The following is a 57671-nucleotide window of genomic DNA, read 5'->3' as shown; positions in this document are numbered from 1 at the left end:
CCGTTATTGGTGTTCCAATCAGCGGGAAGCCCAACAGGTCGTCGCCTTTCCGACATGCGCTTCGCCGCAGCATAGTGAAATTGCTTACTGTGTCAGAAATCCCGTCGTCTGGGAAAGTCCCCGGATCGAGAACTAAATCCTTGACCCCATATTCAACAAGCGTCTTTGTCAACGACCTCAACAGCTTCAGGTCGTTCGGGGCAAAAACAGCCAAGGGGCAATCATACATTAGCGCTAGTTCAGCCATATCCTTCCAGTTGGTTTTTGTTGCGGCGTATATGAGCGGTCGAGCCTTTGGTGCTGCCATTAGCCCAGCCTCGATGACTTCAGGATGGAAAGAGCATAGAATAAGAGGTAACTGAGTGTTGTCAACAACTCTTCTTACTGCTGCTTTGAACTTCTCCGGGTCTTTTGAGGTCGATCTCACAGCGACCATGTTCAGTTTCAGTTCTTTGCCAATGTAAATGTACGAAAAGCCCTCTGTCCTCTTTACGCGGGACAATAGTTCTTCTTCAGGCATCTCGTCAGTTACGTCTAGGGCAATGGGCGTGGGATTGTGGAAAGTGAATTCATGGCGGTACATGACGAGTTTACCGCCAATTTTTACGGCTTTTTCGCCTGCGCCGATTGCGACTTCCTTCACAGGCGGCTTGAGCATGTTCCACAGTTTCTCGTATGCTTTCGCATACTGCTTCTCTTCCAGTAGTGGCTTACACATTTCAAGCGCGGTTTCTCGATTAACCAGTTTGGTGGCAAAAGCCATGCAGTTTTCTAAACCGCATTTCTTGCAGTTTGTCTTTGGCAGTTGCATGTAAATGTCTATCGGGCTGAGTTCCTTGACTCCAATTTTTTCGCTCAAGTCTTCCAACTCCTGCGCCTAGACTTTCATAGTCACCCAGTCTGCGATTTGCTCGGGTTTTCCTCGAGTTGCGCCCGTGGTGAGCTTATTGACAACTTCCTTTAGCGTCTTAACTGCGGCTGGATGCATCATCATGAACACGTCAACGCCCGCTAAGCACAACGTGAGAGCGGTAATAGTTTCCCATATGGGTCCGCGTAGTTCGCGTGGTCCCCATTCAGGCGCCATTTTCATCCATGCTTCGCGAGCTGCCCAAGCGTTTGTGGTTCCGGATGACAATGGATGCTGCAGCTCAGTGTCTCCTAACAGAGCTGAGAGTCTTGCTCGCTCCATAATCGTGAAGGCATAGTCAAGTCCGTATCCAAGTGCAGCGGTGGTCGTGTCCATTATGATTCGTTCTGGGGGCAAGAATTCGTACAGCTTGCGGTTGAGTTCGCGTGCGTGGTTCAAATCCATGGAGGTGAACGCTAAGGCTACGTGACCATTCTTGTTCACTGCTTGGGCTGAACGCTCTATGTCCATGTCAAGTGTGACTGAGCTTATAAGCGCCCTTTCGCCAGCGGCAACTTCCGCGGCTTTTTCAAACACCAAGAGGTCTTTCTTTGGATCGCCGCAGCCACCGATTACGATTGGCACGTCGACGGCTTGCAGCACGTTTTCAACGGTTCTTGCAGCTTCTTTAGGCGTTGTGTCCTGTAGAAGCGGGTCAGTGCTTACCAAGTGCAATGTAATCATATCGGCGCCGAACTTGTCAACGGCCAGCTTCGCCCAAGCGGCGGGGTCACCTATGACTTCTTCAACATGCATCTTTACGGCTTTTGCCAAAGGGATTTTCATGTCAAAAACGTCAAGTGTGACAACTGGCGGATGCGGAGTGGGATTCTCAAACAGGTAATAGGGTGGTGATCTTTCTCCGCCGATGATCACGGATTTGCCACGTGTTCCGCCTTCGCCTTTGGTTGCGCCCAGTTGTACTTCGGTTATTCTGCCAGGGTAGGTTTCAATTGGCGGAATGAAGTCAACATCAATTATGTTTGTAGGTTTTCCCTTCTTGGGCACAGAAGGCGCTTTGTGCATAGGTGCTACAGTGGATGGCTGAATCCATATCTCCAAGTCGCCTACGTCGAAGTCTACGTCTTCGAGTTCCACTTCTTGCAGTTTGCTCAAAGCTTCGAAAAGTTCAGGACTGAATTTGAGCAGAGCCTTCTTTTGTTTCTCCTCTTCTGTTTCCACGCGGTTTTCACCTTTTCTCGGCTTTCTCTGCTCTGATGATGACTTTCTTAGCGTGAATCTTGGCGTCCTTGAGAATGATTTTGAAAGTTCCAGCAGTGATAGGTAGAGTGGGCAACTCGATGACTGGCGCGCCTTCTGTCACGGGTACTTCCTTCTCCTCGGCTGGAGCCTCTGCTGCTTCGGTGGGCAGAGCTTTCCAGCGTTCTACCACTGGATGCGCTTGTCCTTCAAGAAACTTCTTCAACTCATCGACATTCTTAGATTCCATTTCCGTCGCGATCTTGCCCTTCACCTCCTGCGGAATGAAATCTTTAATTCGCTCCATAATGGAGGTTGGCATCCAAACCACGCGGTTCCACCCACCGTCGGCTTGAAGGAATTTCGGCGAACGCATGTATTCGATTGACAAACCATGAAAACCATCAATCTGTCTTCCCCCAGCTGTGGAGTCAGCCACCGTGGAGAATGGTAAACCGTTTACTGTTAGCTCTTTGAACCCTCTGTGGACTATGCCGAAACCGTCAACTTCGGGAATGTAGAACGCAACCGCTTCGAAGCATCCGCATGACGTGTGGGGGTAACCAAATGCTGTGTAAAGCCATACGCGGCTGAATTCGCCTAATGATTTTTTCTTCACCAGTTCGTTGACGCCTGAGTATTCGCCTTTAACCGGGTCAACGAGCTGGCCTTTGTCAATTGCGTATTGCATGCCTTTCGGGTCAATTCGAGCGGAAGCTCTGGCGTCGAACCAGCTAATTGATCCACAGTTGGAATAACGCTGCGGCGTGATAACGCACACATGAGTGGGCGCAAAAGATTGGCAGAGACTGCAACCGTAGAAATAGTCCACTTCCTCGTCTTTCAAGCCTCGAGCCTTAGAGTCTCTCGCGTCGTAGATTTTCAGCGCTTCGGAATACATATCTCTGACTTTAGCGGGGTCTGTTATGAAGGTAATTTGGATTTTTTCGATTATGGACAGCTCGCTTTTGAACAACCGCTCCATTACTTTTCCCATGTATGCAAACGAGTTGAACCCCTTCGCAAACGATTTCTTGCTGAGCCTGAGCCAAATGTCGTAGCGCTGGTTAAGGTGCATCAATCCTTCGATGTAGTTGCAGTAGGCGTGGATTCTGCGTTCAACGACTCCTTCTAATCCCTCTTCAAGTTCTTTCCCTGCGACCTCGACCAATATGCCTAGTGGATAGGAGCCGCCTCCAGCCATGTCTTTAATATCTGGTCCGATGACGTTGATTTTTCCGTCTTCAACTTGATCTAAGGATTTAACTCGGGCAAGTTCGAATTTGGTGTCGATGCGTTCGCCGCCTAACTCCACCTGTGTGTCTTTGAAGCGGATTCGTTCTCCTTCGTAGACGACTCCCACATCGACCGGTATGTCTTGAAACATCGACATCTTATTTCGCCTCCAACTGCATAGCTATTGTTTGAAGATAAGTGTTCCAGTCTTTCAGTGACACGTTGCCAAACGACCACGAAGCCTGCGGATGATAGAATCGATCCAGCGAGATGGTTTTCAAATCTGGTGCGAAATGCTTGAGTCCAGACAACAACAACCACTCCAAATAGTAAGGAATACCCGTGAAGACCGCGAGGTCATATGATCCCTGTCCATCTAGTCCTTTCCAAGAGGGATCTGCAAGCCTATTCGTTATGTCCACTGCAGGCATGAACGCAGCGGGCTGAAGGCCTCTATTAACAAACTGACCTACTGTATGCGCGGTCGCCACCATGGGTATGTTTGCGGCTTTAGCGATACGAATCACAAAGTCAATTGTTGGGTCTCCTTCAGTTACCTCAACAGTTCTGTGACCAGCAACAAGGATGGGGCGTTTAGCCCTTTTCACCATTGCTACAAAAACTTCTGGTTTGGGAATCACATTAGCCTTAGAAGGTCCAGCGACTTCGGCTCTCTGCCATGCCTCAGCTGTTGCCGTCTACGCTTCCTCCTTTTTCTTTCGAATCATCCGCGGAAGTAAGGTTGGGTCTGGGATTCTGCCTTCAACCCATTTTTTCTCATCTAGTATTCGGATGATTTCGTCCTTCATGGTTATTGGGATGTCTGCTAACGTGCGGACGTGTAAGTGGATGTCGTCCGGCATTATGCCGTACAGACGCTTGTGCAGGTCAGTGTAGTTTGTCAGTTTTATTGCTCGCCCCTTAGTTGTGTCGTTTGGTCGTATGCACAGTTTAGCTATCCAAACCATGGCTTCTTCTTTGGTTTCGGCTGCAAGGAACAGGTGTTCGGGAGCTGGTCCTACGTACACTCTGTCGCCTGAGCGAGCATCGTAGGCGTACCAATCTTCTTCGTTCTCTTTTCTGCCTAGCATCATGCGCTTGTATTTCGCGCCGTGAGGTCCAACTATTACCGGTACTCCTAAGCGCCAGCAGCCGCTGCCAATTGAGAAGGCTTTTTGGGCGTAGGCGCCCCATGCAACTCCAACTGCGCCAACTCTGTTGAGAATATAGTCTGCTATTTCCTCGTAGTTGGCTCGTAGGTTGCGTTTGGCGAAAATGCTAGCTATCTTGATTGCTGCGCCTGCGATGTGAGAATTGGCAACGCATGAGCCTACGTTTATTATGCCACCTGCCTCGAATGCTTTTGAGAAGGCTTCGTAAACGGTCTGTCCTTCTTCGTTCTTGTGCATTGCTGAGGACATGGCTGCGCATCCTGATGTGACAACTATGTAACGGCGATTGGCGAATTCTGCAACCATTTCGGCAACATCTATTCTGCCTTTTGGATAATTAGCGCAGCCAACAAATGCTACGACTCCGGGGATTTCCCCAAGCACTATTGGACTGCCTACATTCCGTATTTCCGTGTCTTGAATAGCACCTCGTCCAGCCTGGATCTTGTACTTCTCCTGCTTGATCTCGGTTTCAGCCGCTTTGATAATGAACGTGTGAGGTGGTATGGCCACGGGGCACACATATTCGCAGCGACCACACCCGATGCAGTCGTCATAAAGAAGAGCAAGCTTGTTCAGGTTGCCTTCGCCAGCCACTTTCATAGCTTCCGGAATGATCAAATCCTGCGGGCACGCACGTCTGCACTCGTTGCACTGCGTGCATTTCTTGGCTCTTTCGATAACGTCGGCAACATCTGGAATGCTCTTGAACTTCTTTCGTTTGGGAGCCATTTGCTGGGCTGTTTTTACAGCTACTTCTCCTGCTTTCATGGGGTCGGTGATGAGGACGCCTGGAGCTTTTCCGCTTACGAGATCTGACACTATTTGGTCCGGTGGGTCTTTTGTGCGGTTTGGCAGGTTCAGCGAGTTTTTGTCCAGTGTCGCGATCACTGGTGCGTTAATTTTCTGAGCTTCGATGAATGTGTCTGCGCGGATGCATTGTTCATCTACCATTATGACGTCGGCCATGCCGCTTCGAATGAACCGGAGTTGCCACGAGATTGGTCCTATTATCTTTGCCCTAGGTTCGTATCGGGCTAGGTCGTGGGCGGTGCAGCAGAGTCCGCATACCTCTACTTCTCCCAGCAAGTTGTTGGCTCGGAGGTAGTCTACAACTTCGACGGCTGTAGAAACGTTATGCCCAATGTTCAGGACCACAGGCTTTTCTGTTTCGACTACACCGCCTCCGATTTCTACGAGAGGTGCTTCAGCGTCTGCTTTGGGAAAGCCGAAGGCTGCTATTTGGGCGATGTCGCCCACTTCCAGTCCCACGTGGTCTATCATTCCTGCGTGAAGCACTTTGGATTCGAAATCGATGCTGCTGCCTTCCTGTCCAGTGTGAAGTGATGCGAACAGGTGTGTGAGTTGGTTCTCGTTGTAGCTTAGTACTTCTTCGAAGTCGCTGAGGTTTTGGGGTCTGATGCCTGTGACAAGTCGGGTTATTGGGGCTTCGACTTTTATGTCTAGTCCGCCGATGTCGAGTGGGTGTCTGGGGCCGTATTTTTCGATGACATGTTCGAGCATGTGGCGGGCGTGGGCGGTGTGGCATGCGGCTCCTATGCAGGCGGTTAGCAAGGCTAGTCGGGCTTGTTGTGTTTTGATGTCTATTCCGCAGGCGCCTCTTTTGCCAGCGGTTAAGTCGCATTTGCCCATGGTGCACAGGTCGCATACGTCGCTTTGGGGCATATAGAAGGGTTTGTAACGCTGCAGCAGCTTATGGTCCCAGTCTCTAAGCGCTAGCACATCTGGGAAGGGCGTTGGACCCATTGGTTCAGTCCATGTTTCGGTTATTAGGCGTCCAAAAGATAACTGAAGGTCTTTTACAGTGGCGGAGGGAGTTTTAAGCTCCTTTACTCTCAGTTCAACGTTCTTTCTAGACAATGTTACGGCACGCTTTTACGTGTTGAATTTAGTCAATAATCCGTGAGACGCTTATAATCTTTCTGCAATGTTGACTTTCACCGTGCTTTCGACCTGTTTCCTTGTCGTCGCTACTGCTTCTGCGCTGACTTGCAGGGGTACGCGCGTATTGATCGAGCGGGTTGGCGCAAGGTTAATAGGAATTGGCTTTGCTATGCGGTTGTAATAATCTGGGTGAATCAGCGTGCCACGAAAAGAAGTTCGCGTTGCCATCGCCGGTGTCGGCAACTGTGCGTCAGCACTAGTCCAAGGCGTGGAGTACTACAAAAACGCAAAAGAGAAGATAAGTGTTCCTGGTTTGATGCATGTTAAGTTTGGTGACTATCATATTCGTGACGTGAAGTTTGTGGCTGCTTTTGACGTGAACAGGAACAAGATCGGGAAGGATTTGGCAGAAGCCATTTGGGCTAAGCCAAACTGCTGCGCAAAATTCGCAGACGTGCCCAAGACTGATGTTAAAGTCTTGCCTGGTCCAATTCTCGACGGAGTTGCACCTCACATGAAAGAACCCTTTTACACCTACGACGAGAAAGCAATGAAACCCGCGGATGTTGCAGAAGCCTTGCGCGAAGCTAAGGCGGATGTACTTGTGAACTTTATTCCGGTAGGCAGTAACAAGGCAACGAGGGCTTATGTTGACGCTTGCTTGAAAGCAAAATGCGCCTTAGCCAACTGCATTCCCGAGTTCATCGCTTCAGATCCGAAGTGGGCTATGCGTTTCGAAAAGGCGCGGTTGCCAGTGGCAGGCGACGACATCAAAAGTCAGCTAGGCGCTACTATACTTCACCGCAACCTCGTCAAACTATGCCTAGACAGAGGCATCGAAATCGACGAAACTTACCAACTTAACTTAGGCGGCAACACCGACTTCCTTAACATGACGGTTGAAGAGCGCTTACACACAAAGCGCATCAGCAAAACCGAAGCTGTAACCAGCCTTGTTCCATACAAACTGCCAACCCGCATTGGACCATCCGATTACGTGCCGTTTCTAGGCGACAAAAAAATCTGCCACATCTTCCTTAAAGGCAGAAAATTCGGCAACCAACCCGTAACTTTAACAGCTAAGCTTGAGGTGGAAGACTCGCCTAACAGCGCAGGCGTGGTCATTGACGTGGTTAGAGCCGTCAAGATAGCCTTGGACAGAGGCATAAGTGGCGCTTTAACAAGCATTTCAGCCTACGCCTTCAAACACCCACCGCGGCAAGTGCCAGATGACCAAGCCAAACAGTGGGTTGAGGACTACATACAAGGAAAGCATGGGAAATAGGATCTAACGTCTCAGAGCTGTCTCTGATTCGCTACATCTTTTCTCGCTGCGCAGAAGAATTCATGACGGTAACGCTTTAGCCGGTATGCCTAACCGCTTCTCAATTTCACGTGCCAAACCTACAGCGTCGCCCACGCGATAGTTATCAGTTATGACAAGTTTGGGCCTGCTTTCGCTAACGTACTGCAAAAGCTCCTTAAAATCAGCATGGTCGCTCAATGCCACAATGTGCTCGTTGGGTCCAACCTGTCTACGCGGTCCACTGAACTCCCAACCGCTGACACAGATCCGGAAAGCATTAGCGCCCACATACCGCTTGGAGTTCATGTGGTAGAAGGCGACATGCGGTTCATTTCTCATGGCAATCTCCTTGGCTTCCTCTTCGTCTGCTGACAGAACTTTGCCCAGATGCATGCCGTAGCGTTCACAAACCTTGGCTATGTGAAAAACCTTCTCAGGAAGTATAAACGGCGCTTCGATGTCGTTTTCGTGGAGTATTTGCATGACCTCCTGCAGTTTTCCATGATAGCCAAAAATGTAGAGCGGACCTGTTCTCAACGCTGATTCCACAAGCGAGATAAGGGTGGGTTCAACAATTTTCTTGAAGGGGCGTACCTGAAAAGCGTTGCCATACGTGGCCTCAAGAACCAGTATGTCTGTTTTTAAGATGGGCGTGTGTGACATTCGAAAATCGCCGGAGTAAACTATTCTGGCTCCGTCGTGGTCTTCGACCAGAACTTGTGCAGCACCCAAGATGTGGTCGGCAGGATGCAGGGTTACCCTTTCGCCATCATACTTTAGGGTTTCACCATAGTTTAAAGCATAAATATTTCCTCTAGCCAGAGAGGTCCGTCCACGCAGAACGGTTAACAGATCCCTTGTTGCTGGCGTCATAACCACAGCTTTACATTTTCTCAGGCTCTGCTGCAGTCCACCAAGATGGTCGTAATGTGCATGTGTGACAGCTCGTATTGGGCGGTTTGGATCGTGTGAGTCGCATGCAACCTGTTTGCCTAGTAGAACTGCGCCATTCTTGGTTACAGAAGCCTTTTGAGTCATCGCTGAGCCGCGCCGCTTGCTGTTTCATGTGCAATGAAGATAAGGTTTGACGACATGTTGGTGGCAAATCTGGTTCTGGATGAAGGAACACTTTTCTATACATGTTCTTGGTAATTTTTAAATACCTATGTTTGAGTATATCTTTAGTGAGGGCTAAGACGGCGGTTTCACCATGTTAAGGTTTAAATATGCCTTAACTAATGATGGGGAGAGGAGAGTCACAAAGAACGAGTTTTACTTACAGCAGACTCCAAAGTACCGAGGCTACACCGAGAGAATCTTCAGAGCCTTGTATGTTTCAGAGCCCCTCACTATAGCGGAGATTAGTCAATCCACGGGAATCGACAGGCGTTCAGTCAACGGCGTCATAACCTTCAACTTGATGGCTGGCTACATCAAACGCGAATATCTGTGACCTGCCACGGCTGACATCACCTTCGCTCCTTCAATTTGCCTATTTGTTTTTCTGGCGGGTTTTTGGTTTATGGGCTGTCTTTGAGTGTTAGTTCGCGACTAGGTTTCTCTCCATCTGGCTTTCAGGGAAGTCAGTACAATGAAAACGATCGTTGTCGAAAGTAGAATTAACCATCGAATAATGATCATTGTCGGCGGCATCTCGGACAAACCAAGATAGACCCTGATCAACCCAGCTGCGTTCGACGTTGGAAACACCGCTGATATCCAGCTAAAACTGCCTAACATTGTTTCTGGATAGTAAACTGGCGGCACGAAAATCAATCCGATTCCCAGAATGTTGGATATTTGGTTGAGCAGCCAAGGACTCGCTTTAATGAGGTATGTGGATATGAGGAAGCTGGCCGCGCTAGTGGAAGCCCAGCAGACGAGAAGCGCTGCAACGGTCCACAATGCTGAGGTGGGCGTGAAGATACCCCACAACGTGGCCACTGCTCCGAAGAAAGCCAGAGCTGGAATTGAAAGAATTAGCGGAGCCAACGCTATGCCCATAGCGTAGGAAAGCGAACTGACAGGCATCGCCACCATCATTTCTCTAAGTTTGATGTATTTATCCCACGATATTTCGCCAATGGCTGACGCCACTCCTATGAACCCTATCGTAGAAACCATTGCGCCGACCAAGCCGTGGACGATCATTCCTTCGCCAGCGTAAATGAGCATGAAGAACAATGGGATGGCGCTGATGAAGGCAACCGTTACCATCATCAGCGGGTTTCTCCTCAGATCAGGGAAGGATTTCATCCATGCGATTATCAACGAATCTTTAATGAACTTGTTCATTGTTCACTCCTCCCACAAGCTTGACGAAAACATCTTCAAGCGTGACCGGCGACGCTTCAGCTCGTAAACCCTTCTTGAGTGTAAGCTTCAAGAGTTCCAATGCGTCGTCTTGATCCTTCACATATACGATGTTTCTGTCGCCCAGCTTGGCCACTTCTCCATAGGAGTCGAGTCTGTCAAATTTACCCTCAACTATGACTCGGTATTTTTCCTTGGCTAACCCTTTAATCTCGCGTGGGCTGCCCTCTGATATTACCACTCCTTTGTTGATTATCACAAGCCTGTCCGACACCATTTCGGCTTCTTCCATCATGTGCGTCGTTAAGATTATGGTTTTGCCCTCTTTGACCATGTCTCGTAATGCTGACCAGACGCCTCTTCGAGCAACGGCGTCTAGGCCGCTTGTAGGTTCATCGAGCATGAGCACATCCGCCTCTGAAGCTAGACAAGCAGCGATCAAAGCTCGACGTCTTTCGCCTCCTGACAAAGTCGCACACGTTCGTTTCTTAAGTTGTTGAATATCCACTGCTTTCAATGCTCTATCTGCTGCCTTCTTAGCTTCTGATCCTGCCATGCCTCTCAGCTTGGCAAAATTGTAGGCATAGTCCCAAGGAGTGTAGCTGCTATAGGCTGCTACATCCTGTGGTACAACAGCAATGTGTTTGCGCACTTCCTTTGGCTCAACTAGGACGTTGTATCCGAGAACGAAGGCGTCTCCTTTCGTGGGCATGAGTTGCGTGGCAATAATCCGAAGGAACGTGGTTTTTCCAGCGCCATTTGGGCCTAGCAGGGTGAAGAGTTCGCCTTTGCCGATTGATATGTTGACTCCTTTCAAGGCGTCGACGGTTTCTTTGCCAGAATAAATTTTTACGATTCCTTCAGTCTTTACTGCTTCGGTCATTTTGCTTCCTCGCTTTTCGTAATTCCTTATCGATGATGCTTTTAATGGACGACGCATAAGTCGAGAACACACTTTGTAATCTCAACTTGTAACTGAGATAGACATGCGTGTCAATGGCGTTCATATTCGTTTTCACCTTCATGCAAACATTAGCTGGACACTGAAGTTAAGAAATCTGATAAAAAGTGACCATGAAGCTGGCATTTATACGGCTTCCTAATATTCCTTGAACGTTTTCTTGATTTCGTCGATTTTTCGGTCTATCTCCATCATCCTTGATGTAATCTCTGCAAGAGAGCCTAAACGTGCGCGTACACTCGGTCGTTAGAGTATTTGCCTGTTGACATTTCGCTTTCTATTTCACGCAGCAAGAGAATGCGTTGGAACGTGGCAGGATGAGTGTGAAACAGCCTATTCACGGTTAACCATCGAGATCTCGCTTCCTTTTCCATAGCCAGTTCAAGTTCCCGCTGGTCAAGGACACCGTCTCTATCTAGGTCATATTCATCCTTCTTGCTGATTACACTTTGAATTTCAAGCTTTGCAAGTGCAGGATCTCCGATGTAGAGGGTTCTAGCTCCATCTCTTTCTGGATGAGGCGCCAACGATAATCCATAAGTTATTTTCGCTAATGCACTCCCAAGACTTCGAGGAGAACCAGTTACGTAAGCCGAATACGCGTCTGCGTAATGTTCACGAAGTCGACTGAGCCGCATGACGCACAAAAGGGCAATTATGTACACAATGTAGGAAAGAGCGCTTACAACGAACAAAGCCGCAGCAAATCCACCGCCTTCTTTCTTGCGCGTTGTTCTTCCAGTCGCCCAAGCTGCCTCGAAAGATATTCTGAATATCAGGTAAGCTAAGAGTGGTAGAGAAGACAACGCAGTCATAATCAAGAAATCTCTGTGCTTGATGTGGCCGAGTTCATGACCGATGACGCCTCTGACCTCCTCTTTATTCAGCTGAGTGAGCAAGCCCTCATGCAATGCTAGAGTTGCGTCTCCGCTCGTTCTCCCGAAGACAAACGCGTTCGGTGTCGAACTGGGAACGATGGCCAGACGTGGAGATGAAACACCGCTTTTCCGAGCCAACTCGCTCACCGTGGACTCTAGCCACGGGTTTTCACCCGATCGCAGATAACGAAGTCTTGTTGATGCTCTCACAATTGCTGGTCCGATCAAGTATTGAATCAGTATGAAAATGCCTGCTAGAAGGAAAGCCCAGACTAGACTGAGTTGAACAATGAACATTATTGCAGCTAAAAACGCGGCAAATACGATGCCCAGCAAGAGGTTGGGAAGGATCATTGCCAGTTTTAGCTGAGCTAGGGACGCCAAATTCATCCACTTTAGATGTTCTCTTGAGAAAAATAAACGGAGAGTTAAGTCTTACTGTGGGTTACAGCGGAGGCAATAGCGCCATTATGACTGCCGAGCCAAAAGGTATAGAAATATTGTCGTCAATGCGCTCAAATTTCTCAATGATGCTGGCGAAGGCTGCGCCGATGAAGGCTACATAGCCTACGCGACCGTTCATGAAGTAGGCTAGAACCATGCACACAACGAACATGGCAATGTTCCCCCATATTCCTTTGTTTCTTGTGCCATAGACGATTTTGCGCACAATGCCTGTCAGTCCATCGCCCCAAGCGAGAAAGAGTGCAGCCAGTACACCTATCCAGGCGTTGTAGTTCCAGAACACAACTAGCAGAATAGTGCATGCTACAGTGAAGTAAACATCGGCGTAATTCCTCTTGATCTGGAACCAACCGAAAGGTTTCCTAAAATGCCCAAAAACTGTGAATGCAACCATCAAAGAACCCAACAGGGCTGGAACAAGCCAATCGCTGAAGACTAAACGTGCCAGCAAAACGCTAACTCCGGCTGAGAGAATGTGGATGCTTTTGCGCGCCATGTAAGTGCCGTATTTTTCTCCAATTTTACGTGAGACAAACAATATTATGAAGACATTGTAGGCGACTAGGAAGATGCCGTTGATTATGTCGCTAAGAATCAAGTTTGCGTCTCCCGCCTCTCCAAGCCACTCCGAACAAGACCCCCGCCACAAAGCCGCCTATATGCGCCCAGTATGCCACTCCGCCGCCTACACCTGACAAAGTGCCATATAGGAATTGATAGGCAAACCATAAACCAAGGAAAATAACAGCGGGGATAGCCACAATGGTAATCCAGAAAAAGAAAACGAGAGACAGAATTTTCGCCCGAGGATAAAGGACAAGGTAAGCTCCCAACACTCCCGAAATCGCCCCAGATGCGCCGATAGTTGGAAAACTCTGACCAATAGTGTTGAAGACTGCTAGAATATGGGCAAAGGTAGCAGCAATACCAGATACAAAGTAAAACACGAAGTAACGTGCATGCCCAAACGTGTCTTCCACATTATCGCCAAAGATATACAGGAACAGCATGTTGCCACCTAAATGGATCAGGTCAGCATGCAAGAACATGGAAGTAAAGATAGTGTAGAGACGAGTTCCATGCAGAACTTCGTTAGGGATTAACCCGAAACTTCTGCTGACGATCGTGATCGAGGGCGAGTCTAGGCTTCCAAGCAGGGTATTAAGCCAAAACGGATATCTAAAATCTGGAAGGAACGTGATGAAGAAAACTATTACGTTGGCGATTATGAGCATCCGCGTAATGTGCGGAGTCGTCAAAGACCTATTTTCGTCTCGGAGCGGAATCACTCAAGTCACCGATAGATAAATGCGCTGATTTGCTCTCTCCATCCCTGGTTTTCACACCATATTGCGAACCATAGATATTTAACCTTAATCACAAAAGCTTCTTGACCACGTCCCAGAAAGACTCAAGTCTTACTTTGGGTTCAATCTAAGTGTGATTTGGTGACAAACTCATGAGCATAATCCAAGAAATCCGCTGCTCTACCTGTGGCGCACCTATCAAGTTCAATCCAGGGGAAATAGTTGCCACATGCCGCTACTGTGGCTTCACCCAAGTGATTGAAACTGGGCAAGCGTTTGTTTTCGAGCATTCCCTGATCCTGAACGAATACAAACCTGAGCAAGCCGATGAACTGGCGCGCAACTGGATGAAAGGCGGCTTCCTTAAACCAGGCGACATGGCAAAAGCGTCCAGAATTCAGGAGAAAAACCTAGTTTATCTCCCATTCTGGCTTATTCCAATTACAGCCACGACTAACTACAAAGGAGTGTTTGAGAGACTCACACCTCCCGTGATCAAAGAGGGAAAAATCGAAAAGAAATACAACTGGCTGGTTATTGCCCGCAAGGCCACTGATTTTCCCGCTCGAGAATACGATGTCCCCCTAGAAGGCAAAATTCCATACGACTTCAAAAAGATCGAAAACGGCGCCAAAGTGCTCAACAGCGAGATTGAGCAAAATGACGCTGCGAAGACAGCGCAGCAGCAGATCGAGGAGGCACATCGATTCCTGATTCAGCAAGACGTAGACAAGATAATTGAAATGAAAACCGACTTCGAGGTTGAAAAGCCAGTTTACCTTCACGCGCCTTTATGGTCCATAGTCTACGAGTACAAGGGCGAACGATACCACATCTGGCTAGACGGCGCAACAGGCACAGTTATCAAAGGCGACATACCCGCAGCCAAGTTTGGACTGATTTAAAAACTCTTAAAAGCATCATCTAAACTCATAAAACAAAGAAGGAGACAAACAATTTGAGCGAGAAAAAAGGAATGTACGAGAAGACAAAGAAGGAAATGCGCTTATCCGAGCGAATTATTGCTGCACTCCCAGGGTTCAGAGGCTACAAAGAAAAGGAGCTTAGGCGCGAAAGCGACAAACTCGTTCGCAATCACATTTATCAAAGATTAACCACTGCCCGAAAGGATCTGAAAGAAGTCTTCCAGAAGCTGTCGGACAGCAAGATGCACGAAGTTCTAACTGACATGGACCGTTTCATAATGCGATTCGACCGAGTCGCACAGAAGATCAATCATGCTTCTTACGGTTACGCAGGGTTCTTCAACATCGTTAAAGTTGAGGAAGGCAAACTGGACAAGATGATTGAGTTTGACAACGGCTTACTCGACAAGGCAGAGAAAATCGTTGCGGAAGCAGACACCTTCAAGAAAGAAGTGACAAAACAGAAACTTGAGAAAACACGAGGGTACTTGGACAACCTGGAAGGCATGTTGGAAGAACTGGAAGAAACGTTTGATGGAAGAGACGGAATTGTCAAAGGAGTGAAGTAAAGATGCCACAAGTCTTGGAATGGAAGAACCCGGGACCGGAAGAAATAGTGTTCAAGCACCCAGAAGACGAAATCACATGGGGCGCCCAGTTAATCGTCAAAGAGTTTGAAGCTGCCGTTTTCTTCAGAGACGGAAAAGCCTACGATGTGTTTGGACCAGGCAGACACACATTGACAACATTGAACTTGACACTCTTAACAGGTCTACTGTCCCGCCTCGCAGGTTATGGAGAGAAGCCCTTCAAAGCAAGCGTCATATTCATCTCAACAAGAGTCTTCGCTGGTAAATTTGGAGCAAGAGCCCAAACCACAGAATTAGCGCCACTGCAAGTGCATGGAACTTTCTGGTTCAAGGTTGAAAGCCCACAACTGTTCGTCACTGAAGTCGTTGGCGGACAAAGCGCCTACTCAACCGAAGACGTGAACAACTACCTCCGAGGCTACTTAAACGAGAGAATCATCGACGAGCTTTCTCGCTACGACTTGCTCACGGTGTTCACAAAACTAGATGAAACAAGTATATCGACAAAAAACGCCATTCTAGACGCTTTCAAGCGAATCGGACTTGACGTAACCGACTTGCGCTTCGAAGGAGTAGACACAACCCCAGAATACCGAGACCGCTTGTTCTGGTTAAAGCAGACTCGCGCCCCTGAAGAAGTCTTGCGCATGGAAACCGTTAAAGAAGCCGCCAAAGAGCTGGGCAAATCATCTGGCGCCGGATTAGGAACGGGTATGGTTCTGATTCCCCAAATAATGACACCGGCAGGTCCAGCGCCCACACCTGCCGCAGCGCTAGTCATATGCCCAAACTGTAGCGCAAGAATACCAGCAATATCAAAATTCTGCCCAGACTGTGGAACAACCCTTTCAGCGCCAACAGGCACAACCAAATGCCCGAATTGCGGACACCCAGTGCTGAACACTGCAAAGTTCTGCCCAGAATGCGGCAACAAGATGAAAAGTTAACGGTGATTGAGTCATGGCTAAAGAATTTGGATTACTGTCGTTAGGCGCGTTTCTGGTGATCGCAGCCGCAATGATGATTATCTATGCAGCTCAACTAATACAATTCATCGAAGTCTTCGCCTTAATCATCGCCTCATACGGCGTTTGGACCATGATCCTGGCGGGAATCAGAGTTAAGAACCCAGAGAAGTACGGTCGCGGAGCCTACAGCACCTTGGTTATGGGCGTGGTTCTCACGGCGCTAGGCGGCGCCTGGGAGCTAAACATCAGAGGAACAGACATACTAATTACCATAGCCCTAATCCTCGTAGTAATAGGAATCCTCGCCGTAGCCACAGCCCTGCCTTCCTTCAGACAGAAGCCAGAACCCGAACACGAGCAAGGGCAAGAATAGACGAATAACCAAGGCTTTCTCTTAGACGGATCTCCTCTTAGTTAACAGAAAAGCTAGGATAGCACCTAGTATTCCAACCGAGACATCTATTGTGCCGTCAATGTTGTGCAAGGTGATTGGAAAAGCGAAAAACGAATCTGGGCGAATGCGAAAGTAACGACTGAAAGTCAATTCAGCCCATTCCCAGAACAAGCCTCCAATCAATAGAAACCCAACAAGTCTCAAAAGCAAGTCCGCTCTGTAGAAACCAAAGCTTGCCCAGCCGCGTCTTTGTATTCTTGCGGCGAGTCGTGATTGCAAGTTCACTGCCCTAGCCGCTTTGCCCGAGTATTCTGACAGAACGAAACCAAACCAGAAGTGGGCTACAATGTCAAATTCGGGTAGAGCATCATAGAGTAGCACTATACCTAAGGCATGCATGGCCAAGAGAAGCAGCCCGTAAGATACTAATCTCGCGTCGCCGACTATTGATTTAATAACGGTTTTCGCTTCTCCAAACAGCCTGTCCATGGTCAACAAGCCTTCCTTCTTTGATCACCCTGCTCATCAAGCGTACTAAACTCACATCTAAGAAAATAAGCAGTTAGGTACATCTAAAACCACTAGGTGTACCTTAATGAAAAACCATTTAACCCTCGCTAGTTTTAGTTGATAAATCACGCATGGAAAAGCACAGGAGTCCAATTTCTGGTGCCGCAGTCAGGTTTCAGCTGGGAATTCGAAATTCCCACATGGGAACAGATTTACGAAATGCTTCTGGAACTAGCCAAACGAATTCGAAAAACCGGCTATGCCCCAGACACTGTGGTAGGTGTTTCACGCGGAGGCTGGCCCGTAGCGCGAGTCATGTCAGACCTGCTTGAGAACCCAGAAGTAGCTAACGTCAAAGCAGAGTTCTATCTTGGCGTGGCCGAAACCAAAAGAGAACCCGTAATCACGCAGCCTGTGTCCGCGTCCGTGAAGAATAGGAAAGTCTTGGTTGTTGACGACGTGGCGGATACAGGGAAGAGCCTAGCACTTGTCAAGGACCACCTCAAAGAACAAGGCGCTACGGACATCAAAATCGCGACTATCTATTACAAGCCTTGGAGCACCTTGAAGCCCGACTGGTTTGAACGCCAGACCGAACGCTGGATAGTCTTCCCATGGGAACGAAAGGAAACCGTAAAGCGCATTCTAGACAAATGCAGAAAAGAAGGCGTACCAATCGAGCAGGCTAAGGAAGCATTGGAACGCCACGGATTAGACCGCAAACTGATCGAAAGATTCATCCAAGAAATCACCGAGGGAAAACCAGCTTGAACATTAGGCTGGCAGATTTCAACAAGCACGTGGCAATCGCAGGTTTCAGAGAAGTCAAACTCGAAGATGTAAACCGGTTTTTCCAAGCTGTAAAAGACAAGACTGAAAATGCGTGTGTGCAGTTTTTTGACGCTTCGTTAATCGCTGGGTGGGAACACTTGCATTTCGCCGTCTTGAACACCTTAAATGCCTTCAAGTCGAAAGCCAACATTTCAAGCAGCACAGCTATGGAGACATTGCTCTACGCTTCAGCTCAACGTCAGATCAAAGAGGCTGTTAGGCTGATCGGAATAAAGCCCAGCACTCGGCATGTTGCAGTTCTCATTATAGCGAAAACGCCGGGACAAGCAGAGTCTGTTCTAAGAGTTGTTTCTCAACTTCTCGGCGGCAGACCAGACGATTCGGTTGTCGAGTTGACAGATGCCAAAACTGACGGTGTAAGGAAGCTATTCGATCTGTCAAACGCTGAGCTGGAATCGAAGCTGCAGCGCGAAGGCTTTGAGAAGCAGGCCTTGGTGGACATGGTCATTGAGCACATGGCTTTGCTGGTAACTCGGCGCTGACGACTTGTGAAAGTTCATGTTCTTTCTTTTGCAGTCGAAAAGATATCCTCAGGCTTCACTATTGATACGCCTGTGAAGCCGCCTACAACCTCAATCAAAATTATCTTGTTGGGCTTGGCGAGATTCACCTTCCTCTTGATGTTGGCTGCCGCTGCTTCAATCAGATCTCGCGTCTGAATCGACGTGAACCGCTTTTCAACTGTCACTCTGAAGGTTTCTTTTAGGCTTATTCTGTCAGCCAATTCTGTAACAGCCTGCTTTATTTTGGCTAGGTTTGTGTGCACCACTTTTTCAACTGGGATCGCTCGAAGAATGTAGCGCAGGTCAGATGGCCTTTCTTTAAGGACTGTTCTGAGTTTCTCAATGACTGTAAAGGGATTTAGGACGGTCTTGGCAGCGATTAGACCCGTGATGCCGGTTTTGTCAACTTTAACTTCGCGGTCGCCCATCTCGCCGATTAGATACCAGATCTCTGAGCAGGCGTCTTCCTCCATGCCCCTGGCCGTAGTTACAAGTAAGTTGAAGTCTTTCAACAGCATATCTCGCCACCCTGATGCATGATCAATGATTATTCAATAGTTGAACGCAAACAAAAGGTTTCAGCTTCAACACGGCTGACTTGCTCAAAAAAAACTATTAAGCAGTAGGAATATATGATTCGCAAAATCAAGATATCCCCCGGTGAAATGATAATTGATTGACTGGACTCAACGAGAATTGCTCATTCTAGCTTTTGACCACCGAACCTCAATCATTGAAAAAATGTTTGGAATCAAAGGCCGACAACCCAATCGAGAAGAAAAAGGAGAGATTGCTGAATACAAGAAGATGATTTTTCAAGGCTTTAAGGCAGCGTTGAAGAAAGGCGTGCCAAGGGAAATTGCCGGCTTGCTTGTTGATGAGGAATTTGGCGCAGAAATTCTTAGAGAGGCTAGGAAGAGCGGCTTGACCTTTGCCATGCCTGTTGAGAAATCTGGGCAAGACGAGTTTGACTTTGAATACGGTGAGAAGTATCCCATGCACATTGAAGAGCTTGATCCGATTTTGGTCAAAGTCTTGGTGCGATACAACCCTGAAGGCGACTTTATGATGAATAAACGGCAACTTGTAAGACTTAGAGGTCTGAGCAGTTATCTGCAGTCGATCAGAAAGCCCCTTCTCTTTGAGCTCATTGTGCCTGCTACCAAAGAACAGCTGTCTAAGCTTGGTGATGTCAAAGAGGCTTACGACCGTGAGCTTCGACCCAAATTAATGGTTGAAACGATTAAGCAAATACAGGACGCAGGAGTCGAACCCACGATTTGGAAGCTTGAGGGCGTTGAGAAAGTCGCGGATGCAAAAGCCGTTGTTGAAGCTGCGCAGAGAGATGGAAGAAAGGCTGGGGTAATAACGTTGGGGAGAGGCGAGAGCAAGGAGAAGGTTCAAGAATGGCTTAAAGTCGGTGCAAGCATTCCGGGAATTATCGGGTTTGCTGTTGGAAGGACGATTTTCTGGGAGCCTCTAGCTGAGTACAAAGCGGGAAAGCTTACCAAGTCGGGTGCGATTGAAGGAATAGCACAAAACTACACAGATTTTGCCAATCTATGGATGAATGAGAGGAAGCGCAGATAGCATGGCGTCGTTAAGGGCCATAGCGCCTTCTCTGACGAGGATAACTATAGCCGCCGCAGTTGGCGCTGCACTCCACATTGGAAAAGGCGACGCAGACATAGTGGACCAGACCGCAGTGGACTTTTCGCGAGCAGTGCTGAACCAGACAGAGGTGGACGGCGAAGTCATCAGTTGTGAAGGACCCAAAGATAATGCGCCAGCCTTCAGTAAGAGGGAGAAAGTGGGCACAGGTAGCGGTCCTAAGGTTGAGTTTGTGGTAGATCCAGTGGACGGCACAACCGCTACTTCAAAGGGTAGAAAAGATGCGATTTCAGCGTTGGCTTGTGCACCCGCTGGTTGCCTTCAAGTGTTGCCTGACGATGGCTACTACTTCAAGGTTGCAACTGACAAACAGTCGAAGAGTAAGATTTCGTTGGACATGACGATTGAAGAAATTGTACAAGTCGTGGCTTCTCGGAAACGACTGCGGCTTGAAAACTTCACTGTGATCATGCTTGAACGTGAAAGACACAAGGATATTTTGGCGCGGTTGCGTAAGATGGGGGTGCGGATTATTCTTATTCCCGACGGAGATGTTGCCGCCTCAGTTGTCACTTGCATTCCCAACTCTGGAATAGATCTTCTGTTGGGCGCTGGAGCTGGTCCTGAAGCCACTATCGCTGCGACGGCTGTTAAGTGTCTTAGAGGAACGATGCTGGTTAAGGTGTGGCGAGAAAAGAAGAACGATTCGAAACGGCTTGAAAGGCTGAAGGCTGAGGGTGTGGATGTTGACAAAACTTATTCTGAGGAAGAGTTAGCGAAGGGAAACCAATTGGTCTTTGCCGCTTCGGGTGTGACGAAAGGCGAGCTTCTCGATGGAGTGCGTTTTATTCCCGAAGGCGCAATTGTGAGTTCCATATGCACGCGGTTGCCCAGTGGAACATTTGAGAAGTCGGAGACGATGCTGCGGTTCAAAGGGCATCCCATATACAAGCACTTCATAACAACATAGAGCCGAAACGGTCTTCAACAGAGTGTATGGATGATAGTGTTGACGAGCGCTTAGCACCATCATCCAGTGTTTCATCTTCTGCTTGATGACTCTGCCTCTCGTCTCTTGCTCAAAAGATAATGTTATATTTTCGCCTGCGGTTAGCCTTTCACTCATAAAAATGGCGAAGGGACTAGCCCATTGACTCTGACCGACGACATTCTAAGGTTAAAGCGCGAGAAAAAAGCTGTCATATTAGCCCATAATTACCAGCGCCCAGAGATTCAGGACATCGCTGATTATGTTGGCGATAGCATAGAACTGTCTCGGAAAGCTATGGAGGAAGAAGATGCTGAGATAATCGTGTTTTCAGCGGTTGATTTCATGGCTGAAAACGCTGCCATACTCAACCCTGAGAAGAAGGTTCTCTTGCCCAGCGAAGGCGCACGGTGTCCAATGGCTCAGATGCTAACTGTGGACGAGCTTCGACGGTGGAAGAACAAGTATCCTAAACTGCCAGTTGTCCTCTACGTGAACACTTTAGCCGAGGTCAAAGCCGAAAGCGATATCTGCTGCACATCCGCAAACGCTGTCGAAGTTATCAAGGCAGTGGACTCTGACACTTTGCTTTTTGGACCAGATAGAAACCTCGCGTTGTACGTGGCAAAGCAGACGAACAAGAAGATAATCTCGGTTCCTGAACGCGGCTTCTGCCCCACCCATGTGTTATTTCAGGAAAGCGACATCGACTTCTGGAAGAAGAAGTACCCCGACGCCACAGTTATCGTCCATCCTGAGTGCACGCTTGAAGTTCAAACAGCATCTGACTATATTGGCAGCACTTCTCAAATGTGCCGTTACGCGCAGCAGCTGAACTCGAAGAGGTTCATAATTGGCACCGAAAGCGGCATAATTCACCGCCTGCAAAAAGAAAACCCGAACAAAGAGTTTATTCTAGCCTACGACGGCGCAATCTGTCCGAACATGAAACTCAACACATTGGAACGCTTGTACTTAGCGCTTAAAGAAGAAAGATATCGTGTGACTGTTCCAAAGCCCATTGCGGAAAAAGCTCGAAAAACCTTGGACACTATGTTTTCGTTAGTCTGAAGTTCTGATGACCGATGAGGAAGGAAGCAAGGCTTATCCATGTTAACAGTTGGGATGAATTCAAGAGGCTAGCCAAAACTAAGCGACCGAGTAACGTTTCCTATGCTATTCAAAGGTCTCCACTCTCGAAGCCTCCAGTTGGCTTGAGAATAATGTTCGCCACCAAAGAAGCACAATACGTCTTACTTGATTTTGCGCGTGGAACCACCCTATGGCGTACAAAGATCCCTGTAAGATTCAGTGAGTCGGGAGAAGCCTCCGTGAACGAAGAAGACATCCAAAGTTTCATCAAGAATGAACTTGGCAAACCTGACTTGGCTGTTTACTCGTTTGAGATCTTAGGCTATTGACTATTCTGTGTTGGGAAACTTCATTGAGGGTCTAGCGGTGAAAAAAAGCCTTATAGGAAACGACGCGCTTTTGCTCAATTTCGAGACGTGAACAATCAATGTGCGAGCTGAAAGTTCTCAACAAGAATGAAGTTGTCTTCGAAAACGCCGTCTACGCAAAAGCTGAAGGAACGAAGGTCACTGTTCGCGATGTATTAGGAGTTTCCAAAGTCTTCGACAACTGCGAAATAGCCGAGGTGGACATCAGCAAAGAACGATTGCTCCTCAAGCCAGCCGACAAATAAGCTGTTGAAGGCGACTGATAGAAGTGACATTGGAAAAGCGACTACATACCAAAAGGTGTTTGAGTCAGACTATCAGTTTCACTTTGCCCACTAAGATGGTGTTGTAGTACGGAAAGATCATTGAAAATCGCGGTTGCAGGAAAAGGCGGAGTGGGCAAAACGCTGATTGCAGGCGTCCTAGCCGAGTTCTTCGCAAGAAAAGGCTTCACAGTCCTCGCCATCGACGCTGACCCTACCCCAAACCTAGCATTAACACTTGGCCTATCAGTTGAGGAAGCAAGCAAGATTGTGCCTATCTCAGAGAACACACCTCTCATCGAATCCAAGACTCAATCAAGCATTCCAGGCGTCTATAATCTAGCTTTCTCAGTTGATGACATAGTCGAACAGTTCAGCGTGAAAACTCCCTACAACGTGAACCTACTGATCATGGGCACTGTTAAATCTGCAGGCGCTGGATGCATGTGCCCAGCCAATACTGTGATCCGGGCATTATTGCATCATCTTATTGTCAAGAGGAAAGAAGCGGTAGTCACAGATATGGAAGCAGGCTTAGAACATATGGGCAGAGGCACGGCAGAACACGTAGAAACCATGCTTACTGTGACAGATTCAAGCAGGAAATCGCTTGAAACTGCAAAGAAGCTATTCGACTTGGCTAAACAGGTCGGCATTAAAGAATGCTTCATCGTCGGTAATAAAGTCACAAATCAACCAGAAGGAGAACACATCGAAAACTTCGCCAGATCAAGCGGAATGCAGACGCTAGGTCTAGTTCCATTCGACGTAACAGTTCTCAAAGCCGACATGCAGGGTCAAACGCCCCTGAAATACGCTGACGAATCCATGGCGGTAGCAACGATCAGAGAGATTGGAACCAAACTGCTATAGATTAGGTTGAAGAGTCAGGCAGCATCTTCTTGTGAAACCCATCTCTCAAAGCCGATCGCACAATATCTCGAATACACTCGCCTCGGCTGGAGTAAACGCCTGCAGCAATCAGTTGATCGATTATTTGTACACATCTAATCGGAAGCCGGATGGTGAAAGCCACCGATCTCTCTTTGTATCTGTAACTCATTTCTCACCACTTTGAAACCAAAACGTGTCAAAACAGATATAAAAGTTACCGAAAAGAGCAACCTAGGTGAAGACTGAACGTGGAAAACTCTTCACAGATTTCCCAACTGCTGAGTGAGCTGAGGCAGTTTAAAGGATTAACAAGAAAATCAGCTCTCGGCGACCTCCTCCCAATTCTAGGTGAGAACGCATACGATGACGCAGGCGTGCTTAAAGTCGGAGACGCAAAGATTGTAGTCTCAGCAGACGGCATAGTTGAAGGGCTAGTCAAAGACGATCCATGGCTTGCCGGCTTCTATTCAGTAGTCGTCAACGTAAACGATGTTGTAGCCAAAGGCGCACATCCACTTGGCTACGCCTTTATTCTCTCATCAAATTCTCCAAACACAAGACGACAAATCGTCAAAGGAATAAAAGAAGGCTTAGACAAGTACAACGTGAAATTCCTGAAAGCACACACTCATCCAGACACTTCCTACGACGCAGTTGACGCGGCGGTCGTAGGCATCGCACGCCGTGTTCTATCCAGCACAACAGCCAAGCCCAACGACAGCATTGTAGTCGCAATTGACCTTGACGGAAACCAAGGACTCAAAAGCTGGGTAAGAACCTTCGATTCAGTGATGTTAAGAACCAAGGAACAGGTTTCAAAACGCCTAGAAGGCATAATTCAGCTGGTTGACAAGAAAATGGCTAACGCATGTCGCGACATAAGCGGTCCAGGCATCCTCGGAACCATTGCAATGCTCTGCGAATCGAGCCGGGTCGGCGCAACGGTAAACCTTGAGGAAATCCCCAAACCTGAAAGAATCGAACTAGCCGATTGGCTTATGACCTACCCCTCAACTGGATTTATCTTAACCACTGACAAGCCAGAATCGTGTGCTGCATTACTTTCAGATCATGGACTGACTACCAAGACTGTTGGCACGGTTCTTCAGGTCAAATCAATGAGTGCCTCATGCCATAATCAAACTGAACTGTTCATAGACTTTGAAAAGGAGTCAGTTTTCGGGATTGGTCCGCTGAACTCGCAGCAAGTCGAAACAGGGAAACTTGACGTCGAAGAGTTGTTTGAAGCCGATGTTGGACGCATCGAGTTATTGCTCACAAAAGTCTGGTCTACGGCGTTCGAGTATCCTGAGGAATGGAGAAGGAAAAGAACACTGATGAAAGAGCAAATTGAAGCAGAAATGCGAGACGGATATCATTATTTCGGGATTAGAGTTCACAATCAGCTCTGCGGAGTTTACAAGGCATTGATTACCAGAGACGGATTGTTCGGCGAACACCAATCGGTTGACCCAGACTTCAGAGGCTGCGGACTGGCAACAGCCATGTACAACCAGTTCATTGAGTTCGCTCAGAGAAACAACTGCAAAAAAGCCTATGTAAATACTTTGGTCAACCAAGCCTCAACCTTGAGGATTTTGCAGAGGATGGGCTTTCGCGAAAGAGGAGACAAATACGAACAAGCAAATGGCATGATTGTTCAAACGTTTGAAAAAGATGTGTGAGACTACACTTGAACGCAACCCGTCTGAAAATTGAATTGCTCTGTAAAGGCGCTCGAGTAGAAGAAGGAATTGACAGAGGGCGGAAGGCAGGGGCAGGTCCAGCCGGCGGACGATATTTCACGCTGCCCAATGGAACCTGTATTGAGATACCTCTCCAAGGAAGATTCATAGAGACTTCTCCATTTCGACTAATCAAAGCAGATGATCATTGGTTTATTCTTCGAGGCACAGAACCCCTGACGAAAGTGAAGCCGGTTCAAGAACCACTTTTTTACGAGAAGAAAACCGTGGATGGCACCCTTATGAAGAAAGTCGCCATTCTTCACGGCAAAGATTGCCTAGCTTCCACAGTGTACTCTAAATGCGTCCACTGGCAAAATGCAATGCAGTGCAAGTTTTGTGCCATCGAGCTTGGAGACAGTAGAAGACTAGTCGTCAAACCGCCCCAGCTTGTTGCCGAAGTGGCAGAAGAGGCGCTCAAAGAAGGCGCGGCGACTCATGTCACTTTGACCACTGGGACTCCCGCTAACAGCAGCGATAGAGGCGCCTCGCACTTAGTCGAAGCAACACATGCCGTCAAAAAGCGCCTGAACCTACCAGTGCACGTGCAGCTAGAGCCGTGTGGGGATAAGGGACCTTTGGAGAGATTATTTGATGCGGGTGTGGACACTGTTGGCATTCATATTGAAGCTTTCGACCGTAAAGTCTTGAGTGAAGTCTGCCCCGCAAAATCAGACATTAAGGCTTACTTCAACGCATGGAAAAAAGCGGTAGACTTGTTCGGAGAGGGGCAAGTAAGCACTTTTGTCATCGCCGGGCTAGGTGAAAGTGACGAAAGCATTTTGACAGGCGCTGAGAAAGCAGCCCGAATAGGCGTTGTACCTTACCTTCTTCCATTAAGACCAATTCCGGGAACGATTTTTGAGAACATCATTCCTCCCGATTCGGCGAGAATGACGCGTCTTTATCGAGGCGTTGCAGAAACCTTACGAAAGGTTGGTTTAGATCCGAGAAAGAGCAAGGCTGGTTGCGTCAGATGCAATGCCTGTTCAGCGCTCCAGGAATCCTTCACATCTCCGCCGTAATTCCTATGGGAAGACCACCCAAGCCACCGCAATCAATATTTCCAAGCCAACGCATCTACTTCAAGTCCAGATCATATTCCAGAAGATAGAAGGAAAGCGTTTGAGCGAGAAAGACACACTCACAAGCATTTTGGAAGACTACAAGACCGTGGCTGTAGTAGGGCTTTCAGCTGATCCCTCGAAATACAGCCACATTGTAGCGAAGTATCTTCAGTCTAAAGGCTGGCAAATTATCCCAGTTAACCCCAATCTGATTGAAGTCTTGGGTGAAAGGAGTTACCCCTCGCTATTAGACTTGCCAGACAACATTCAAAAAGGCGTTGAGGTTGTTGACATTTTTAGACGGTCTGAAGACGTGCCGCCTATAGTCGATCAAGCTATTCAGTTGAAGCGGAAGAACGGAAAACCATTGGTCATTTGGATGCAGCTTGAAATCGTCAACGAAGAAGCGGCTGCTCAGGCGCGAGAAGCAGGCATGACTGTTATTATGAACCAATGCATGAAAATGCAGACTGAACGCCTTGAAAGAGAAAAAGAGCCCGAGCTTGAAAAAATCCGCGCACAAAAGATGAAGGAGTTGACAACAAGGATGAAAGAGGAAAAACCCTCTGAAAAGAATCCGATAATCATCGACGATGCAAACTTCAACGAGACAGTTATGAAATATCCACTCATGCTAATTGACTGCTGGGCAGATTGGTGCGGTCCATGCAGAATGATAGCGCCAACCATTGATGAACTGGCAAAAGACTACGCTGGTCGCATAGTATTCGGAAAACTAAATGTTGACGATAATCCGCAAACTGCAGAGAGGTTTGGCATAATGAGCATACCAACCTTACTCATCATGAAGAACGCGGTTGAAATTGACAGAATAATCGGGGCAATTCCCAGACAACTCATCGAAGAAAAACTAAAGAAACACGTATAAGCTCATGATCATTGACTATAGTCAAAGGAGAGAGCAACTTAGTGGAAGTGTCAATGCGCCGAGTCATCGGCTCGCTTGTCCTATTATTGGGAGTAACGTTCATGACGATCGGACTTTACAGCGGGCAAATCAACACAGTTGTGGAAATAGTTAAGCGAATTCTTGAAGCGGCAGTCGCAGGCGCGCCTTAGCTCAAGGATTCGTGTTGATGAACTATAAGGTATTCTCCAGCAAGTGCAGGCTAGATCTCAGCCTTCCATTCTTTGAGCAGCCTCTCCAAGAACTGCTCAACATACCTATGCCTTTCTTCAGCCACTCTTTTCGCAGTTCTAGTGTTCATCGTGTCCTTGATCTTCAACAGTTTTTCAATGATGTGGTTTACTGAAGTATCTGACTTGCCGTCATATCTGTTCTTAGGCTGGATTGACGGGTCGTAGATAGGTTTGTTGCTCCAACCGCCACGTGTGAAAACTCTGGCAATTCCAACTGCTCCAATAATGTCCAACCTGTCCGCATCCTGCAATACCTTAGCTTCCAGACTTGCGGGCACCAAGCCTTTCTTAAACCTGTGCATTTCAATGCAGTAAATTACTTTGTCGACCTTATCGTTTGGAAAACCGACTTCGTTAAGAATGCTTCGTGCCATTGTTGCGCCCTCTTTTGCATGGTCATCGATTCTGCCTTCATCCTCCATTGCCCTAGCGATATCATGCAGGAGCACAGCTGCTTTGACCACGTCTAAATCGGCGCCCTCCTTGTGAGCTAAACGCGAAGCTAGGTTGTACACTCTTTCAATGTGGTATCGGTCGTGATGCGAATGCCTGTAGAACTCCATGGTCTTGTGTCTTATTTTCTCAAACACTACGTCTTCAGTCATTTCCACATCATCTCCTACTAAGGTGAAAAAGCGGGAGTTTTTCATCGCACTTTCGGTTTACTCTCGAGTCTGATTTCTCTCAAGACTAGGACCTTGGCGGTGTGGAGATAGCCTCCTTCACGCAGTTCTTCTGGTTCCGGCTTATTCTGTGTCTCAGGGTGATCGTACATGAAAAGTTCCACTGCCTTCTCGTACATGCGTTGACGAACCGCTGGCCAGAAGTCGCCTTTCAAATCTTTCCTACGCATCATTACACCTCAACTTTGGCTTGTGCAACAGCGCAGGTGCTTCTCTATCTCTTTCTCAGCGTTGTCGGCTTTGATGAAAATGGGCACATTCTCTATGCCAGTGGCAATGTAACTGGACAACAGCCATTCTCCAGGAGCGAACTCCAGTGTTTTCTCCAATATGCCTTTGTCTATCATGAAGGTGTCGCTTATGAGCGCCCGATCGTATGGTCGTGGCAAGGTGCCGACAAAATAGGTGTGAAGTTGCTGCAACGCGTTTGTATTCAAGTAAGCGATTCTCTGCGTTGCTATGCATGCGCCCAAACCATACTTTCTTCCCTGCCGCAACAAAGTTTCCACTTGCTTACTGCATTTTTTGTCGATGCCGATGGTGCTTGACATGTCAGGTATGAATTCTTGGGCTTCATCGAAGACGAAGAGAATGTGGGGTTTAACCTGGAATCTTCTCTTTCTGTGGGCAAGGATGTCTCGCGTGAGACCAATGACAAGCTCTTTTATGGTAATCGGATCTGAGATTGAAATGCAGATTAGTCGTTCTTTACCCTCGAGCAGGTGCTGGATTTTCTCAGCTGTGAGGCCGCCGACTTCTTTGCTTTCTTCCTCATGCTTTTTCTTAAGAACTTCGAGGATTGTTGATCTTGTGGTTGCCCAAGCGTATAGTCCGCTTTTGTCGTGAACCTTGAAGGTTTCTACAGTTTCCATGGCTTTTGCGTCGATATACTGAATGAAGTTTTTGTCCACTTCATCGTTTTCGCTCAGGCCGTGCTCGTCTATGTACTCTAGGATTGCGTCGCCGATTTGGTCGATGGCGTTTATGTAGTGTGGCTTGCCGATGCTTTCTTTTCTCTGTTCTTCCAGTTCGCCTAAGAACTGACTGTATGTAGGAACTCTTTGTTTGGGTTTCGTGTAATACGAGACTTTGCCTTGATCCAAGATTTGCTTGAAGCCGTTAAGCGTTCTCGCGTCGGCCTCGTATTCTCTGGGCTTTACAACCGAGTCTGTTAGCTGCCCCACGGTTTCGGTTCTAGTTTCAAGAATGAGCTTGCTTGGGATAGCTGGGTCGGCGAACAAGTCCATAAGCAGAAATAGGTATTCGCAGCTTATGTCGAAGATTACGATTTTTGTGTCTTTTGTGTGAAGTAGTAGGTGTCTGAGGATGTTGGACATGAGGTTGCTTTTGCCGCCGCCTGTGAAGGCGAACACTCCGAAGTGGTAGCGAACAAGATTTTCAAAATCGATGTAGATGGGTATAACCGTGTTTGTTGCTTGGAACATTTTGATTAGGCCAAGTCGCGGGTCTTTGTGGGCGTCCTCGGTGGTTTTGGTCGGATCTATGCCCAGTTTCTCCGCGATTTTTTGGTTGTACATTCGGTTTATCATTTGGCTGTTGAGTATGTTGACTTTGCTGGCAACTAATGGGTATGAGAAGCCTTTGATGAATTTGCATTGGTTTTCTTTGTCTAGAGAGAGGTCGTAGTTGATGGGAATGCTGCTGATTTGAATCATCATTGCTGCTTTGTCGTCGGTTTGCCAATCTGCTTCGGATTGTTCGATGATTTCGAATTGCATGGGGTAGTAGCTGTGATCTGATAAGCCTCGGAGTCCGAAGTGTTCTGGCCAGACTCGGCTGATTTCCATTAGTGTGTAGCGTTCTGAGTCTTTTTCAGCTTGCCTGAAGTTCTTGACGGCGACTAGCATGCCCTCTTCGAGCAAGCCCATTAGGTCTTTTTGGTATTCTACTTTGATTCTGCATTCGTAGCGGGCGCTTATGCCTCCGAATTTTGATTCCTCGGTTCCTCCGAATTGTCGGGGGATTACGTGGCTGAGGCGGGCGTGGAACTTGCCCTCGAAGTCGGTGAAGCACGTAGTGTTAAGGTGTTTCTCGTCTTGTGGCTTCAATTGTGGCTCGCCTTTCTCTAAATGTGCTCATATAGAATATGAATTTTCTTAGTTTGTGGTTGTTGAGTAGCCAGTGGGCGGTTGAGTCTGCGATGCGTTTGAAGTTGGTGTAGTTGTGTTTTGCGATTTTGTCGGCTATGAATAGTGGTTTGTTGTGTCCGAAGGCTTCGGGTATGCTGGGCGATGTCATGGCGATCAGTGTAGTCATGATTAGGTTTTGAAGTGGGTTTTCGACTGTGTTGTTTTTGAAAAGTATGGCTTGGACTGGTTCTGTGGCTCCGCCGAATTCGTTCCAGAATTGGGTTGTGCTGTTTGGAGTGTAGTCGTGTTTGGGGTGAGCTAGGCGGTCTATGAGTAGAACGTTGCTGCGGAGCATTGGGTCTGAGGCTGCTTGGCTTAGTTGTATGTAGGTTTTTAGGAAGGTTTTTTCTATGCTGATTCTGTTTTTTCGTGCGCCTAGGACGTGGCTTTTCCTGTTTTGGGGGTCGGGTATCATTGTTTTGAAGGCTGAGTCGTATTCGATTAGGCTCCATGGTACTTTCATTTTGTCTGGGTTGAAGAGGCTGGCGGATTGGAGTATCATGCGGTCGGTGTTGGGCAGTTTCTCTAGTTCGTCGTGTGTGATTGTGCTTTTCAGCATTTGTTGGTTTTGTAGTATGGGTATGAGTTGGCGTTTGAAGTCTCTTGCAGCTGTATCCTTGGTTATGCCTATGAGTAGAATGTTGTTGTTCCAGCATTGTTCGATTAGCATTTCGAGGCTGAAGAGAGTAAGAAAAGCGATGTCAAGGGTTGTGAGCCATTGTTCTTTGCCGTTTTTCTGAATTTTCATGAGGTTGCTGGTTGGGAGTGTGGCTGGCTCAGTGTTGGAGAAGAATTGGTCGCCGAGGGCTATGACGAGTTTTTTGAGGCGTGTCCATGTGTCAGCGTATTTTGGGTTCAATGTGTAGGCGTCGAATTTTTCAGTTAGGATTTGGTCTTTCAGTAGGGCTTTGAGGTATCTTTCGGTTCGTTGGGCACGTTTCTCGTCTGCTATGCCCAGTTCTTGGAGAATTTGTTTTTTGGTTAGGGCGCCTTTTTGTTGGATTGTGTTGAATATGGCGTAGCGGAGGTAGTCTGCTCTGGGGGCTGGGATTTTCAGGGTTGTGTTGATTATGTGTTGTCTGCCGATGGTCAAGTCGTTCATGTCGATGGGTTGGTTGTCGATTTTGCAGCCTATCAGCGCTGATTTGGTTTTCCAGAGGTCTCTGTTGTGTGTTTCGTAGAGTAGGCTGGCGCGTTCGATTGAGAGGCTTCGGTCCATTAGAATTATTCGTGTGCTTTGCTGTGGGTCTGAGGCGAGTTTGTAGGCTAGGTAGAATTCGGCGAAGGTCATTATCCAGTTGGCGATTGTGGCGTTGTTTACGATGCCATCGTCAGTCAATGGTTTGTTGAGGGCTATTTTGCCAGGTTGTGCTGTGTCGAAGAAGGTTTGGTCTATGTCGGGCACTTCGTTTATGTAGACTGGGACGACGCTGGATACGCCTGCGCTCTGTTGAAAAGTTTTCGCGTCGTATGTGACGATTGGCGTGTTTTTTTCTGTGAATGTGATGGTGCCGGTTGAGGCGTAGGCGCCGCCGAAGAAGATTATGAGGTCGAATAATGGTCGTGAGTACATGGTGCCGTCGATGCCTGCGAATCGCACTGTTGGTGTGCCGAAGAATTCCTGGGCTGTTTTGTAGGCTTTTTCGTTGTCGAAGTTGGCGATTATGAAGTCTGAGAGCAGTCGGTCGTAGAGTGTGTGTAGGGTTTGGAAGCGGTTTTCGTATTCTGTTACCTGGTTTGATGCTCCTTGCAGGAGTAGGGTGCTCGTTCGTTTTATCGTTTCAGTTAGGGGGGATGATGTCACAGGTTTAACCTCTGAGAGGGCGTGGTTTTGGGGAGAATGTTAGCTTAAGTTGTGCTTGAGGGTTTTTGTGGTTTTTGCTTTTTGCGTAGCGTGTAGATGATGGCTGTTGAGCCGATGATGATGCTGATTGTTAGGAGGGTTAGTTGTGGCAAGAGGTTTGGCGGGGTGTCTCGTGTTTCCTGTAGGTTGAATAGGTAGATTGCAGAGTTTTTGCTGTTTTGTGGTGTGTTTCCCAGTGCTGCGAGGTGTGAGCCGTTTCCAGATATGGCAATGTCGGTGATTGAGGGCGTGTTGGCTGTGTATTGTTTTGTGAGTGTTAGTTGTCTGTTTTGGTATTGGTATAGGTAGATGCCATTGTCTGTGCCCACCACGGTGTATTTGCCATCCAGTGACATGGATATCGAAGTTGGTTTGCTGGGAAGTGAGATGTTGAGGACGCTGCCTGGTCCGTATCCGTATGGTGGTAGGTTCAGGTTGAAGAAGATGAGGCGTTTGCTGACTGCTTGGTTTATGGCGAATATTGAACCGTCTGAGGAGAGGGCTGTTTCCTGCGTGGATGCGAGTTCGGAGATTATTTTAATGTAGTTTGGCAGGGCGCTTTGCGTGCGGAATCGGTAGATGCGTGTTGGGTTTTGGCTGGTTTGGTTGCCTCCGGTTGCTATGAGGTATTCGCCGCTATGCGAGAGTCTTGTTGCTCCGCTGTTTTCTCCGAGGTTGTATGTCCATGTTGGTGTGGGCTGTTGTCTGGAGAACAGGTATAATGTGCCTGGGTGGTTTGTGGTGGCTGAGATGTAGTTTCCGTTGCCGGCTATTGATAGGCTTTCTAGAGTTCCCTGAAGTGTGGTGTTCCACGTTGGGTTCTGGTTTCCTGTTTGGATAACGTATAGCATGGTTGTGGCTGCGTATGCAAGGGTGCTGGCATCATTGGAGAGTGCGATCAATGGGTTTGGATAGTTTAGGTCGTAGCGGCGTTGTGGGGTTGGGTTTTGCGTGGTGAAAATGTACACGCCGCTGTTTGCTCCGGCTACGATGAGGCTGGCGTTTTCTGATATTGCTATGGAGCTGATGCCCGGCACATGGGTGTTCCAGAGCGTGTCTATGCGGTTGAACAGGGTTAATGTGTCTGTCTCGTTGCTTATGGCTGCGATGTGGTTTCCGTCGGCGGAGAAGGCGAGTTTAAAGTATTCCTCGTGGGTTTCGAATGTCTGCGTTGGGGTCATTTCTTGCTGTGTCGAGGCGTTGGGAGAGATGACTGTGGCAAGGGGGGTTGAAGCCAGTAGGGTTATTATGAGTATGAGGGTTATGTGTTCATGATGCGACATCTTATGTCCTCGTTGCTGCAACTTGGGGTGCGGGTGAAGTTTTTTCGGAAGAAGAAGGCAGCTTTTCCCTTTAGCCTTCTTCTTTCGTCTTTGAAGAGTAAGAGCGTCAACTTACCATAAGTATTTTCTTTCAATGTTGACGCGTTTCGTGGCAGAAGCTGTGTGAGCGTCGTCATCAAACTGTTCCCTAATGACGATGTCATCCAGAATGCTGGAGGCTGGGGCTGCTTGGACAGTTGTAGTTGAACATGCAAACGCAGAGTGTTTGTGGCGGTCTGAGTTTTTCATGAGTCGTTAGCTTCGGCTTAGAAACCGTAATAATACCGAGGCGTTCTGCATGTGCGCGTGTGGCTGTGTGAAGTTGTTGTTGACGTTGAAGGGCTTGCCACAACAACATCTTGAATGTTGGAAGCGGTTTCTGTTTCAGGTGTTATTAACTTCCGCGTAGAATCAGTAATAATACCGAGATTTGTTTCTGTTTAGAAGTAGTAGTCTGCGCCGCGTGTACGTTGACTACTACTTCTATGTTGCGTTGGGCGCGTCGGCGCTGTGTACTTGGTGGTGACCAATTGCGCTGCAGTGTCATCAACAAGTTTGATCATTGCTGCTTGCGGTTTATTTTGGTTTCTGCATGATGTTTCAGTTCAAGATTAAGCCAACAACCACAAAAGAAATGCCTATTATTACGAACCCTATTGTCTGAATTCTTTCTGATTGGTACTTCGTTCTCATCCGAAGGATTAGAGCTATCAAAATGACCAGCAGACCTAAGATGACCAATTCTCCACGCATGGGCAATCCGAATAGTCCTTGAAAGCCAGACAGATAAGATCTCTCTCTGATGTTCTCAGAGGTTTAAGTTTTATTAGTTTATTTGCAATGTTTCCTTCAGCATAGGGATCACGTCTAGTCAATAGGGGTCGTAGTCTAGCTTGGTCGTGGGTTCGGGTGGCGATATCTCCAGCAAAATCCCCTCTTTTTCATGTTATAGGCCAGAATTCATTTGAAGCGTGCATGCTTCAGCAGCATCGAAGAGAGCCTAAGCGAAAAAGAGAAAACATAGTCTGGACAAAGGAGTGGAAACATGAACCTATTTGACAGCTATGCAGGTTGCGATCCACAATTATATCCCAAATTTGGGAAAGAGGCTTGGTACGAAGGATTGTATGGATACCTCTCCCTGCGATATTTTCATATCGAGCGGAGAATAACCGAAGCATCGAGATATGTCGAAATATCGGCAGAAAACAAGACAACCTTTTCTAGCGAATTTGCTAGCATAATAAGAGACATCGGCAGCACATTTGGTTCTTTAGGAGATGGACTAGTCAAAAACACCCTTGTCGGTCTGAAGCGTGAGTACGACATTAGAGACTACTTGAAATTCATCGTTGACGAAGTGAAAGATGCCGAATTAATAGGGGTTCGATTGATTACGCCTTTTACTCATCATTTCGTTTTTCCATTTGAAAACATCAAAAGCAGCACACCTGCTTGGTGGATCGCCTATAACAACTTGAAACATTCCGATATAGACAATTTTAAAGATGGATGCTTGGGGAATGTTGTCTGCGGCATAGCTTCTTTGGCTACTCTATTCGTATTGATGGACAACCAAGGTGTTTTTTCACATCGAAGCGAGTTATTATTCGATATTGGCTACTACCAACCCATCGCTAAAGTGAAGACATACTCATTCTAGTGCATACATTCAGAACGTCTTGCCTCAGAATCACATTTTCCTTTCTCTCTATTCTTTTTCCTCTTCAGCTTCTTTTTTCTCCTTGCAGTCGTCACACATCTCTATGTCTTCATTCCAGCATCCTTCACAACATTCTCCCCCGCATTCACTACACTTAAAGAAACTTGCCAGTTCTCCAGAGCTCGCTAGTCCCGTCCAATGCCTATGACAAACGCAACATTCATCCCATTCATCTTCTTCATCTTCAGTCGTACACTCACGCTCCTTCTATTTCTGTTGCTTCTAATCTTAGTGATTTAACCAGCATTTATATCATATCATACAAAGATGGAGATATCTCCATTTGTCCTGGGTTCAAATCCCAGCGACCCTACCACAACAAACATGGGACACCTTCTCCCGCGAATCTCTCGTTTTCTTAAAGGCAAACCCGCTAGTAACGCAGTCTTTCCTCAATCGTGTAATCGCTAATCTCCTTAAGAAATTCGCTCATTGCTGGTTCCCAAGTGTAGATATAAAGGTCTTCGATAGCACGGGTCATCGCAACATAAAATAGCCTGCGTTCTTCTTCCTTTGGGTCTTGAATAGGGTAGTTTTCCCTAGCCGGTTCATAGATGGATGAGTCCTCTATTTCAGATGGAAAACCATACGTGCCCTTTGTGACATTCAACAAGAACACAACTTTTGCCTCCAAGCCTTTGCTCTTGTGAGCAGTCAGCAGTCTGACCTTGTTTCGGGCATCTAGCTTCTCATAAGCTAGGCTTATTCCATCCTCCTTCGCTTTTTCTATGAAGATTTCAATATTGGTGAGGACCCTGTAACCATGACTAATGCGAGTCCGCATAAATCTGCTTAGGACAAGTATGTCTTGGGGCGAGTAACCATTTTGAATATAGGCAGCAATGCGGTCTAAACAGTCTTCAGCCATCTGGCGATAGTAATTCCTTTCGTATCCTTCTTGATGAAGTAACTGCACAACTCTTACGGGTTTCAAATCCTTGCGATTTGACAAAGTGGGCTTCTGTATTTGGCAACTAGTGTTGTTCCGAATCAGCTCTGCTCCTGCATCAACAATCGTCTTTACACTGCGATAGTTAGTGGAGATTACTGTGACTGCAGGTTTTGCGAAATATTGCTCAAAATTGACGAAGAAGTTTAGGTTGGAACCCGAGAAACCCATTATGCTTTGCCAATCGTCGCCAACGCAGAACAGTTTGCATCTAGGGTTACGCTCCAATAGCTTACTTATCAGTTTGTATCGTTGTGCGCTAATGTCTTGGTATTCGTCGATTAGTATGTGGTCATAAGCATCAGTCAAAAGGTCTGGGCTAGTATTCAATTCATCAATAGCTTTGTTTATCATGTCCTCAAAATCGATTTTGCCATGCTCCATCAAGGCTACTTCGTAGTCGTGGTACACAGGGAGGACAAGGTTTCCAAAAGCCAGCTGCTTACGAGTCCATTTGTTGTTGCGTAGTCTCTCCGCAACTCTCGTGGGTGATAGACCGTATGTTTTTGCACTAGTTATGAAGTTGACAATGTCATCCACTGGTGTTCTGCACGATTCCCAAGCGAGTTCAACAATCTCCTCGTAGGTCTTGCGCGTGAACTCAAAGTTGCAGTTGTTTTCCTCTTGAAGCTTCTCTGTTATTCGTTTCTTCAGGAGTTCAATGAACTCTTCTGGGCTATTTTCTCTATACTCATGCGTAAATGTTTCGACAAGAAGCTTGTCATGTTCTGCAAACCACTTCTTTTTCATCTCCATGGTCTTCCTGTATTCCTCGGTTGTTTGGTTGAACCACCCTGGCACTTCTCCTTTCTCGTTCAAAGCCCAGTGTTCGATGTAAAGACCGTGTTCTGGCAAGTAGAAATCGGGTCTAAAAACAGACAAGTCAGGTTCATACTTGACTTCAATAGGTTTTCCATTGAGTCTGCTGGTCAGCAAAAAGTCCATGATTTCTTTCTCAGCTCGGCTGTTGACTTTTGTGCGGTCTATGGCGTAGCAAGTTTGTTCATGTGCGTACGACAGAGCTTCATTTTGTGTCTTGACGCTCTCTTTCTCATCATAATCATAGAGAGTCTTAGCGAAGGTCAGGAACAACTTGTAGTAATCTGGTTCGCTCTTTATCTTCTGGCTGAAAATCTTCTGTATTGCTTCATGTTTCTTATTCTCATTTACAATGTCTATCGTTGATAGTTTCTTGCCAGTGTGTTCCAGGATGTCCTTGCCGAGCTTGTGAAAAGTCCTTACGTTGACATTCCTGATATTGTATCTGTCAAGCAACCGTTGCTCAATTTCCTCTTTGGCTTTCCTCTGATAAGCAATTGCCAAGATTCGTTCTGCCTGAACACTATCGGGCTTTCTTGCTATCAGATAAGCAATCCTAGTGATGAGGGTCTCTGTTTTGCCTGAGCCTGCTGCTGCAGCTACTAGGTTGTGTTTGTCATCCGTCACTATTGCCGTTTGCTGTTCATCATCAAGAGTGACAAGCCCTTTGCTCCAGAGGTAGCTGTAGTCTCTTTTTCGTTGCCTGATGAAATCTTTGTTGTAGTCTAAGACTGTTTGGCGATTCTTATCTAGCTTTCTCCTCTGCTCAACTATGTATTCATCGTTCAGAATGCCGCTTTGCTCAACATACTTGAGGTCTTCTTCAAACGATTTTATTATGTCGTTGCAGCGTTGTTTGTCGCTATATATCAGATAGGTATGACTGTTGATTATTTTCGCAACCCCTTTGTCTATGGCAAGTTCACTTTGTTCGATTGCTCTCTTAGCACAAGTTACAATCATGCCACGATACTTTCTGAGACGCTCGTCTAAGTTAAGAACAAGGTTCTTTGCATCTGCCGGTTCCTCTTGAGCTTGGTCATCATTTCCGTAATTCGCGTTAGTTGAATGTACATGTCTGATAATTCTTTGATTCGTTTCTCTTCATGTTTCAAATCCTCCAAGCGCTTGAAGAGACTGTCTACAATCAAGTTGTTTCGTGAAGTGAGCTCTGAGATTCTCTTGTCGGAATCTCTGCCGATTAGAAAGCCAATTAGAAAGAATCTCAGGAGTTTTCGTAAACGTTTCCGTCTGCGCTGTTTCCTGATCTCCTCAACATTCCTTTGCAACTCATCTATAGCGTCAAGAAACTCCATCGAGGTCGAACGTCCGCCAGCTTCACGTCATCTGTAGGCATATTTATCCTTAAATTATTAATGCAAGTTGAAAGATGATACTCTATTCCTGTGGGGTCGTAGTCTAGCTTGGTCAAGGATCCCAGCCTGGGGCGCTGGAGATCCTGGGTTCAAATCCCAGCGACCCCACCACAACCTCTGTTTGACAGCAAGCAATTTACTTAGTTGAAGAGGATTTACCGTAGAATCCGTATCGCTTAAAGAGTTTTTCCAGCAGATTGCTTTTCTCAAAGATGCCATTCTTGGTAAGTTCTATTCTATCTACTATCTGGGTTAGTTCTCGATACAATTCGGGCATGGAGAGAATTTCTGAAAATTGTTCATGAAGCCATTTGACGTAGTCAATCGGGTATTTTCGCTCCTTTATGAACAGATGTTGAAGAAAGATTCTTTGCGCTTCTAGCAAAGCATCAAGAGCTGCAAAATATTCTCCTCTTTCTGCAAGCCACTTGGTCTTCCATGTCTTGTAATCAAATTCCTCTGCTGTTCCCTTTAAACGGATTCTTCTTAGTGCATCATTGTAGAATGGCAGGTATTTCCGCTTTAACCACTGAAACCGTTTCCCCTTCTGATATAGCGGAATCGAATAGACTAGGAGGTTGCCAACCGTAGTCTCGAAGTCGTCTCTCGTTATGTCAAATGAATTCTTGTGTTTGTAGTTGAAACTGCCGTCTGTGAAGCCCACATCAACTCTAACATCTCCAAACTCTACTCCGCCCTCAACTTCGCCTTCGTAATAAGCAATTTGTCCACCTAGGCGAGAGTAAGCCTCGATTCTAGAGTTGATGGTTGAAGCCAAAAACTTCAGATGCTTTTTAGGCAAGAACACGAAAAGGTCAATGCAAGAGCCTTTTACAGCTCTTCCTCTCGCCAAAGAACCAGTAAGAACTATTGCATAAACACCAGGATACTCTTTGAAGTAGTTAACAAATTTCGTTAAGGTTGTCTTATAGTTCTGATGAGGAAAGCTCAAATTTGAAATATCCAAGACCACTACCACCAAAACGATATGGTTAAAAAATAATAAGAGTTGCCATACGGGACATCGTCAAAGAGAATGGAATCACACTCAAGAAAAAAAGAGGATGTGCGGGAGATAACCCGAAGAAAATTCGGAAACAGATATCCATCGCTCTACTCAAGAAAAAAAGAGAGGGCGATGTTGGATGTATCTCTATTGCAACCGTGTCTTTGGTCGGAAGCGTTTGAATCCTATGAATCCTACTAGGGCGGTGAGCATGCTTAGGAAGGTCATGGCAGTGCCGAAGGGCACTTCTGGGACTACGTAGAATCCAGGCACGATAATGGAGTCAACGAGGTCTAGTCCTGCGTCGAAGACTCCGTTGTCGTTTGTGTCGAGGACGATGTCGAAGCTTCCGACTATGAGCGGTGGAGTCCAAATCGGGATTATCTGAGTCCCTCCGCCCGAATTTAGGGTCAATGTGTCCGCTCCTCCTGAGACATCTATTAGGGGATCGCCAGTATTCCAAGTTGTTTGGTCAGCTACCACGTAAAGAGTGACCGTTTGACCGCCAACACCCGCAACGGTAACGTACACTGTCTCACCAGGTACAAATACATCTTTAGTATTGCCGAGAGAGTCAGACGACCATATGTTAGAAGGTGGAATGAGCGGGTGGCTGGTTGGATCGAGTGGATCAGTATTTTGTTGAACTTCAAAACCATCTGAAAATCCGTCACCGTCAGTATCGCTATTAAGTGGATCAGTTCTCCAACGCAGGATCTCTGCGCCATTAGATAATCCATCATTGTCGGCGTCAGCGTCAAATTCGTACTGATTGAATTCACCTGTTTCAACTCCATCGACCACGTATTTCATCTCGCTGTCTGCTTGAAGCAGTCCTTCAAGTGGTTCTTCCATTATCAAATTCCCTAAAGAATCAAAGGACGTTATGTTCAGTGTAAATTCCACGGATGTTGCGGTCTCCCTATTCACTATTCTTATCTCGTAGTCTGTAATTTCAGACGGCAAATAAATAGTTTCAGAGCCGTTTGTTTCGTCTCCTGTGTGTATCGCTTCAGGAATTTGCATTTCAAGGTCGCCAGTTTCATAGTTGATTCCAACATGACGACCTAAAGCGTCAAACGCGTGCAAGTCCAAGTTACCAGGAGGGTCAAGCTTGATTTGCCAGCCTCTTCGACCAAGGAGTTCATCAACCTCTTGTAGTGCCCTATATGCGTTAACCATGCCATAACCATAGTAGGGATCCCAGCCTAGTGGACCCAGATCGTCAGAAGACATTCGCATTATGTAACGAACTTCATTTGGATTTAACGGTCTGGCTGGATAATTCTTCTGAGCGTAACCAAGAACTATGGCAGCCACAGCGCTGACAATTGGAGTGGACCCAGAGGTTTGCCCAAAACCCTTGGTAAATGGAATATCCAACCAAGATGGAGAAGTTGTTTCGAGGTTATATCCAGGTGCCGAAAGTTCAACCGACCTGCCAGAATAACTTACGTCAGGACCAAAATTGCTTGAATAGCCTGTTCCTGGTTCGGAAAGGAAGTGTAAGAACGGATCGTATCCTGAATTGCCAAGTTTTCGTTGAAGTGCTGAAACACTGATTACCTCTGTAAAGCTTGCAGGCCAACTAGGGTTTGCAGTTCTTTCGTTTCCGGCCGCGGCGATCAGAGTAACGCCTTTTTTATATGCATTTCCAACAGCCGAACCTGTTTTGTCATAAAAGAGCCCAAGGTCATAGCTTCCCAAACTCATAGAGATTATTTTTGCACCCATTTTGACGGCATAATCAATTCCTTCGATGACACTTGTGGTAAACTCCAAACCTTTCAATTCACGGTAGGGTGTAACTTTGATGGCCATAATATTGGCATTTGGTGCAATGCCTGCAATGCCATACGCGTTATTAATTTCTGCTGCTATTATGCCTGAAACCCCTGTTCCGTGTCCCCCCGAGTCATCAAGAGGGCCATCAGCATCATTTTTCCATTTTCCCCAATGATCAACATTTGTCCAAGATTCACCATTGACGAAGTCAAAACCGTTATAATCGTCAATGTATCCATTATTGTCGTCATCTATTCCATTATTTGGAATTTCATTGGCATTGTACCAGATTTTGTTTTTCAAGTCGGGATGGTTGAAATCTATACCGCTATCAAGAACCGCAACTGTCACTGGGTCGAGCGAAGTGGCCCCATATTCTTCCCAAACTCTGTCTGCTGCGACCTCAAACCAATACCACTGATCCGCTAGACCATACTGCAGTATAGTAGGGGGGTTGGTTTTCTCTATTATGGTCTTATCATTGGTAAGATCGCCTCGTACCTTCAATGGTCTCGGTTCTATGTTGCGAACGGTTACCTGAAGGTATATGTTCTGGTTATCAATAACAGTTGTCCCAAGAGACGAAAAGACAAAATCTAAAGCGAATATTTCATCAGAACCCAACGCCCCATCATTGTCCATTACTTTTGTCGTGAAGCTCACTGGGAACTTCATGGACTGAAACCCGTCGTAGGGTACATAGGCTGGGCCTGCCATTTTCTCATTTGAATTTACATGAATTTCATTGTCCACTATTGGAATTCTGCAATAATCAGTATCTAGATCTGTGAGTGGATCGTAATCGTCATCAAACCCATTTACGCCTATTTGAAAATAGACATCAGCTGCACCAGGCCATAATAGATCAAAGTCCTTCTTTACGTAGAATTCATTAATTTCAATCTCAACAACCCTGCTGACGATTAAGGTAACTGTCTTGGAATGGCTTATGCTCCCACTTGTTCCGGTGATTTCAATAGTATACTGACCTAAAGGTGTGCTTGGAGATGTTGTTACAGTCAAAGTTGCAGTATCAGGAGGAGTTAGTCGCGTTGCGCTTAATTGCCCAACAGTGTCTGCGGGCGGAGTACCAACCCATTCCGACTCCAGAAAAACCTCAGAACTTGACTCGCCTAAAGGTGTCAGAGATATCGTGTAAGACACTGATGGACCACCAGGATTAACTGTTTGAAACTCTGGAGAAACAGAAATCTCAAAGTCAGCTTCTAATGGAGGTGGCTTTTCTCTAAATCTAAAAGGTCGCATCAAAGGATACGAATCCCTGTTCCCTCCAGCAGGAAGATCGTAAGGCGTATCCCCTATTCCATTATTGTCTGCATCTGATCCTGTATAATCACTCCAATAATTTCCTTCAGAACCGTTATCCCATCTTGAGCCAGCTTCATGGTACGCTTGATATCTTGTATTGTTAATAAAATCATTGTGATCTATCTGATTATTGCCGGACCAGTATCCCGTTACCCAACCATCGATCAATATTCCAATCTGATTCTCTAAGAGAATGTTTCCATAGAGGATGTTGTCATGTGCATAGTGAATGATCCATACACCATAACCCGAATTTTTTATTGTGTTGTTTAGTACGGCATTTCTGGTTGAACGGTAAAGATAAATTCCTGACCATCCAGCGCCAGAAATATTATTGTTCAATATCCGATTGCTAGAAGAACTCGGCAAAGATACTCCTACTTCAACGTTATATATGTTGTTGTTGGATATAGTTACATTACTGTAGCCTGACGCATGAATCCCAACTAAACCCCCAGTAATATTGAATCCACTCACAACGACATTGCTTGCAGTTATGCCAATGCGGCCTTGAATGAGCGGATTATTCTGGCCGATAACAGACAAAGGTTTAGATACACCCACATTCTCCACATATGTTCCAGATGACACGAGCACTGTGTCTCCTTGGTTTGCGGCACTTATGGCAGCTTGAATTGTAGGATAATCCTGTGGAACTCTGATAGTCTCTTGAGCTTTTACCTGTGAAAGAAGCATCGAAAACATTGAAAAAAGGAGAAGCCCAGATATTAATAGTGACCGTATCTTTTTCATTATCCTCTCTCCTCACTAAATCGATCCGACACGCATTTACATAAAGATTGATTGAATACTCTTAGCAATTGTGAAACTTCTCTCTAGAAAAAAATGGAATTGTTCTATCCATTGGTGTTAATTCCCATTAATGCACGTGCTCTTGAATAGAACTTATCTCCACAAGCGTTTTATTGATTGCCCTTGATACATGCTGGTTCGGAGAGAGACTGCTTTGAAAGGTAACCGCAAATACTTGATTGTGGTGGCTTTGCTGGCTGTCATAGCCGTGGTTTTCGGTGTGACGGGAACTGTTGCACCATCTTTTGAGCCGATTTCACCCCAGCAGTCTCCTTCAGAATCAGTTCCACCATATTTCATAATTCCGCCTAACTTTGACAGCGGTTGGGTTGACGTCACGAACAGAACTGGAAGTTACTTCAACATAACGCATAACCTGAACACCTCCGAAGCTTTCGTTGACTTTACTGGAAAGCGGATGCCTACCGGTGACGAACACAGAAGACATATTGGCGGAACAGCCTACGCTCTTGGATTGAGCAGGACATATGGAGGAACAAGCAACGATTATGCGCGTAGCGTTGTTCAAACCCGCGACGGAGGATATGCTATAGTTGGCGGTACTCAATCATACGGCGCCGGGAACTTAGATGCGTGGTTAGTCAAAACCGATTGGACTGGCAATGTAATGTGGAGCAAAACATACGGCGGAGCAGGCGATGACGAGGCATACTCAGTTATTGAGACGATTTATGGGGAATATGCATTGGCTGGCTACACTCATTCTCAGGGCGCTGGAAAAGCTGATTTCTGGCTAGCAAAGACTGATGGGTTTGGGAACTTGCAGTGGAGCAGAACATATGGTGGAGCGGGAGGAGACTTTGGCGAGTCTGTTGTTCAGACCGCTGAAGACGGCTACGCAATAGCTGGACGCACAGATTCCCTTGACACTGGCAACTATGATTTCTGGCTGGTTAAGACTGATTATAATGGAAACATGCAGTGGAATAGGACATATGGAGGAATGCTCAGTGATATGGCTTATTCACTCGTTAAGACAAGTGACGAAGGATACGCGCTGACTGGTTTCACAAGGTCTTTTAGCGGCTACTCTGATTTTTGGTTGGTCAAGACCGATTCTAATGGAAACGCGCAGTGGAACAGAACGTATGGCGTTGGGAATGAAAACATTGCCTATTCTGTGATTCAGACGCAGGACGGAGGATATGCCGTTGCGGGAAGAGGAGGGACCGTCTCTCGTTCGAGCGGTGTCCTCCTTAAGACCGATTCCAACGGAATTCAACAATGGATAAAAAGTTATCCAAAGGGATACTCAAGCGAAACCTACAGTGTTGTCCAAGCAGACGACGGAGGATACGCCCTGGCAGGTGTCTCGGAATCATATGACCCTTGGATGGGCGGAGATGATTTCTACTTTGTCAAGACTGACTTTAGTGGAAACGTCATTTGGAGCAAAATATATGGCGGAACAGGCCCTGATTGGGCGCAATCTGTTGTGGAGACTGGCGACGGTGGAAACGTCTTGGCAGGCATCACCTATTCTCCGGGCGCAGGAGACGCTGATTTCTGGCTCGTAAAGACAGAAGCTGAGCTGGGCTTGGCTATGACCGCATTGACAAACTCTACCATTACTTTGTACCGAGGCAAAACTGACTCTGATTGGAATTTTGTGCGAGTACGCATGTGGACAATCGAAGAACCTACTTGGCAGTACGGCGACATCAACCAAGACGGCGTAGTAGACGCAAAAGACCTGTACATACTAAGCAAGAACTATGGCAAAACCTTCAGCGTGCTCAGCCTCGGCGGCATCGCAGCCGTAGCAGGCATACACATGTACAAGAAGCGAAAGCAACAAAACAGCTAAGCCACAGCATCCTTCTTTCTTTTCTCGTAGGCTAGCGAGTATTTCATTCTAAGGTTTGTTTTCATATCGAACCCAGTTCCCATAACTTCTAGGTATTTTGATGGGTGTCTCTAGCCTCTCTGCTTTTTCCAGAAGCCAGACAAATAGGATGTTCTTTTCCTTAGCGTAGTCTTCTAGCCATTGAGGAGAAACCTGATGCTTGTCTTGGTGTTTCACTAGGTCTTGGACAGGCATAGGAAAACTATCTTTTAGAATGGCTTTTCCATACATCTCTCCGTTTCTACCTAAGCCTATTGGGCCTCTTATTCTGGTGTCTTGTCTTCTGATTTCCCACGTCTTACGTCCACTAAGGATATTGCTGAGGTGAGGTTCTTGAACAATCAACACGTTCAATATGTGTATTCCCCAGATCAGTCATCCAGACCAATGCGGTATGCTTTGTTAGGTTGCATTAAACGATTTGTCGATAAATCTTCTACTGGAAAATGCTTTCAAAAGTTGTAAATAGATGGTGAATTGAATGACGGATTACTGGAATAGAGAAAGGAGAGTGAGAGAATGGACATTGGAAAATGGAAGATACTGGCTGTTTCCCGTGAGCAAATACTTGGCTTGGTGGCTGACCAGCAAAGCGACTGAAGGCAGGCTTTATCCTCACTATTTCCGATTGAATAGAGCTACACAATTCGCTAAGCATGAGAAAACTTCGCTAGATCTCAAAAAGTGGTACTGATTAGTCTATGTCACAAGTATTAAAGAACAGCGACGATTTGCAGTCAGAGCGCGGGCGTTAATCATTCTTGGGAATACTAGAAGTAAGCGTCTCTTCTCCAGAAGCCTTACCCGTCCGTAGTTCTATGCACAGAGCCTTAATCCTCTTGTTCTCAATGGTTTCCTCGTAGTCAGTCGAATTGACTATCTTCATATTGCATTTTTCGGATATTTCTTCTGCGAGCTGCTTTGAAGGTTTGTTGTTCATTCCACGCGATAGTAAGTAGACGACTCTAGCCCCACTTTCAAGGCATCGTAAAACATGCTGTATGTATGGCTTGGAACCTTCGAAAAGAAGGCGCTCGGGGTTTGCCACCAAAAGATAGCCTATCCTAATTCTCTTTCCTATGTAGGGTTCAGCCCCCTTTCTTTCTCCCGATTTTCGACTAGCTAACACGTTGAGCTGCACCAATAGCTCCTTTGTCTCCTTCAAGGCAGCTTTGTCTTCGACTGGATACAGCTCCAGACCTACTTCCTTTATCTCTTCCAGATAGACTCGTGTGAATAGCCCATGGTCGTCAAGGTTGTTCATGATGCTCATGTATTTCCTGACGCCTTCCAAAGCCAGCTCTTTGTTCAGTACGTTAGTGAGGAAGTAGTCGAGAGCACCTTGGTCTCTGTTGAGAAGAATCTTCTTTACCATTGCAGCGTCCATAGCTATCTGAATGGGTCTTTCCAAGTAAGGTCTTGAGAACGGGATCATTCCTTTCGAGATATAGTCGACTACCGCATAGGCAATGTTTCGGGGGTTCTCTCGATGTTCTTTCATTCGGATTATTACCACTTCTTGACCAGTATCCAGATAAGAAGGCTTACTTACCCACTCCACTTTGGCTAGGTATGGAATTACTCCTTTAGCCTCATTATTGATTTCCTCTTGCGCCGAATTCAGGCTCTGCTCGATTTTTAGGGCTACAGCGCTTTTTTCACCAAGCTTCCAAAATGATAAGCCTCTGGCAATCCAAGCGCCAATTCCTTGGAATGATGGGACTGAGGTGAGAGCGTGGAAAAGCAGAATACCAAATGCCGCCCAGCTTCCCATCGCTCCTATGGCTTGAAGGATAATATTGAAAGAGAGATAGACCAGACTCACTATTCCTGTTGTTACAAAGAAAACGGCAGCAATTATGTACAAGCTCGTTCTAAGTGGCGTCTTCTTTCCTCTCCTTCGCCTTGGTTTTGAATCTATAGAAGCACTCGAGGTCGTCGCAACAAACTTTGACTTCACCCTTGGACAAAGTGATAAATCCAACATTTTCCAGCGTAATCACACAACCGCATTCATGGCATTTCAGTTCTTTCCTAAGAATCCTATCCAATAGGTTAAGGTCAGTCAAAAACCGCATTAGGTCTTGATCATGAACGGCATAAATCCTGCGTTCCACAGTCCGTTCACCATTGACAACTATAGTGTCCATCAGTTTTGTCTTTAAGCTTTGCAGTCAGCAGTGGGTGAGCAGGAATGGTGAGGTGCTGGGGCTGCCTCAAAACCTCGTCAAAGCCTTCTTCCCAACCACCAGCTTGGACTTGATGCGGGAGCTTTGGATGATAGCAAAATAGTTGACTACTCGAGACGTACGTGAACATTGCTTTTCACCCCAAAAAAGAAAAAAGAGTGGTTTATTTGTGCAGCAACATGTCTCTCAATGTGAACCTTGGCTTTGGTTTCTCTGACGCCATAATTTCCATTAGCCATGTTTCTATCCTTCCTTTGTCTTCAGGGCTGGCGAATGTTATTTTGGTTTGGTGATGGCTGTCGAGATAGGGCTTAAACTCGATGCTGAAGCCCCAGTATTCTATTTCTGGACCCCATCTTCCTTGTTTTCCTGTAGGTCTATGGATTTGAACAGATATCCTCCGGGGTTTACCATCATCATAGTAGAAGTTCAGAGTCATGTCTTCCGTTGACATCTTACGGAATCTTGGAAGCTCGTGTGCAAGTTTCTGTAGACCTGCCTCGAATTGGTCTATGCTGAATTCGCTTCTTAGAGTCGGCATTGCAAAAATCACTCCGAAAAAAAAGAAAGAATGGATTATTTCTTGCGTATCGGCAACTTCTTTGGTGTTGGATGGGTTTTCATGTAGTGCGTAAACGGGAACAGAGTCAACTCTATTTGCTCAACTATTGACCGTGCATCTGACATCCTCTTAGGAATGTAGTCGAATACTCTGACTCCGAATTCGTTGCGTTTGAAGAACTTACGGAGATGTTCGATTGTTGTATATTTGTGGATCCACCCGTGAATGTCGTAATGTTGTAGGCTGCCGCAGACCTGCCAAAGAAACTGATAAAAATAGTATGATAGGTTGGGCATTCTTCTCTGGTCTTGATTGTAAAGGCTGCCGACTTTCATCAGTTTTTCCAAGTTGTTGATTATTCGGTCTTTGCTCCACACTGGATTGCCGTTGACCATGATGGTGGCGCGTATGTGATGCTGGTCGATGAGCTTCTGTATTTTCAAACGGGCTTTTGTCTCACGCATGAGCAGTACTGACTCGTTCTTGCGGATGATTTTGACAGCATCGTTGATTTCTTTCTCAGTTCCATGATATGTGAGCTTTATCAATGTTCACCCCAAAAAAAAGAAGAGGGTTATTGGTCTGATTTCTTGATTGGTGTTGTCATTACTGGTGCAACTGGTTCAAGTTTTTCTTTCGGTAGCTCGGTGAATGCTTTCAGCGAGAACTTGTGCGCTGTGATAGGCGGCTCTTTCCAGTAGAACGGTGTCATGTCGGGTGGGTCCCAACGGTTGCCTAAATCCCATATTTGGCTGCCTGGTCCAGTTTCCTCATAGTCTAGACTGAGCGTGTCGGCACAGATTATGCTGTATGGATGGTTGCTGAAGAGCGCCATATTTACTAGGCATGCTTGGTAAAGCGATATGTTCACTTCTATTCCGAACATGACAAGCGGTGCCTTCGGCATCATCTGAGAGGCGACGATGAGAAATCTTCCAGTGCCCGTACATGGGTCGAGCTGGGTTTTCAATGGAAATCGCAAAGGTTCGATGTGTCTGGGCGGCGAATGATATTCCAGCCAATAGTCTATTACGTATTGACGGTAGGATTCCCAGCATAGCAATTCGGCTTCGGGGTTCCAGTTTCCGTAAGTCATTGTAGTCATCATTTCAACAATGGCTCTGGGCGTCGGATTCTGACCTTCCCGGACCAGCTCGAGTTTTTCACACCAAACTTCGCCTATGTGATCCCACGGCGACGCTTTGCCTGCTACATAATAGTGTTGGAATAGGTCTTGTCGTTCCAGATGCTCGTATATTGGGTCCTTTTTCAGGTCTAATCCTTGGAATCCTCGTAGTGGGCCATGGCTTGCTAAGCCTGTTTTCTTGTTGAGAACCAGCCATTTTGCTATGTATTCCACCATCATTTCCCAGCAACGGTAATTGTGGTGGTGAGTTCTCATTCTGATTTCTTCGATCATTCTCATAAGCAAGCCTACAGGGTCGCTTTGTGAATATTTGTTCACTCGAGTTCTGCGCACTAATTCTCGTAGTTCTTCGGATTCTTCACTCATGATTTGCACCCCGAAAAAAAATTATGGGTTCTCTTGAACGTATGCCTTCAAAGAGAATTTCTTTGACGTTATGATTGGCAGCTTGAAGTCTTTCACTAGGTCTCGCGGAATGTATTGCAGATTGAGCGAGGTGCTGATTGCCATTAATAGTCTCTTGGTGGTTTTTTCGTCAAGATCGTCTGCAATCTGATGTATTTGGTAGTTGCCTGGACCCATTCCAGCAAGCACTCCCAGATTGGCTACCATGTTGAACAGCCACATTGCGGTGCCCATGATTCCGCCTATCGTGTCGCAATCTCTCCAATCGCCCCCGCGGCGAGTGCTGTTCAAGCTGTCGTACGATTTCTCGCCTATGGCTTCCTTGTTGGTTTCCAGCCATTCTGAAAAAGCCTCCAAAAGCATTCTTCTGGAATGCTTGATGATGAAGACTATTGTTTCTGGTATTTCTTCTGTCATCGGGTTCAGCCTGCTTGACGAGCTATAAATTCCCTGAGCGAGAATTTTCCATCTGTCACTGGTGCAATTTCTGAGGGCTTGGGCAGAGCTGTTTGGCTTGATAGATAATACTCGATAGGATGCTGCTCTCGGTATTGATTGTATCTTTCTGCCCAATTTTCTATCGCAAACACGTCGCCGCTTAGCCGCAACTCTCTGACTATGCTCATTAGGTGGCTTTTGTTCTCCCAGTATGAAATTTCATTATCGATTTCCTGTGGGTCTATCTCGTATTTATCGCAGATTTTCAAAAGCTGCCTTCGTTCCAGATGATTCAGTTGGAATTCACCCCGAAAAAGAAAGGAACTAGATTGGCATTATTGGCGCTCCTGGAAAAAACCATTCTTCGAAATCGTAGCTTGGTCGACCACCGGTCAGGTTCCATGAATTCAGTCGTTTGTAGAAGTTGCAGGCGAGAACCAAGTTTTGCCTACTGATTCTTTCTCCCCATGCCAGCCTTGCTTTGATGAAGTCATCTGTGCCCGAGTGGGATATTGGTCGTCCTGCTCTGAAAGCTTCTGCTTCTTCCCAGTACGAAGGAATGTAGTAATCTCTGATCCGTGGGAATTCTTTGAATCGTTGGTGGACTTCTAGAGGGCTTTCTAGAGGGCTGTCGTCTTCGTCTTCCCATTCATCATCTTGGAAAAGAAACCAAGGCAGCCCTCTTGAACGGTATCTTTCTATTGAAATCGTGGTTTCTGCGTAGCATAGCTCGCATTCTCTGATGTGTCGAGCCATCCAAACGTCCCATGCAGTAACGCGTATGAAATCCCGCAGCAACTCAAGTGCTTCAGCTTTCCACCTGCGGTCATTCATCCTTGTTAGAAGAGCCATCATTTCTGGACCAGGCTCGTCGTTGCTTCGCTTGTACCTGATTTTTCTCTGCGGTTTCGGTTTAATGCGATCCAGCAATAACTGTAGTTCAGCCAATTTTACACCCCCAAAAGAAGAAAGAGGGAAAACGTGAGTATCTTTCAAACCACAAGTTCACGCACCCCAGATTTCCTACTGCCCTGTGGGCAAGGTCGGCTCAAGCTCTCGTGCCCGAGAACGCTGGGGTTCGGCTGCAGCGGGCTCGCTGCATTCGCCGCCTACCATCCCACAGGTGAAACAGTGTAGTTCTAGAGGGTTTCGTAGTGGCCTGAGCTTCCTAGCCTACGCTTCACTGTAATGTATCCTCAGCGTAGTTTCCCGCCATCTTGCTCTATTGAGCAGGCATAAGCCTGCAAGGAAGAGTAGTGGTGTAGCCAGGCTTCTGTAAAATTCTGCGGGTATCGTCTTATCTCTGCGTCGCTGGGGTGTTTCCATCCAACCTTGCGGTTGGACTTGTTATCCTAGAAACATGCGACTTGCTACGTCATCGAAACCCTCTTGTGAGTAGGTTTCATTGTATAGGCTAAAACGGGCTTTCTCGCCCTTTTCTTTGCACTTCGATTCAGTGCTCCCGCTGGCAAACGCCATAAGGGTTTAAAAAAAAGGCTTGTCTCCACTTGAGAGGCAACACATCGAATCTAAAATCCATACTCGATGCGGTAGATAACTGCTGGAGTTTCTCAACCCCACTTCGAAATGGATTAGAGATGTTGCTCTCAAGTTACGGAGAAGCCCACTTTCTTTTTCTCAAACCCGTACTTTAACTGCCAGCGAATTGAACAGCTAACCGCAGAGTAGCCTTTCCCCTAGGCCGTCAGTCGGGCAAACCGACTGACTATGGCAAAAGGAAAAAATGGGTGATGATAAGAAGACCTGTGAGAAGAGAGCTTATGCAGCCCTCTTCTTTTTCTTCTCGTTTTTCTGCGCTACTAAGGCGTCGTCAAGCCATTTGCCCAGAGAGAACTTCGGCTGAACAGGTTTACCCAGCTCGTTGAGAGCGTCAGGAATTGCAACTGTGTCCATGTATTTGACACCCTTCGCCAATACGCTGATTGGCTCACGTAGTGGCTTAGCCACTTCGGCTAGGGCTTCGTTTGCTTTCTTGATGCTTTCCTGTTTCGCAACGTAGCCTTTCATGTCGGCGTTCTCAATGATCTTCGTAATGCTGTCTTTAAGGTCTTTGCGTGCTGTCGCAACGACCTTGCGCTCTTTCTCTGTTTTCTCTGTCATCTCTGATTGCTTGAGTTTCCTGCCGAGCATGTAAGCCCATCTTTCGTGGACAATATCTCGGAATCCACGCAGAAGGGTCAGCTCTTCAGGAACCACCTGAACAGTCTCAGTTTGAGCAACGGCTTTAACTGCCTTGGTTTGCTGAACCAAAATGTATCACCATTTTCTTTTGGGAGTCTAACTCTGTGTGCTGATTTCGCTGTATGCAGAATACGGCATATTCTCCCAACTGCCTATCCAAAAACAGGGGATTGGCGACTCTTGATGGTCTGGTTTCTGTGGCGTATAGCGTGATAATAGTGTTTGTCTTGCTTGAGCAGCCTGAACATCTCAGCGTCTCCGCCTGTCAGTCTTGTCGTTGTTGCCCAAACAGACAATTCATTAAGGGTTATCTCTGTTGCAAAGTCCACAACGTCTTCATTGTGGCTCTTGGACAGGTGGTCTAGAATCTTGGTCTTGATCGACTGCACGTTCTCAGAATCCATCATGTAGTCGCATAGTTTGCAGCTTGAAACGTAGTGCATTTGTCCCACTTCTTGGGGCAGTTGGTTTGAGAAGCCTATTACTGCAATCGGCAGTTTTCACAGTTCGTTCTGTTGTGTCGGTTCTGCTATCCGTTCACCCTTTCACACAAAAAGCCTTCTCGGTAGAACTGTCTGTGTCGCTACTAGGATAGCTGACAGACTTTATAGTGCGTATGCACGACAACAGAAACGAGTCGCTACTATGGTAAATTCTAGACGCTTTATTTCGCTTCAACCGCCTCTTAACAGCGTCTCTGAGACGCTACGCTAACCATAACGTCTCGCTTATGCACAGCGTTAAGCTGTTGTCATGCACAGTCTAGCCATAACAACATGACTTAAGGTCAATACCAAAAGGCGTTTAGCGTGGTATCCCTCAACTAGCATTATGGTCTTAATGCCATAGTCTTACATGGGTTAAGATTCATAATGTCAGCACAAGACCATCAACATAAAAAATATATGAAGATATTTGTTAATTAGGTTTAACAAATAATAGCACAAATTACGGTAATTTGTTTAAGTATCTGATGGGACTGAGAGATCCTAGATTTCCCATGAAACTCAAGAGACTCCCTAGTTTTTCGTCGGCGACTCCCGACAACGCCCTGAGTCTAGGTTAGGAATAAGCAATTAAAGACTTCTGCAAAGGAGGACAAAGGCTCTTTGAAAGGTCAGCGCAAAGGCTACGAAAGGGCGCCCTTGAAGGACATTAAAGGGTTTTGAAAGGTTGATTAGAAACCTGCCTATCAAAAGCTACTAAAGGCTTTAAAGGGCTTTCAAAGAGTCTTGTTGCTCATTCTAGCCTTCCATTGCCTATCAAAAACGACCAAGCTTTGAAAAGCTTTGCATAAAGGGTGAACGCCGCACAAAAGGGAAAAAGGCACTCTAAAGCCGCAAAGAGGTCTCTTGTAAGCTTTAGAAATGCTTTCAATGGCTTTGCAAAAGCTCTGAGGACTCGCTGGGCACGAGTCTTCCGGGTCCATAGAAGATTCTTCCAGAACAATCATTCACAAAGCGGTTAAGCGCCCAGAGACTTCAGGGACTATGGAGAGAGAGGAAGGGCGCCTCCAAACTACTATGAGGATCCCGCTGCTGCTGATTCGAGCCTCAAAAGGCTTCGTAGGACCCGTTTGAGGGGCGCCAATCAGGGCCTGTTTGCGGAACTCGAGGGACTCGCTTTAGGGTTGTTGAAACGTTTCAAGGCGAGTCTTGGGATACTCGTAGTAATCCGGTATGAATCACTTGCCACGTCGACGTGCAGGTCTCTGCTGACTCATTGATTTCAGTCTGGATCCGGCGCTGGCCACTGGCAACGCGCTGCCAGGTTGTTTAAAAGCAAGTTGGCAATGTACCGCCAAGGGGGCTAAGGCTGTGAGGCGCGCCGAGTCGTTTACTACGAGGATACTCTCCGTGAAGTGGAAAAAGACTCGCCCTTGGCGTCTTCTTGTCCCAAGATTTCAGCGTCAACCTTGCGAAGCATAGTCTCCAGCTCTTGCTTTGAGTAGCTCATCAGTTCACCCAGCGTAGATGGTAAAGTAGTCTTGATAAAGAAGAAATAAACTCTAATCCTTTCTTTTTTCTATCTTCCAGCCTTTTGAGCAGCTTTCTCTACCCAATCACCAAAGTTATCATAGCCATTATCATTGACCCAATCATATGTTGGATACAATTGTGACAAGTATGTTTTCTGACCATTCTGTTCTATATACCGATTATCGAATGGATTGCTACCCTTAGTGTCTGTGAGACTATTCTGGTCTTTTACGTTGTGAATGTATATTCCAAGCATCCCATTTCCTTTGCGAGAACTCTGGTCTATTTCATAACCCACCCATCGTCTTTTGGATGTCTCTCCTCCTATCAGAACCACAGTAACCGAAGTACCGTCTAACTGTCTCATAATCCAACGTTTTATTGCTTCTTCTCCTTCTCTCTCTAGGCTTTCCCAACCAGCTTTATCGATATAACCAGCTTCTTCTATGTCGGGTTTGGTTACCCAGCTATTTCTGACCTGACTAACTCTCCAAATGTCTCTCTCATAATGAAAACTGAAGAAAACTCTTCTAACCATCTATATCACTTTCTCAAATATCAGTCTCAAGTCTTACTTAAATTGAATGGCACTAAGGTCAACATATATCGAAACAACAATGATTATTAGCAACAGTCCATAGAAAGCAATAAGTGTTTTAAAGAACATGACTCGAACTGTATGAGGAACTTCCTTTCCAAATCTCTTCTCCAAGCTATCTTTAGACATGTCTAACAAAAATTCATCATTGTTACTAGCTCTGTTCTTTATCAACCAACCATACAGCTTTCGATACAGTCTTTCCATTCTGAGAAAATAGGCATCATAAATCCAGAAAATAATCCAAGGCAAGAATGCAACATAGTGATGATAAGAAACTCCCTGAATAAGCAGAGATGCTACAACCAACGTAATCGCCCATCCCTTTATCAAGAAAGAATTGCTTGCCATTCTTGAAATAATGTCTTGAGCAATTTCACATTCCTTGAGAAAGCATTCATGTAAGTTTTCAGTATTTGTCATTCTGACTCCTTTTCAGACTTACTCTTTCAATGGGTTTATGGTTTGCTATACCAGTAGAAAGAAATGTCTTTTGAAAGTCTAATGGTTTCCAAGTGTCATTGAATTCCCAATATCTCTAGCAGCAATGCTTTCCACAGTTTACTCGATCCCAAACCACTGAGCCTTTGAGCCCTTCTTTGAGCTCCAGGGCAGCGAGGATATCGCTTTTTTCCTTCTGTTTTCTTAGGGCAACTTGTGACGTCTGCATTTATTCAGACACTCTCAACAAATTCATTCATTCTCTTTTCCCTTCTTCTTTCTAGGACGACCGCGCTCCTTCGATAGGTCTATGATGTCCGTCTTTGGTTCTTCCTCATCAGTCCAGACCTTTTTGAAAACCCTTCTGAAGTAGACTTCGACAACGCTCCCTGGGAGAATGTTGTAGGTTTCAGAGAAAATGTGTGGAAGATAGAGGTATGTTCCAGCGCCGCCTTTAGTAGAGACTCGGCAAAGCACCGAGACTCCAATTTTTTCTACTGCCGTTGGGTTTAAGGAGTCGTTTAGCGTGTTCCTCAGACAAAGTGTATGAATTCATACACTCCTCTACTTTCTGACTTTCTGGCAAGTTTTACCATCTCCATGACTATAAAAAAAACATGAATGAACCTTCTCAAGCCTTGGTTCATGCAGAGTCAAGATTTTTAATCTCGCTAGAGCTGAGCTTTTGGTCTCAAATCGGTTGTCTAGAGACCCTGCTTTTGACGTATGTACGCGATTAAATAACATATTGAACCATCTTCTCTATTGTTTTTTGAGGACTCTCAGTCGAAAAGGGCGCCTGATCCAGTAGCGCGAGAATTTCGTCAACGTCTTGCCGAAGCCGCTGAAACGCCGAGCAGACCTTGATCAAGTCTTTTTGCGACAACCGTTCCCAAGACACTTGGATCAAGAGGAAACGATTCAGCTGCTCGGCTAGGTCCTTTTTCGGCAATTTCTCCCAGGACACGTTTTCGACTAGCAGAAATCGGTTGAGATCTGCGGCCATCTCTGCTTTGCTTTTGACCTTCATTTTCCCACATCCTGTTCAGGTAGACTCAAGCGTCGACGTAGCTCTCTCATTCTGTCAGGACCCATTTCATGCTCAAGACAGGCAGCGTGGAATATTCTGCCATTGGAAATGATGAGTGTGCCTTGCAGAACTGCTGTGCGAAATACGTCCCCGCTTGGCAGGTCTGTGCTGCATATTGGGCACTTTCCATAGGTTCTAGGTTTCTCAGTTTCCAACATCCTTCGGGTTCGTTCATTCATGCATTACTTCTCTCCTCGAATTCTCTGACCAGATCTTGAATTCGGCCCCCACAGTCGACGCAGAGTCCATCATAGCGGCTTCCGTCAACAAACTGAAGCTGCCAAACCAAATTGACGTCATGCTTCTGGCAAAGAGGGCAAGTCCCCTTTTGAACTGGGTCCAGCGGCACGAGGCTCAGAATCGGGTTGTTGCCTTTCTGAAACTCTGATTGCAGCCAAGCGAAGAATTCTCGGACCGATGACGCTTGTGACGCTTGTGACGGTGTTTGTGCGAGTTTTTCCGGTTCTTTGTTTTTGGGCTGAGTTGGCATCTCTACCTGATTGCCAGATAAACTTTCAAAACTACCTGCCGAAGCGTCACTAGCGTCACTCAAGTAAGCCTTCAAGTCACTGCCCTTGCCCCAGTCGGACTGTCTTGCGACGCTTGTGACGCCTGGTACGGCATTTATGTGAATTAATCTGGCGCTCCCAGTTCTATCTCTTTCAATCTCCAGGCCCACTGCGGACAGGGACGGGGCCAACTCATTCAGAATTCGCGACAGCACGTGCGGTTTCTTGGGCCAAGCTTTCTGTCGAGTGCTAATCTTGAGATCTTTTGCCTTCTCCTCGAGCTCGCTGAAAAGTTGGGAAACGGTTCCGCTCCAACCCGTCAGCTTGTTCGTCTCCATCAGACTAATGAGGGCATCAGATATTGGGTTGGCGCGAACGGCTTCCAGATTTTGAGCGTTGATATTCTCTTCGTATGCATTGATGAAGCACTCCGGCTTGAGACCCAACGCCTGGGTTATCGCGTGTCCCCAGATAGTGTAGTCCGCCATTCTATTGAGTGATTCAAGTTTGACCGTGGGATAAAGATTCAAAGCCTTAACCAACACGTCTAACATACCTGCAAGAATCTTCGGTTGATCTTGGGCGAACCTGGCTCTGAGCTCGCTCTCCGTCTTGCGATGGTCTTTGGGTATAGCCTCGAGGCCTAGTAGAACGCTGCGCTGAAGGAGGTCTCCTCGCTCCGCGGCGATATTGATGTCGGTTAGCCCAACACAACGGTGGTACTGGTAGATTATGTCATCGTCATCGGTGTAGAGTTGGCGTTTGCTGACTCCTCCTCCGGTGACGGCTCGACAGAACACGTTGCTCTGCCATGGTGGAAGGCTCCCGATGTTATCGAAAAACGAACACCAGCTATGGTCC

60 protein-coding genes, 1 tRNA gene and 1 pseudogene (2 of these 62 cut by a window edge) are annotated in these 57671 nt (G+C 46.6%); 22 read left to right on the top strand and 40 right to left on the bottom strand.

The features are described from left to right. The 5 genes and pseudogenes from acsC to cdhA form a co-directional block, all read right to left on the bottom strand. On the bottom strand, positions 1-859 hold the 5' portion of the coding sequence (gene acsC, locus VJ249_04090) for an acetyl-CoA decarbonylase/synthase complex subunit gamma (GenBank protein HKZ93746.1). Its footprint begins 557 nt before the window's first position; only the first 859 of its 1416 coding nucleotides appear in the window; it begins with the start codon at positions 857-859; its stop codon lies beyond the left edge, outside the window. An 18-nt stretch (positions 860-877) separates the two neighbouring features. Then, on the bottom strand, positions 878-2092 hold the full coding sequence (cdhD, locus tag VJ249_04085; protein HKZ93745.1) for a CO dehydrogenase/acetyl-CoA synthase subunit delta: 1215 nt from the start codon (positions 2090-2092) through the stop codon (positions 878-880). 7 nt (positions 2093-2099) lie between these two features. Continuing rightward, positions 2100-3497 (bottom strand): CO dehydrogenase/CO-methylating acetyl-CoA synthase complex subunit beta, encoded by a 1398-nt coding sequence (gene cdhC, locus VJ249_04080; GenBank protein HKZ93744.1) that lies wholly within the window; start codon positions 3495-3497, stop codon positions 2100-2102. 7 nt (positions 3498-3504) lie between these two features. Beyond that, positions 3505-4014: pseudogene (gene cdhB / locus VJ249_04075) on the bottom strand (CO dehydrogenase/acetyl-CoA synthase complex subunit epsilon). A gap of 30 nt (positions 4015-4044) precedes the next feature. Beyond that, positions 4045-6399 (bottom strand): CO dehydrogenase/acetyl-CoA synthase complex subunit alpha, encoded by a 2355-nt coding sequence (gene cdhA, locus VJ249_04070; protein ID HKZ93743.1) that lies wholly within the window; start codon positions 6397-6399, stop codon positions 4045-4047. Positions 6400-6622: 223 nt separating this feature from the next. Here cdhA and VJ249_04065 point away from each other — a divergent pair, with 223 nt between their 5' ends. Next, the gene (locus tag VJ249_04065) at positions 6623-7708 is read left to right on the top strand and encodes an inositol-3-phosphate synthase (protein HKZ93742.1); all 1086 of its coding nucleotides are present in this window, start codon (positions 6623-6625) and stop codon (positions 7706-7708) included. Between the two features lie 60 nt (positions 7709-7768). On the opposite strand, the gene VJ249_04060 is transcribed toward VJ249_04065, so the two are convergent. Next, positions 7769-8767 (bottom strand): MBL fold metallo-hydrolase, encoded by a 999-nt coding sequence (locus tag VJ249_04060; GenBank protein ID HKZ93741.1) that lies wholly within the window; start codon positions 8765-8767, stop codon positions 7769-7771. Between the two features lie 172 nt (positions 8768-8939). On the opposite strand from VJ249_04060, the gene VJ249_04055 reads away from it, so the two are divergent. Next, a complete protein-coding gene (locus tag VJ249_04055) occupies positions 8940-9182 on the top strand; it encodes a helix-turn-helix domain-containing protein (GenBank protein HKZ93740.1) in 243 nt (80 codons plus the stop codon). A gap of 98 nt (positions 9183-9280) precedes the next feature. Here VJ249_04055 and VJ249_04050 read toward each other — a convergent pair whose 3' ends face one another. The 5 genes from VJ249_04050 to VJ249_04030 form a co-directional block, all read right to left on the bottom strand. Continuing rightward, a complete protein-coding gene (locus tag VJ249_04050; protein ID HKZ93739.1) occupies positions 9281-10024 on the bottom strand; it encodes an ABC transporter permease in 744 nt (247 codons plus the stop codon). Continuing rightward, positions 10008-10925: an ABC transporter ATP-binding protein gene (locus tag VJ249_04045; GenBank protein HKZ93738.1), complete on the bottom strand. Its 918-nt coding sequence runs from the start codon at positions 10923-10925 to the stop codon at positions 10008-10010. Before VJ249_04045 ends, VJ249_04050 begins: the two co-directional genes overlap by 17 nt. Positions 10926-11224: 299 nt before the next feature. Further along, on the bottom strand, positions 11225-12265 hold the full coding sequence (locus VJ249_04040; protein HKZ93737.1) for a zinc metalloprotease HtpX: 1041 nt from the start codon (positions 12263-12265) through the stop codon (positions 11225-11227). A 61-nt stretch (positions 12266-12326) separates the two neighbouring features. Then, positions 12327-12944: a hypothetical protein gene (locus VJ249_04035; protein HKZ93736.1), complete on the bottom strand. Its 618-nt coding sequence runs from the start codon at positions 12942-12944 to the stop codon at positions 12327-12329. After that, positions 12934-13635 carry a rhomboid family intramembrane serine protease gene (locus tag VJ249_04030; protein HKZ93735.1) on the bottom strand — a complete coding sequence of 234 codons (702 nt, stop codon included), beginning with the start codon at positions 13633-13635 and terminating at the stop codon, positions 12934-12936. The genes VJ249_04035 and VJ249_04030 overlap by 11 nt, the downstream gene beginning before the upstream one ends. Before the next feature lie 170 nt (positions 13636-13805). Here VJ249_04030 and VJ249_04025 point away from each other — a divergent pair, with 170 nt between their 5' ends. Genes VJ249_04025 through VJ249_04010 form a run of 4 tightly spaced genes read left to right on the top strand, consistent with a single transcriptional unit; the run spans position 13806 to position 16510 of the window. After that, positions 13806-14558 (top strand): zinc ribbon domain-containing protein, encoded by a 753-nt coding sequence (locus VJ249_04025; GenBank protein ID HKZ93734.1) that lies wholly within the window; start codon positions 13806-13808, stop codon positions 14556-14558. 53 nt (positions 14559-14611) lie between these two features. Next, positions 14612-15148 carry a hypothetical protein gene (locus tag VJ249_04020; GenBank protein ID HKZ93733.1) on the top strand — a complete coding sequence of 179 codons (537 nt, stop codon included), beginning with the start codon at positions 14612-14614 and terminating at the stop codon, positions 15146-15148. Positions 15149-15150: 2 nt separating this feature from the next. Further along, positions 15151-16116 carry an SPFH domain-containing protein gene (locus tag VJ249_04015; protein HKZ93732.1) on the top strand — a complete coding sequence of 322 codons (966 nt, stop codon included), beginning with the start codon at positions 15151-15153 and terminating at the stop codon, positions 16114-16116. 13 nt (positions 16117-16129) lie between these two features. Continuing rightward, the gene (locus VJ249_04010) at positions 16130-16510 is read left to right on the top strand and encodes a hypothetical protein (GenBank protein HKZ93731.1); all 381 of its coding nucleotides are present in this window, start codon (positions 16130-16132) and stop codon (positions 16508-16510) included. 21 nt (positions 16511-16531) lie between these two features. Here VJ249_04010 and VJ249_04005 read toward each other — a convergent pair whose 3' ends face one another. Further along, positions 16532-17020 (bottom strand): hypothetical protein, encoded by a 489-nt coding sequence (locus VJ249_04005; GenBank protein ID HKZ93730.1) that lies wholly within the window; start codon positions 17018-17020, stop codon positions 16532-16534. Positions 17021-17200: 180 nt separating this feature from the next. Between VJ249_04005 and VJ249_04000 the strand changes: the two genes are divergently transcribed. Both VJ249_04000 and cgi121 read left to right on the top strand, forming a co-directional pair. Continuing rightward, positions 17201-17812, top strand: coding sequence for a phosphoribosyltransferase (locus VJ249_04000; protein HKZ93729.1), 612 nt, complete (start codon positions 17201-17203; stop codon positions 17810-17812). Beyond that, complete coding sequence (cgi121, locus tag VJ249_03995; protein HKZ93728.1) at positions 17809-18375, top strand: KEOPS complex subunit Cgi121; 567 nt, start codon at positions 17809-17811, stop codon at positions 18373-18375. The genes VJ249_04000 and cgi121 overlap by 4 nt, the downstream gene beginning before the upstream one ends. 14 nt (positions 18376-18389) lie before the next feature. Here the strand turns inward: cgi121 and VJ249_03990 are convergent, their stop codons facing one another. Then, the gene (locus VJ249_03990; GenBank protein ID HKZ93727.1) at positions 18390-18914 is read right to left on the bottom strand and encodes a THUMP domain-containing protein; all 525 of its coding nucleotides are present in this window, start codon (positions 18912-18914) and stop codon (positions 18390-18392) included. Positions 18915-19068: 154 nt separating this feature from the next. Between VJ249_03990 and VJ249_03985 the strand changes: the two genes are divergently transcribed. The 6 genes from VJ249_03985 to VJ249_03960 all read left to right on the top strand — a co-directional run bounded on the left by VJ249_03985 (position 19069) and on the right by VJ249_03960 (position 23591). Further along, positions 19069-19986 (top strand): DUF2090 domain-containing protein, encoded by a 918-nt coding sequence (locus VJ249_03985; protein HKZ93726.1) that lies wholly within the window; start codon positions 19069-19071, stop codon positions 19984-19986. Position 19987: 1 nt separating this feature from the next. Next, positions 19988-20977, top strand: a complete 990-nt coding sequence (locus VJ249_03980; protein HKZ93725.1) for a fructose-bisphosphatase class II — start codon at positions 19988-19990, stop codon at positions 20975-20977. A gap of 186 nt (positions 20978-21163) precedes the next feature. Further along, positions 21164-22066, top strand: coding sequence for a quinolinate synthase NadA (gene nadA, locus VJ249_03975; GenBank protein HKZ93724.1), 903 nt, complete (start codon positions 21164-21166; stop codon positions 22064-22066). A 14-nt stretch (positions 22067-22080) separates the two neighbouring features. Beyond that, a complete protein-coding gene (locus VJ249_03970) occupies positions 22081-22416 on the top strand; it encodes a hypothetical protein (GenBank protein ID HKZ93723.1) in 336 nt (111 codons plus the stop codon). 98 nt (positions 22417-22514) lie between these two features. Next, a complete protein-coding gene (locus VJ249_03965; protein HKZ93722.1) occupies positions 22515-22700 on the top strand; it encodes a CooT family nickel-binding protein in 186 nt (61 codons plus the stop codon). A gap of 120 nt (positions 22701-22820) precedes the next feature. Then, the gene (locus VJ249_03960; GenBank protein ID HKZ93721.1) at positions 22821-23591 is read left to right on the top strand and encodes an AAA family ATPase; all 771 of its coding nucleotides are present in this window, start codon (positions 22821-22823) and stop codon (positions 23589-23591) included. 1 nt (position 23592) lies between these two features. Here the strand turns inward: VJ249_03960 and VJ249_03955 are convergent, their stop codons facing one another. Then, the gene (locus tag VJ249_03955; GenBank protein ID HKZ93720.1) at positions 23593-23781 is read right to left on the bottom strand and encodes a ribbon-helix-helix domain-containing protein; all 189 of its coding nucleotides are present in this window, start codon (positions 23779-23781) and stop codon (positions 23593-23595) included. Positions 23782-23860: 79 nt separating this feature from the next. On the opposite strand from VJ249_03955, the gene VJ249_03950 reads away from it, so the two are divergent. The 4 genes from VJ249_03950 (at position 23861) to VJ249_03935 (ending at position 27504) form a co-directional block, all read left to right on the top strand. After that, on the top strand, positions 23861-25297 hold the full coding sequence (locus VJ249_03950; protein HKZ93719.1) for a GNAT family N-acetyltransferase: 1437 nt from the start codon (positions 23861-23863) through the stop codon (positions 25295-25297). Between the two features lie 8 nt (positions 25298-25305). Next, positions 25306-26382, top strand: a complete 1077-nt coding sequence (locus tag VJ249_03945) for an MSMEG_0568 family radical SAM protein (GenBank protein HKZ93718.1) — start codon at positions 25306-25308, stop codon at positions 26380-26382. A 100-nt stretch (positions 26383-26482) separates the two neighbouring features. After that, complete coding sequence (gene trxA / locus VJ249_03940) at positions 26483-27313, top strand: thioredoxin (GenBank protein HKZ93717.1); 831 nt, start codon at positions 26483-26485, stop codon at positions 27311-27313. A gap of 11 nt (positions 27314-27324) precedes the next feature. After that, complete coding sequence (locus VJ249_03935) at positions 27325-27504, top strand: hypothetical protein (GenBank protein HKZ93716.1); 180 nt, start codon at positions 27325-27327, stop codon at positions 27502-27504. Between the two features lie 50 nt (positions 27505-27554). On the opposite strand, the gene VJ249_03930 is transcribed toward VJ249_03935, so the two are convergent. Genes VJ249_03930 through VJ249_03910 form a run of 5 tightly spaced genes read right to left on the bottom strand, consistent with a single transcriptional unit; the run spans position 27555 to position 33544 of the window. Beyond that, positions 27555-28190, bottom strand: a complete 636-nt coding sequence (locus tag VJ249_03930) for an HD domain-containing protein (GenBank protein ID HKZ93715.1) — start codon at positions 28188-28190, stop codon at positions 27555-27557. A 41-nt stretch (positions 28191-28231) separates the two neighbouring features. Continuing rightward, the gene (locus VJ249_03925) at positions 28232-28441 is read right to left on the bottom strand and encodes a hypothetical protein (GenBank protein ID HKZ93714.1); all 210 of its coding nucleotides are present in this window, start codon (positions 28439-28441) and stop codon (positions 28232-28234) included. 6 nt (positions 28442-28447) lie between these two features. Then, positions 28448-30337: an ATP-binding protein gene (locus VJ249_03920; protein ID HKZ93713.1), complete on the bottom strand. Its 1890-nt coding sequence runs from the start codon at positions 30335-30337 to the stop codon at positions 28448-28450. Then, complete coding sequence (locus VJ249_03915; protein HKZ93712.1) at positions 30309-32222, bottom strand: hypothetical protein; 1914 nt, start codon at positions 32220-32222, stop codon at positions 30309-30311. Before VJ249_03915 ends, VJ249_03920 begins: the two co-directional genes overlap by 29 nt. A gap of 44 nt (positions 32223-32266) precedes the next feature. Next, complete coding sequence (locus tag VJ249_03910; protein ID HKZ93711.1) at positions 32267-33544, bottom strand: WD40 repeat domain-containing protein; 1278 nt, start codon at positions 33542-33544, stop codon at positions 32267-32269. Between the two features lie 1084 nt (positions 33545-34628). Here VJ249_03910 and VJ249_03905 point away from each other — a divergent pair. After that, complete coding sequence (locus VJ249_03905; protein ID HKZ93710.1) at positions 34629-35246, top strand: hypothetical protein; 618 nt, start codon at positions 34629-34631, stop codon at positions 35244-35246. 433 nt (positions 35247-35679) lie between these two features. Here VJ249_03905 and VJ249_03900 read toward each other — a convergent pair whose 3' ends face one another. Further along, positions 35680-38037: a UvrD-helicase domain-containing protein gene (locus tag VJ249_03900; GenBank protein ID HKZ93709.1), complete on the bottom strand. Its 2358-nt coding sequence runs from the start codon at positions 38035-38037 to the stop codon at positions 35680-35682. Positions 38038-38063: 26 nt separating this feature from the next. Beyond that, complete coding sequence (locus VJ249_03895; protein ID HKZ93708.1) at positions 38064-38390, bottom strand: hypothetical protein; 327 nt, start codon at positions 38388-38390, stop codon at positions 38064-38066. Positions 38391-38482: 92 nt separating this feature from the next. Here VJ249_03895 and VJ249_03890 point away from each other — a divergent pair. After that, positions 38483-38561 (top strand) — tRNA-Pro (locus tag VJ249_03890). Positions 38562-38586: 25 nt separating this feature from the next. Here VJ249_03890 and VJ249_03885 read toward each other — a convergent pair. Beyond that, complete coding sequence (locus tag VJ249_03885) at positions 38587-39417, bottom strand: nucleotidyltransferase domain-containing protein (protein ID HKZ93707.1); 831 nt, start codon at positions 39415-39417, stop codon at positions 38587-38589. 186 nt (positions 39418-39603) lie between these two features. Continuing rightward, positions 39604-43323, bottom strand: a complete 3720-nt coding sequence (locus VJ249_03880) for a S8 family serine peptidase (protein ID HKZ93706.1) — start codon at positions 43321-43323, stop codon at positions 39604-39606. Positions 43324-43537: 214 nt separating this feature from the next. Between VJ249_03880 and VJ249_03875 the strand changes: the two genes are divergently transcribed. Continuing rightward, a complete protein-coding gene (locus tag VJ249_03875) occupies positions 43538-45211 on the top strand; it encodes a hypothetical protein (GenBank protein HKZ93705.1) in 1674 nt (557 codons plus the stop codon). A gap of 48 nt (positions 45212-45259) precedes the next feature. Here VJ249_03875 and VJ249_03870 read toward each other — a convergent pair whose 3' ends face one another. Then, positions 45260-45604: an RNA-binding protein gene (locus VJ249_03870; GenBank protein ID HKZ93704.1), complete on the bottom strand. Its 345-nt coding sequence runs from the start codon at positions 45602-45604 to the stop codon at positions 45260-45262. 127 nt (positions 45605-45731) lie between these two features. Between VJ249_03870 and VJ249_03865 the strand changes: the two genes are divergently transcribed. Further along, positions 45732-45944, top strand: coding sequence for a hypothetical protein (locus VJ249_03865; GenBank protein ID HKZ93703.1), 213 nt, complete (start codon positions 45732-45734; stop codon positions 45942-45944). A 57-nt stretch (positions 45945-46001) separates the two neighbouring features. Here VJ249_03865 and VJ249_03860 read toward each other — a convergent pair whose 3' ends face one another. From VJ249_03860 to VJ249_03785, 16 genes are all read right to left on the bottom strand, one after another. Further along, positions 46002-47117: a hypothetical protein gene (locus VJ249_03860; GenBank protein HKZ93702.1), complete on the bottom strand. Its 1116-nt coding sequence runs from the start codon at positions 47115-47117 to the stop codon at positions 46002-46004. A 7-nt stretch (positions 47118-47124) separates the two neighbouring features. Next, positions 47125-47367, bottom strand: a complete 243-nt coding sequence (locus VJ249_03855) for a hypothetical protein (GenBank protein ID HKZ93701.1) — start codon at positions 47365-47367, stop codon at positions 47125-47127. Positions 47368-47602: 235 nt separating this feature from the next. Further along, on the bottom strand, positions 47603-47980 hold the full coding sequence (locus VJ249_03850; protein HKZ93700.1) for a hypothetical protein: 378 nt from the start codon (positions 47978-47980) through the stop codon (positions 47603-47605). 35 nt (positions 47981-48015) lie between these two features. Then, a complete protein-coding gene (locus VJ249_03845; protein ID HKZ93699.1) occupies positions 48016-48549 on the bottom strand; it encodes a hypothetical protein in 534 nt (177 codons plus the stop codon). Positions 48550-48575: 26 nt separating this feature from the next. Continuing rightward, entirely contained in the window at positions 48576-49514 is a 939-nt protein-coding gene (locus VJ249_03840; GenBank protein HKZ93698.1) for an N-6 DNA methylase, read from the bottom strand. Between the two features lie 21 nt (positions 49515-49535). After that, a complete protein-coding gene (locus VJ249_03835; GenBank protein HKZ93697.1) occupies positions 49536-49970 on the bottom strand; it encodes a hypothetical protein in 435 nt (144 codons plus the stop codon). A gap of 5 nt (positions 49971-49975) precedes the next feature. Further along, complete coding sequence (locus VJ249_03830) at positions 49976-50260, bottom strand: hypothetical protein (protein ID HKZ93696.1); 285 nt, start codon at positions 50258-50260, stop codon at positions 49976-49978. 55 nt (positions 50261-50315) lie between these two features. Beyond that, positions 50316-50939, bottom strand: coding sequence for a hypothetical protein (locus VJ249_03825; GenBank protein HKZ93695.1), 624 nt, complete (start codon positions 50937-50939; stop codon positions 50316-50318). A gap of 831 nt (positions 50940-51770) precedes the next feature. Continuing rightward, positions 51771-52262 carry a hypothetical protein gene (locus VJ249_03820; GenBank protein HKZ93694.1) on the bottom strand — a complete coding sequence of 164 codons (492 nt, stop codon included), beginning with the start codon at positions 52260-52262 and terminating at the stop codon, positions 51771-51773. An 83-nt stretch (positions 52263-52345) separates the two neighbouring features. Continuing rightward, positions 52346-52636, bottom strand: a complete 291-nt coding sequence (locus tag VJ249_03815) for a hypothetical protein (protein ID HKZ93693.1) — start codon at positions 52634-52636, stop codon at positions 52346-52348. A gap of 1582 nt (positions 52637-54218) precedes the next feature. Beyond that, positions 54219-54710, bottom strand: coding sequence for a TIR domain-containing protein (locus tag VJ249_03810; protein ID HKZ93692.1), 492 nt, complete (start codon positions 54708-54710; stop codon positions 54219-54221). 33 nt (positions 54711-54743) lie between these two features. Beyond that, positions 54744-55193, bottom strand: a complete 450-nt coding sequence (locus tag VJ249_03805; GenBank protein HKZ93691.1) for a hypothetical protein — start codon at positions 55191-55193, stop codon at positions 54744-54746. Between the two features lie 270 nt (positions 55194-55463). After that, complete coding sequence (locus tag VJ249_03800) at positions 55464-55688, bottom strand: hypothetical protein (protein HKZ93690.1); 225 nt, start codon at positions 55686-55688, stop codon at positions 55464-55466. A gap of 259 nt (positions 55689-55947) precedes the next feature. Continuing rightward, positions 55948-56241, bottom strand: coding sequence for a hypothetical protein (locus tag VJ249_03795; protein ID HKZ93689.1), 294 nt, complete (start codon positions 56239-56241; stop codon positions 55948-55950). Further along, a complete protein-coding gene (locus VJ249_03790) occupies positions 56238-56480 on the bottom strand; it encodes a hypothetical protein (protein ID HKZ93688.1) in 243 nt (80 codons plus the stop codon). Before VJ249_03790 ends, VJ249_03795 begins: the two co-directional genes overlap by 4 nt. Beyond that, on the bottom strand, positions 56477-57671 hold the 3' portion of the coding sequence (locus tag VJ249_03785) for a hypothetical protein (protein HKZ93687.1). Its footprint extends 1559 nt past the window's final position; only the last 1195 of its 2754 coding nucleotides appear in the window; its start codon lies off the right edge, out of view — the gene reads right to left on this strand; the stop codon is at positions 56477-56479. Before VJ249_03785 ends, VJ249_03790 begins: the two co-directional genes overlap by 4 nt.

It is taken from the genome of Candidatus Bathyarchaeia archaeon (assembly GCA_035283685.1).
GTDB lineage: Archaea > Thermoproteota > Bathyarchaeia > Bathyarchaeales > Bathyarchaeaceae > DATETJ01.
The sequence above is the reverse complement of the archived record's forward strand: the minus strand, read 5'-3'. Positions and strand labels throughout refer to the sequence as shown.

Coding starts and splice junctions, on each gene's coding strand:
- VJ249_03795 (HKZ93689.1), bottom strand. CDS start 56,241: ATGAAGGTCAAAAGCAAAGCAGAGATGGCCGCAGATCTCAACCGATTT.
- VJ249_04055 (HKZ93740.1), top strand. CDS start 8,940: ATGTTAAGGTTTAAATATGCCTTAACTAATGATGGGGAGAGGAGAGTC.
- VJ249_03925 (HKZ93714.1), bottom strand. CDS start 28,441: ATGATGCGTAGGAAAGATTTGAAAGGCGACTTCTGGCCAGCGGTTCGT.
- VJ249_04010 (HKZ93731.1), top strand. CDS start 16,130: ATGGCTAAAGAATTTGGATTACTGTCGTTAGGCGCGTTTCTGGTGATC.
- VJ249_04060 (HKZ93741.1), bottom strand. CDS start 8,767: ATGACTCAAAAGGCTTCTGTAACCAAGAATGGCGCAGTTCTACTAGGC.
- VJ249_03970 (HKZ93723.1), top strand. CDS start 22,081: ATGAGGAAGGAAGCAAGGCTTATCCATGTTAACAGTTGGGATGAATTC.
- VJ249_03910 (HKZ93711.1), bottom strand. CDS start 33,544: ATGTCGCATCATGAACACATAACCCTCATACTCATAATAACCCTACTG.
- VJ249_03850 (HKZ93700.1), bottom strand. CDS start 47,980: ATGCCGACTCTAAGAAGCGAATTCAGCATAGACCAATTCGAGGCAGGT.
- VJ249_03930 (HKZ93715.1), bottom strand. CDS start 28,190: ATGACTGAAGACGTAGTGTTTGAGAAAATAAGACACAAGACCATGGAG.
- VJ249_03980 (HKZ93725.1), top strand. CDS start 19,988: ATGGCGTCGTTAAGGGCCATAGCGCCTTCTCTGACGAGGATAACTATA.
- VJ249_03815 (HKZ93693.1), bottom strand. CDS start 52,636: ATGCACTACGTTTCAAGCTGCAAACTATGCGACTACATGATGGATTCT.
- VJ249_03810 (HKZ93692.1), bottom strand. CDS start 54,710: ATGGTTAGAAGAGTTTTCTTCAGTTTTCATTATGAGAGAGACATTTGG.
- VJ249_03900 (HKZ93709.1), bottom strand. CDS start 38,037: ATGATTGTAACTTGTGCTAAGAGAGCAATCGAACAAAGTGAACTTGCC.
- VJ249_03835 (HKZ93697.1), bottom strand. CDS start 49,970: ATGACAGAAGAAATACCAGAAACAATAGTCTTCATCATCAAGCATTCC.
- VJ249_03880 (HKZ93706.1), bottom strand. CDS start 43,323: ATGAAAAAGATACGGTCACTATTAATATCTGGGCTTCTCCTTTTTTCA.
- VJ249_03905 (HKZ93710.1), top strand. CDS start 34,629: ATGAACCTATTTGACAGCTATGCAGGTTGCGATCCACAATTATATCCC.
- VJ249_04025 (HKZ93734.1), top strand. CDS start 13,806: ATGAGCATAATCCAAGAAATCCGCTGCTCTACCTGTGGCGCACCTATC.
- VJ249_04015 (HKZ93732.1), top strand. CDS start 15,151: ATGCCACAAGTCTTGGAATGGAAGAACCCGGGACCGGAAGAAATAGTG.
- VJ249_04050 (HKZ93739.1), bottom strand. CDS start 10,024: ATGAACAAGTTCATTAAAGATTCGTTGATAATCGCATGGATGAAATCC.
- VJ249_03790 (HKZ93688.1), bottom strand. CDS start 56,480: ATGAATGAACGAACCCGAAGGATGTTGGAAACTGAGAAACCTAGAACC.
- VJ249_03965 (HKZ93722.1), top strand. CDS start 22,515: ATGTGCGAGCTGAAAGTTCTCAACAAGAATGAAGTTGTCTTCGAAAAC.
- cdhC (HKZ93744.1), bottom strand. CDS start 3,497: ATGTTTCAAGACATACCGGTCGATGTGGGAGTCGTCTACGAAGGAGAA.
- VJ249_03955 (HKZ93720.1), bottom strand. CDS start 23,781: ATGAGTTACAGATACAAAGAGAGATCGGTGGCTTTCACCATCCGGCTT.
- VJ249_04005 (HKZ93730.1), bottom strand. CDS start 17,020: ATGGACAGGCTGTTTGGAGAAGCGAAAACCGTTATTAAATCAATAGTC.
- VJ249_03895 (HKZ93708.1), bottom strand. CDS start 38,390: ATGGAGTTTCTTGACGCTATAGATGAGTTGCAAAGGAATGTTGAGGAG.
- VJ249_03840 (HKZ93698.1), bottom strand. CDS start 49,514: ATGAGTGAAGAATCCGAAGAACTACGAGAATTAGTGCGCAGAACTCGA.
- VJ249_03805 (HKZ93691.1), bottom strand. CDS start 55,193: ATGACAAATACTGAAAACTTACATGAATGCTTTCTCAAGGAATGTGAA.
- VJ249_03990 (HKZ93727.1), bottom strand. CDS start 18,914: ATGCTGTTGAAAGACTTCAACTTACTTGTAACTACGGCCAGGGGCATG.
- VJ249_04045 (HKZ93738.1), bottom strand. CDS start 10,925: ATGACCGAAGCAGTAAAGACTGAAGGAATCGTAAAAATTTATTCTGGC.
- VJ249_03865 (HKZ93703.1), top strand. CDS start 45,732: ATGACGGATTACTGGAATAGAGAAAGGAGAGTGAGAGAATGGACATTG.